The organism is Pseudomonas sp. SWI36, from assembly GCF_002948105.1.
GTDB lineage: Bacteria > Pseudomonadota > Gammaproteobacteria > Pseudomonadales > Pseudomonadaceae > Aquipseudomonas > Aquipseudomonas alloputida.
The window spans coordinates 2,219,536-2,267,500 of record NZ_CP026675.1; the positions used below are offsets into that span (position 1 = coordinate 2,219,536).

The window sequence follows — 47,965 nt, forward strand, 5'->3', positions numbered from 1 at the left end:
GACTTGCTGACACATCTGCGAGGGGATGCGTTGCAGCCATCGCAGGGTGAGGGCGTGGAGCTGGTGGCACGAGTCAGCGATGCACTGGCGCGGCAGCTGCGGGATGCGCCATTGAGCAGCGACATGCAACTGACGGCGCTGGAGCATGGGCATCGGTTACGCGGCACGGTAAGTGACGGTTGGCCACTACGCTGGTGGCTATTGAGCCATGGGGACAGGGTGGTGGTAGAGCAGCCTGCCGGCTTGCGGGAAGAGATTGGCAGGATTCTGAGCAATGCGGCAGCTCAGTACCAGAATTTGTAGCCTGTACCGGGTCTTTCGCGGCGGTTCGGCGCCTCGCGCCTCTTTCGAGGACGGTCCCGCAGGCGCGGATTCTAGCGTCAATCTGCCGCGAAGAGGCCGGTACTGGCTTACCTGCTAGCGCTGCATCCCCCATCGCCGCACAGTCAACCGCTCCAGCGTATTGAACACCAGTCCTTCCACCAGCAGACCGATCAGGATCACCACCGCCAACCCGGCAAAGACCTTGTCGGTATACAGTTCGTTGCGGTTCTGGAAGATGTACCAACCCAACCCGCCTTTGCCACTGCTGGCACCAAACACCAATTCAGCGGCTATAAGGGTACGCCAGGCAAACGCCCAGCCGATCTTCAACCCCGACAGGATCGACGGCAGGGCTGCGGGCACGAGGATGTGCAATACCAGCCGCAGGCCCTTCAGACCATAGTTGCGGCCCGCCATGCGCAGCGTCTCCGACACACCGAGGAAGCCGGCATAGGTATTCAGCGCCAACGCCCATAGCACCGAATGCACCAGCACGAAGATCAGGCTGTTGTCACCCAGCCCGAACCACAGCAAGGCCAGCGGCAGCAGGGCAATGGCCGGCAACGGGTTGAACATCGAGGTCAGCGTGCCCAGTAAGTCTCGGCCCAATTGGGTCGACACCGCCAGGCTGGTCAGGCCAAAGGCCAGGACGATACCCAGCACATAGCCTTTGAGCAGTATTACCAGCGAAACACCGACCTTGGCGGGCAGTTCGCCACTGATCATGCCGTCCCATAGCGCCGTGGCGGTTTGCAGAAAGCTTGGCAGCAGCAGGTCATTGTCCTGGTAGCGGGCAACGGCTTCCCATAGCACAGCGATCACCAGCAATATGACCGCCTTTCTCAACCAGCCTTGCTGCCACAGGCGTTGGGCCAAGGGGAGTTGTCGTTCTACAGGCACACTGAGCAGGGGCTCCAGCTGCACCTCGTATTCCTGGCGTACAGGTGTAGTGGTCATGGCTGAGGCTCCTGTCAGTAGGCGATACGAATATCGTTGAACCCAAGGTTGTCAGGCTGTTCCGGGATATCGGCTTCATCGAACAGCAAACGGTGGATACGCCGGGCACTGGCCTGGAAGTCGCTGCCACCCAGGCTGCCCAGGTCGTATTGATGGCTATGCACCTCGGCGCGCACCCGCCCCGGGTGCGGCGACAACAGCAGGATACGATTGCCAACCACCAGTGCTTCTTCGATGGAGTGGGTGACGAACAACAGGGTGAACCGCACTTCCTCCCACAGCAGCAACAGCTCTTCCTGCATCTTGCGCCGGGTCAGCGCATCCAGGGCGGCGAACGGCTCATCCATCAACAGGATCTTGGGCTGGGTGGCCAAGGCCCGGGCAATTGCCACACGTGCCTTCATACCACCGGACAACGTGTGTGGATAAGCATCGGCAAAGGCGGCCAGACCGACCTTCTCCAGATAATGCAGTGCCCGTTCCTCCGCCTCCGCACGCTTGAGTTGGCCAGACACCAGCAGCGGAAAGATGACGTTCTGCTTCACCGTTTTCCACGGCGGCAACTGGTCGAACTCCTGGAACACCACGATGCGGTCGGGGCCTGGGCCACGAACTGTCTGGCCCTGCAGCAGAATCTGGCCCTCTTGCGGCTGAATAAAACCGGCAACGGCTTTGAGCAGGGTGGACTTGCCACAGCCGGAGGGGCCGAGCAGTACAAAACGATCAGCGCGGTCGACTTCGAAGCTGACCTGATGGGTGGCCCGCACCACGCGTTGCGCGGTACGGTATTCGAGGCTGAGGTTATCCACCTTGAGCAAAGGCGGCGTTGCAACACGGCTCAGGTTGCTGGCCGTGTGGCCTGGCAATGGGGCGGTCATGATCGGTCAGCTCCCCTGCAGCGGGCGTTCATCCTGGAAGAAGTAGTCCTTCCACGATTGCGGCTTGTGCTTGATGGCGCCTACCCGATAGAGAAAATCGGCCAGCTTGTAGGTGTTCTTGGGCGTGACGGTGAATTCGTACTGCGGGTTGTCGATCAGCTTGATCAGCGCGTCGCGGTCGATCTTGGCCTTGGTTACGCGGATATAGGTGTCGGCGGCAGCGGCCTTGTCTTTCTGGGCGAAGTCTGCGGCTTCGGCCAGGGCATCGACGAAGGCCTTGTAGGTCTTGGGGTTGTCCTTGCGGAACTTCTCGGTAGCAAACAGCAAGGTCGGCGAGTTGGGGCCGAGCAGGTCGTAGCTGTTGAGCACCACGTGCACGTCCTTGTTGGCCAGCACCTGGTCCTGGAACGGCGGGTTGGAGAAGTGCCCATTCAGCTCGGTGCCGCCCGCCAACAGTGCGGCGGTGGCGTCCGGGTGCGGCACGGCCAAGGTGTATTTGTCGAGGCGGTTGTATTCCTTGTCGCCCCACTGCTGGGCAGCGGCGTACTGCAGGAAGCGCGACTGCACCGAAACACCCACCGCCGGAACGGCGATACGGTCTTTGTCGGAGATGTCGGCGATGGTCTTCACGTTGGGGTTGCTGCTGACCAGGTAGTACGGGAAGTTGCCCAGCGAAGCCACGGCCTTCACGTTCTGCCGGCCCTTGGTGCGGTCCCAGACGGTCAACAGCGGTCCGACACCAGCGCCGGCGATGTCCACCGAACCGGACAACAATGCATCGTTGACGGCCGAGCCACCCGACAGCTGCGCCCAATCGACTTCGATGTCGATGCCCTGCTCCTTGCCGTGTTTCTCAATCAGGTGCTGGTCACGCACCACGTTCAGCAGCAGGTAGACGATGCCGAACTGTTCGGCAATACGGATCTTGCCTTCGGCCTGGGCCACGGCGGGGGCGGCTAGGCTGCCGACGACCAGGCTTGCGCCCAGGCCGATGCTTGCCGCCAGGCGGCTGATGGATTTGCGCATGATGGTTTCCTCAGTCGTCAGAACGGGGCATCGCCCTGGATGGTGGTGCGGTACAGCTTGCGCCGCAGGTGCGCGGGGCAGCCGGTGGCCAAGTGGATCAGCGAGCGGTTGTCCCAGAACACCAGGTCATGGGGCTGCCACTGGTGGCGATAAATGTTCTGCTCCAGCACGCTAAGGGCATACAGCTGCTGCAGCACGTCGCGGCTTTCATCATCAGGCAGGCCGACGATACGGGTGGTGAAGCCTTCACTGACAAACAGCGCCTTGCGGCCGTTTTCCGGGTGGGTGCGGACTACCGGGTGAATGACCTCCTTTACCTGCGCCAGTTGCTCGGCAGTCAGGGCCGGGCGCCAGTTGCCTTCGAATTTGGTTTCAGCGTAACGGGCGGTATAGGAGTGAGCGGCACTGCGGCCCTCGACCACTTTGCGCAGGGTGTCAGGTACAGCGTCCCAGGCTTTATGCATGTCGGCGAACAGGGTGTCACCGCCTTCACTGGGCAGTTCCTGGGCATGCAGCATGGAACCGAGGCTTGGCAGCTCTTTGTACGACAGGTCCGAGTGCCAGAATTTGCCGGCATCACCCAGGCCGATGTTCTGGCCATTTTCGATGATGTTGGAAACGATCAGGATCTCGGGGTGGCCAGTCAGCAGGAACTGCTTGAGCACATGGATCTGTAACTCACCGAAGCGGCGGCTGAAGGCGATCTGCTGTTCCGGGTTGATACGCTGGTCGCGGAACACCAGCACATGGTGGTCAAGGTGGGCGCGATGGATACGGGTGAAATCCTCGGCGCTGACCGGTTTGGCCAGGTCCAGGCCTATGATCTCGGCGCCGACGGCACCCGAGAAGGGGCGAACTTCAAAAACTTGCGGCTGGGCGCTGTCGATGGACGACAAGGCGTTCAAGGCGGCTGACATTTTTCACTCCCACGCAATGCGCGACCTCAATGGCGCGCAACGATCAGAAACGCACGGGGATTTCCCGTGTGGGTTCAAGTCGTGCGGCGCATCGATTGGTCGACGGGTACGCAGTGAAAGCGACTATAAAGTCATAAAGCCAATAATTTAAATACCATTAAGGAATAACAATATCACTGTCGCGGGGGCGCCCTGCAGTCAGATCAGCCCGCCCTGCTCTTCTTCGTCAATCAGGTTATTGAGGCTGCTGAGCGCCTTGCGCGCTGTGGAACGGTTGAGCAGCTTGGCCTGCGCGCCGGCGGGCAGGTCGGTGATCTTGAACACGCCCTTGGCGGTCAGCACGTCGATCAGGTCCTCGAGCACGCGGATCATGTCCAGGTCGCTTTGTTTCAGCTGGTTGAGGCTGTTCTCCACGACGTCATCGGCAAACCATTCCTGGATATCGGCATGGTCTGAAGGGAGCATTTCGGTGAACTGATCAAACGCGGCTGCTTCCACCCGCAGCAACTGGCCGGCGGCGTTGCGTTGCACGTAGAACATGGCGATGTCCCTCGTCACGTTGTTTCCTTGTTGGTAGACAGCAGCATAGGCAAAGATCGCCGGGCGCGCAGGCCCGGCGCCAGAGTATGCGCTGTTGGCGGGTGGCAGGAAAGAGCCGGGGCCGCTGTGCGGCCCCGGTGGTCTGTCAGCTGTCCTTGTTGTGGATGATGATGGTCGGATCGGCACCGCTGATCAACGAGTTGATCGTCTGGTTGGACCAGTTGACGCCTTCCAGCTTGATGGTCACGTCGGCGTTGGCGATACCACCTTCGGCATTGAGCTTGCCTTCGCTGCTGACTTGCAACGTGGTCGTACCCTCCACCGTGGTGAGCTTCAGGTAGTTGTCGATGGTGCTGCCCTTCTCACCCTGCAGCAGGTCCTTCAGATCGATACGGTCACCCTCGGCCTTGTTGAAGTCCTTGATCACGTCGTTACCGACGTCGCCAGCCTTCCATACGAAGGTGTCGGCACCGCTGCCACCGATCAGGATATCGTCGCCCTGGCCACCGATCAGGGTGTCATTGCCAGTACCGCCCAGCAGGATGTCGTTACCTTTGCCACCATTCAGCGTGTCGCTACCACCTTGGCCGAAGAGGATGTCATTGCCATTGCCGCCCGACAGGATGTCGTTGCCGTCTTTGGCACCGGAGATATCGAACTCGGTGTAGTGCTCGGTGATGTACTGGTGAACATTGCTGGTAGTGACAGCACTGACTTCAACACCGCTCTTCTGTGCAACGTACGTCTGCAGGGCCTGGTAGCCCTCGCTGACGACACCGTTGAGGGTGATCAGGTCACCGAAGATGATGTCGTTGCCGTTACCACTATCGATGGTGTCGGCACCTGGCACCGTTGCTTCGGAGTGACCGAGAATCGCCTTGGCCAAATCGGACGGGTCGATATTGGTCTGTGGCTTGCCGGCACTGTCGTAAGGTTTCAGATCGTTCAGCGTGACATCGCTGTTCAGGCCGATAGCCTGGACTTTGCTCAAGCCATTGGTGCCGCCCAATACTGCGAAACTTTCAGTAGAACCTGCGGCCGAGTAGACGTAGTTCCAGTAATCCGCGTAGCCGGTACCGTCCAGGCTGGAGAGTTCATAGGTACCATCACCCTGTGCGTGAAGGGTGCCGACCGTCTTGGTGGAGTCGAGCACCAACTCACCTCGGCGGTTCTCGGTATAGGTCAGCACTTTGACCACACCACTGCTGCTGATCTCAACCTTGTGAGTCGCGTCGGCCCAGGCGCTGAACGTGTCACCCATCTTGTAATTGTTGACGTTGACTACATCGTCCAGGCTCTTGCCATTCTTCCACAGGCTAGGGTTGGTGGACTCATTGCTCTGATAGTAGGTTGGCTTACCGTCGGTAATGAAGTAAGTCAGGTTCTCCGCACCTTTGTTGCTGGTGGCCATGGTGCTGTTGAAGAAGTTGGACGTGGTCTTGAACGCGTCTTCATAGTTGGTACCGCCACCGTAGTAGCCGCCCACCATCGAGTTCAATACCGCCTGCAACTTGCTCAAAGCATCCGGGTCGGCAAGGTTCACTGCCACGTTCTTGTTTACCTGGGTATCGAAGTCGACCAGGAAGATGTTTACGGTACCCGAGGTGTCCGAGCCCAGGCTGGCCTTGAGCGTGTTGAACACCGAGGCCAACTGCGTCTTGGCGTCGGCAATCGACTTGTCGCTCATACTGCCCGAGCTATCGACCATGAAGGCGATGTTGTAGTTCTTGCCCTGAACCACGTTCAGCCCGGATACGTCAGCGACGAAGATGTCGTTGCCTTCACTACCGGTCAGCGTGTCATTGCCCGAGGTACCCACACTGGCCTTGTAGGTCGCGCCGTACACCGTCACCGGGATATTGCCGGTGGTGATGGCCGAGCCGCCCAGGCTTTCGGTGGCAGTCGAGGTAACCGTGATGTCGAACGAGCCTTTGTAATAGGCCGGCGGGGTCAGCGTCAGGCTGCTGAGTTTCCAGCCTGTCACATCGACCGGGGCAGTACCTACCGTGACCGTGTGGCCTGCACCATCGCTCAACACGGTACCTTTCGGGATACCGCTGAGTGTCACGTTCAGGCTTTCGGAGCCGTCAGTGTCGGTCAGGGCGGTGGAAATACCGACCAGTTTCACCGAGCCACCCTCAGGCCCTTCGTTGAGCTTGTAGCCGTCGTAGTAGCTCTGACCATTCACGGTGTGCAGGTCGGACACACCCAGGCCTGCGTTCGCCATCTCGGTAACGTTCTGGTACATCTTGACGTTCGAGCTGCTCAGGTCGGTAACGGCACCGGAGCCTACCTGGATGTTCAGGTCATAGCTGCCTGGGCCGGACTGGTTGGCATGGTAGACCTCGATCGGGTAGTAGCCGCTGGTATTCGGGGTAAAGGTACCCGAAACCCCGCCACCGGCTCCCCAGGTGGCTGTGACTACAGTCTTGCCACCGATGGTGACCACGAAGCTGTCGTCGGCCGAACCACTGAAGGTATAGACCTTGCCGGCTTCCAGGTAGATCAGGCCCGACGTTTTCGAACCGGTGCCAGCGGTGACGCTGCCATCGGACTGCACGTTGGTAGTGGTGCTGCTGGAGTTCGCGCTGCCGGAGTTGGCAAAGACCGTCTTCAGATCCTCGCCGGTAATGCCGTTGCCGCCAGTACCCAGGCCTTTGAGGCTGGTCCAGACTTCCTTGGTCAGCCCTTTGGACTCGATATCGGCACTGCCGAAGCTCAGGGTCGGTTTATCGGCAACCGGGCTGATATCGACCTTCATGGTCACTTCGCTGCCCAGGTTGGTGCCATCGTTCGGCTTGAACTTGAACTGGGCGTAGTCAGCCTTCTGGTTACCCACGCCATTACCACCGTAGTTGTCCGTACCCGACTGGTTGAGGGCCGGAACGAACTTCAGGTTCTTGGCAGTGATATCAGCCTGGCTGACCACCTGGCCAACGGCCACATTTACCCATGCAGTACCGTTGAAGAACTGCAAGTTGCCGGCGGCTGGGAGCGAGGTAATGGTCACGGACAGGTTAGTGTTGCCATCGGCATCAGTGACTTTGAAATCACTCCAGGCAAACACGTAATCGGTGTCCTCCACGCCAAATACCGCGCCGCCAGGCGAAACCGGCAGGTGGTCATTGTCGAGAATGGTGGTCGTCACGCTCGATTTGCTGCTATCGACCTGCAGGTTCTCGAAGTTACCACCCGTGGCGGTTTCGATCTTCACGACGAAGTTCTCGGTACCTTCGACCAGTTTGTCGTTGAGGGTAGCGATGTTGAACGTCGTGCCTGTGCTGTTGGCCGGAATCTTCACGGTCGCGATACCGGTGAAGTCCTCACCGTTGTTGGCGGTACCGCTGTAGCTAAGGGTGATAGTGACTTCGGACTTGGACGCGTTGCTCAGCGTCAGGGTGTACTGGCCGGTTTCACCCTCGGTCAGAGAAGTCGTGCCGGAAATACCGACGGTGGTGACGTCGCCCTTGTTGCCGGTGCCTGGAGTTCCCGAACCTGGTTCATCGGTCACGGCGGTGCTGACCGGGGTCTTGTCCAGTGTCAGCTGTTCGAACTTGCCAACGCCCGCGCCGCCAACGGTAGCGATCGACTTCACGACAGGATCGTTGGTGCCGACGTAGACGTTGTCCGGAGCAGTGACGGTAGCTGTACCCACGGTGCTATTAGCCGGCACGGTGATGACGGTTTTGCCGTCGCTCAGCGTGAAGGTCAATGCACTGTGGTTGTTGATTGGCAGGCCGTCTTTGTTGGTCAGCGTGATGGTGTAGGTGATCTCGCCGCCTTCGGTGACCGAAGGGGTCGCGGTCAGCTTCGCCACCACTTCGTCGGTGGTGTCGGTGACATCCACCTTCGCAGCACCGCCCAACTCCAGGTTTTCGAAGGTACGACCGTCTACATCCACCGCCGAGTTGATGCCCAGGCTGATCTGGCCCGCATCCTGATAGACGTCATCGCCTTGCGCAGCGTGGGTGTACGGCGCGCTAGTCTCGCCAGCCTTGATGGTGACCTGAGCGTTGTTGCTCAGGGTCACGACCAGGTCGTGGGCCAGCGGCTGGTTGACGTGCACGGTGAACGTCGGTTTGACGTTCTCGGCCACCGAGGTCTGGTCGGCGGTGATGGTGACCTTGACCAGGTCGCCTTCGTTGCTGCCGCCCGGGTTGCCTGGGGTGCCAGGCTCGTCGGTCACGGTAGTGCTGACCGGGGTCTTGTCCAGCGTCAGTTGCTCGAACTTGCCGACATCCGCGCCTCCAACGGTTGCGATCGACATCACGACAGGGTCGTTGGTACCGACGTAGACGTTGTCCGGGGCAGTCACGGTGGCAGTGCCCACGGTGCCGTTGGCAGGCACGGTGATGACGGTTTTGCCGTCGCTCAGCGTGAAGGTCAATGCACTGTGGTTGTTGATCGGCAGACCGTCTTTGTTGGTCAGGGTGATGGTGTAAGTGATCTCGCCGCCTTCGGTGACCGAAGGGGTCGCGGTCAGCTTCGCCACTACTTCGTCGGTGGTGTCGGTCACTTGAACCGAAGCGTTGCCGCCCAGTTGCAGGTTCTCGAAGGTCGCACCAGTGGCGTCCACTGCCGAATTAATGCCCAGGCTGATCTGGCCCGCATCGTTGTAGACGTCATCGCCTTGCGCAGCGTGGGTGTACGGCGCGCTAGTCTCGCCAGCCTTGATGGTGACCTGGGCATTGTTGCTCAGGGTCACGACCAGGTCGTGAGCCAGCGGCTGGTTGACGTGCACAGTGAAGGTCGGTTTGACGTTCTCAGCCACCGAGGTCTGGTCGGCGGTGATGGTGACCTTGACCAGATCGCCTTCGTTGCTGCCGCCCGGGTTGCCTGGGGTGCCAGGCTCGTCGGTCACGGTAGTGCTGACCGGGGTCTTGTCCAGCGTCAGTTGCTCGAACTTGCCGACATCCGCACCGCCAACGGTAGCGATCGATTTGATCACAGGGTCGTTGCTACCGACGTAGACGTTGTCCGGAGCAGTGACTGTAGCAGTACCCACGGTGCCATTAGCCGGCACGGTGATGACGGTTTTGCCGTCGCTCAGCGTGAAGGTCAATGCACTGTGGTTGTTGATCGGCAGACCGTCTTTGTTGGTCAGCGTGATGGTGTAAGTGATCTCGCCGCCTTCGGTGACCGAAGGGGTCGCGGTCAGCTTGGCCACCACTTCGTCGGTGGTGTCGGTGACATCCACCTTCGCGGCACCGCCCAACTCTAGGTTCTCGAAGGTCGCACCAGTGGCGTCTACCGCCGAGTTGATGCCCAGGCTGATCTGGCCAGCGTCGTTGTAGACGTCATCGCCCTGCGCAGCGTGGGTGTACGGCGCGCTAGTCTCGCCAGCCTTGATGGTGACCTGGGCATTGTTGCTCAGGGTCACGACCAGGTCGTGAGCCAGCGGCTGGTTGACGTGCACGGTGAAGGTCGGTTTGACGTTCTCGGCCACCGAGGTCTGGTCGGCGGTGATGGTGACCTTGACCAGGTCGCCTTCGTTGCTGCCGCCCGGGTTGCCTGGGGTGCCAGGCTCGTCGGTCACGGTAGTGCTGACCGGGGTCTTGTCCAGCGTCAGTTGCTCGAACTTGCCGACATCAGCGCCTTCAACGGTTGCGATCGACATCACGACAGGGTCGTTGGTGCCGACGTAGACGTTGTCCGGAGCAGTGACGGTAACAGTACCCACGGTGCCGTTAGCCGGCACGGTGATGACGGTTTTGCCGTCGCTCAGGGTGAAGGTCAATGCACTGTGGTTGTTGATCGGCAGGCCGTCTTTGTTGGTCAGCGTGATGGTGTAGGTGATCTCGCCGCCTTCGGTCACCGAAGGGGTCGCGGTCAGCTTCGCCACTACTTCGTCGGTGGTGTCGGTCACTTGAACCGAAGCGTTGCCGCCCAGTTGCAGGTTCTCGAAGGTCGCACCAGTGGCGTCCACTGCCGAATGAATGCCCAGGCTGATCTGGCCCGCATCGTTGTAGACGTCATCGCCTTGCGCAGCGTGGGTGTACGGCGCGCTAGTCTCGCCAGCCTTGATGGTGACCTGGGCATTGTTGCTCAGGGTCACGACCAGGTCGTGAGCCAAGGCGGTGTTGATATGTACGGTGAACGTCGGTTTGACGTTCTCGGCCACCGAAGTCTGGTCAGCAGTAATAGTGACCTTGACCAAGTCGCCTTCGCTGCCTGGGGTACCTGGCTCGTCGGTCACCGACGTGCTGACCGGGGTCTTGTCCAGCGTCAGTTGCTCGAACTTGCCGACATCAGCGCCTTCAACGGTTGCGATCGATTTGATCACAGGGTCGTTGCTGCCGACGTAGACGTTGTCCGGGGCAGTGACGGTGGCAGTGCCGGTTGTACCGTTAGCCGGGATGGTGATGGTGGTTTTGCCATCGTCCAGGGTAAAGGTCAGCGCCGCGTGCTTGTCGATCGGCAGACCGTCTTTGTTGGTCAGCGTGATGGTGTAAGTGATCTCGCCGCCTTCGGTGACCGAAGGGGTGGCGGTCAGCTTCGCCACTACTTCGTCGGTGGTGTCGGTCACTTGAACGGTAGCCACACCGCCCAGTTGCAGGTTCTCGAACGTAGCGCCGGTGGCGTCTACCGCCGAATTGATACCCAGGCTGATCTGGCCCGCGTCGTTGTAGACGTCATCGCCTTGCGCAGCGTGGGTGTACGGCGCGCTAGTCTCGCCAGCCTTGATGGTGACCTGGGCATTGTTGCTCAGGGTCACGACCAGGTCGTGGGCCAGCGGCTGGTTGACGTGCACGGTGAACGTCGGTTTGACGTTCTCGGCCACCGAGGTCTGGTCGGCGGTGATGGTGACCTTGACCAGGTCGCCTTCGTTGCTGCCGTCCGGGTTGCCTGGGGTGCCAGGCTCGTCGGTCACGGTAGTGCTGACCGGGGTTTTGTCGAGTGTCAGTTGCTCGAACTTGCCAACGTCCGCACCTTCAACGGTAGCGATCGACATCACAACCGGGTCGTTGGTACCGACGTAGACGTTGTCCGGGGCAGTGACGGTAGCAGTACCCACGGTACCGTTGGCCGGCACGGTGATGACGGTTTTGCCGTCGCTCAGTGTGAAGGTCAATGCACTGTGGTTGTTGATCGGCAGGCCGTCTTTGTTGGTCAGGGTGATGGTGTAGGTAATCTCGCCGCCTTCGGTCACCGACGGGGTCGCGGTCAACTTGGCCACTACTTCGTCGGTGGTGTCGGTCACTTGAACCGAAGCGTTGCCGCCCAGTTGCAGATTCTCGAAGGTCGCACCAGTGGCGTCCACTGCCGAGTTGATGCCCAGGCTGATCTGGCCCGCATCGTTGTAGACGTCATCGCCTTGCGCAGCGTGGGTGTACGGCGCGCTGGTTTCGCCGGCCTTGATGGTGACCTGGGCATTGTTGCTCAGGGTCACGACCAGGTCGTGAGCCAACGGCTGGTTGACGTGCACGGTGAAGGTCGGTTTGACGTTCTCGGCCACCGAGGTCTGGTCGGCCGTGATGGTGACCTTGACCAGGTCGCCTTCGTTGCCTGGGGTGCCCGGCTCGTCGGTAACCGACGTGCTGACCGGGGTTTTGTCCAGTGTCAGTTGCTCGAACTTACCGACGTCCGCGCCTTCAACGGTTGCGATCGACATCACGACAGGGTCGTTGCTGCCGACGTAGACGTTGTCCGGAGCAGTCACGGTGGCAGTACCCACGGTGCCATTGGCCGGCACGGTGATGACGGTTTTGCCGTCGCTCAGCGTGAAGGTCAATGCACTGTGGTTGTTGATCGGCAGACCGTCTTTGTTGGTCAGCGTGATGGTGTAGGTGATCTCACCGCCTTCGGTCACCGAAGGGGTGGCGGTCAGCTTCGCCACTACTTCGTCGGTGGTGTCGGTCACTTGAACCGAAGCGTTGCCGCCCAGTTGCAGGTTCTCGAAGGTCGCACCAGTGGCGTCTACCGCCGAGTTGATGCCCAGGCTGATCTGGCCCGCATCGTTGTAGACGTCATCGCCCTGCGCAGCGTGGGTGTATGGCGCGCTGGTCTCGCCGGCCTTGATGGTGACCTGGGCGTTGTTGCTCAGGGTCACGACCAGGTCGTGGGCCAGCGGCTGGTTGACGTGCACAGTGAAGGTCGGTTTGACGTTCTCGGCCACCGAGGTCTGGTCGGCGGTGATGGTGACCTTGACCAGGTCGCCTTCGTTGCCTGGGGTACCCGGCTCGTCGGTGACCGACGTGCTGACCGGCGTCTTGTCCAGCGTCAGTTGCTCGAACTTGCCAACGTCCGCACCTTCAACGGTAGCGATCGACATCACGACAGGGTCGTTGCTGCCGACGTAGACGTTGTCCGGAGCAGTGACGGTAGCAGTACCCACGGTGCCGTTGGCCGGCACGGTGATGACGGTTTTGCCGTCGCTCAGCGTGAAGGTCAATGCACTGTGGTTGTTGATCGGCAGACCGTCTTTGTTGGTCAGCGTGATGGTGTAGGTGATCTCGCCGCCTTCGGTGACCGAAGGGGTGGCGGTCAGCTTCGCCACAACTTCGTCGGTGGTGTCGGTGACATCCACCTTCGCGGCACCGCCCAGCTCCAGGTTCTCGAAGGTCGCACCAGTGGCGTCTACCGCCGAGTTGATGCCCAGGCTGATCTGGCCCGCATCCTGATAGACGTCATCGCCCTGTGCGTCGTGGGTGTACTGCGCGCTGGTCTCGCCAGCCTTGATGGTGACCTGAGCATTGTTGCTCAGGGTCACGATCAGGTCGTGGGCCAGCGGCTGGTTGACGTGCACAGTGAAGGTCGGTTTGACGTTCTCGGCTACCGAAGTCTGATCGGCCGTGATGGTGACCTTGACCAGGTCGCCTTCGTTGCCTGGGGTGCCTGGCTCGTCGGTGACCGACGTGCTGACCGGGGTCTTGTCCAGCGTCAGCTGTTCGAACTTACCGACATCCGCGCCTCCAACGGTTGCGATCGACATCACGACAGGGTCGTTGGTGCCGACGTAGACGTTGTCCGGAGCAGTCACGGTGGCAGTACCCACGGTGCCGTTGGCCGGCACGGTGATGACGGTTTTGCCGTCGCTCAGCGTGAAGGTCAATGCACTGTGGTTGTTGATCGGCAGACCGTCTTTGTTGGTCAGGGTGATGGTGTAGGTGATCTCGCCGCCTTCGGTGACCGAAGGGGTCGCGGTCAGCTTCGCCACCACTTCGTCGGTGGTGTCAGTGACATCCACCTTCGCAGCACCGCCCAGCTCCAGGTTTTCGAAGGTGCGACCGTCTACATCCACAGCGGACGTGATACCCAGACTGATCTGGCCAGCGTCGTTGTAGACGTCATCGCCCTGCGCAGGGTGGGTGTACGGCGCGCTGGTTTCGCCGGCCTTGATGGTGACCTGGGCGTTGTTGCTCAGGGTCACGACCAGGTCGTGAGCCAAGGCGGTGTTGATGTGCACGGTGAACGTCGGTTTGACGTTCTCGGCCACCGAGGTCTGGTCGGCCGTGATGGTGACTTTGACCAAGTCGCCTTCGTTGCCCGGCGTACCTGGCTCGTCGGTAACCGACGTGCTGACCGGCGTCTTGTCCAGCGTCAGTTGCTCGAACTTGCCGACATCAGCGCCTTCAACGGTTGCGATCGATTTGATCACAGGGTCGTTGCTACCGACGTAGACGTTGTCCGGAGCAGTGACGGTAGCAGTACCCACGGTGCCGTTGGCCGGCACGGTGATGACGGTTTTGCCGTCGCTCAGCGTGAAGGTCAATGCACTGTGGTTGTTGATTGGCAGGCCGTCTTTGTTGGTCAGCGTGATGGTGTAGGTGATCTCACCGCCTTCGGTCACCGACGGGGTCGCGGTCAACTTGGCCACTACTTCGTCGGTGGTGTCGGTCACTTGAACGGTAGCCGCACCGCCCAGTTGCAGGTTCTCGAAGGTCGCACCAGTGGCGTCTACCGCCGAGTTGATGCCCAGGCTGATCTGGCCAGCATCGTTGTAAACGTCATCGCCCTGCGCAGCGTGGGTGTACGGCGCGCTGGTTTCGCCGGCCTTGATGGTGACCTGAGCGTTGTTGCTCAGGGTCACGACCAGGTCGTGAGCCAGCGGTTGGTTGACGTGCACGGTGAACGTCGGTTTGACGTTCTCGGCCACCGAGGTCTGGTCGGCGGTGATGGTGACCTTGACCAGGTCGCCTTCGTTGCCTGGGGTACCCGGCTCGTCGGTGACCGACGTGCTGACCGGGGTCTTGTCCAGCGTCAGTTGCTCGAACTTGCCGACGTCCGCGCCGCCAACGGTTGCGATCGACATCACAACCGGGTCGTTGGTACCGACGTAGACGTTGTCCGGGGCAGCCACGGTGGCAGTGCCCACGGTACCGTTGGCCGGCACGGTGATGACGGTTTTGCCGTCGCTCAGCGTGAAGGTCAATGCACTGTGGTTGTTGATCGGCAGACCGTCTTTGTTGGTCAGCGTGATGGTGTAGGTGATCTCGCCGCCTTCGGTGACCGAAGGGGTCGCGGTCAGCTTGGCCACCACTTCGTCGGGGGTGTCGGTCACTTGAACGGTAGCCGCACCGCCCAGTTGCAGGTTCTCGAATGCAGCGCCGGTGGCGTCCACCGCCGAATTGATACCCAGGCTGATCTGGTCAGCGTCGTTGTAAACGTCATCACCCTGCGCAGCGTGGGTGTATGGCGCGCTGGTTTCGCCGGCCTTGATGGTGACCTGGGCATTGTTGCTCAGGGTCACGACCAGGTCGTGAGCCAACGGCTGGTTGACGTGCACGGTGAAGGTCGGCTTGACGTTCTCGGCCACCGAAGTCTGGTCGGCGGTGATGGTGACCTTGACCAGGTCGCCTTCGTTGCCTGGGGTACCCGGCTCGTCGGTGATCGACGTGCTGACCGGGGTCTTGTCCAGCGTCAGTTGCTCGAACTTGCCGACATCCGCGCCTTCAACGGTTGCGATCGACATCACGACAGGATCGTTGGTGCCGACGTAGACGTTGTCCGGGGCAGTGACAGTGGCAGTACCCACGGTGCCGTTGGCCGGCACGGTGATGACGGTTTTGCCGTCGCTCAGCGTGAAGGTCAATGCACTGTGGTTGTTGATCGGCAGACCGTCTTTGTTGGTCAGCGTGATGGTGTAAGTGATCTCGCCGCCTTCGGTGACCGAAGGGGTCGCGGTCAGCTTGGCCACCACTTCGTCGGTGGTGTCGGTGACATCCACCTTCGCGGCACCGCCCAACTCTAGGTTCTCGAAGGTCGCACCAGTGGCGTCTACCGCCGAGTTGATGCCCAGGCTGATCTGGCCAGCGTCGTTGTAGACGTCATCGCCCTGCGCAGCGTGGGTGTACGGCGCGCTAGTCTCGCCAGCCTTGATGGTGACCTGGGCATTGTTGCTCAGGGTCACGACCAGGTCGTGAGCCAGCGGCTGGTTGACGTGCACGGTGAAGGTCGGTTTGACGTTCTCGGCCACCGAGGTCTGGTCGGCGGTGATGGTGACCTTGACCAGGTCGCCTTCGTTGCCTGGGGTACCCGGCTCGTCGGTGACCGACGTGCTGACCGGGGTCTTGTCCAGCGTCAGTTGCTCGAACTTGCCGACGTCCGCGCCGCCAACGGTTGCGATCGACATCACAACCGGGTCGTTGGTACCGACGTAGACGTTGTCCGGGGCAGCCACGGTGGCAGTGCCCACGGTACCGTTGGCCGGCACGGTGATGACGGTTTTGCCGTCGCTCAGCGTGAAGGTCAATGCACTGTGGTTGTTGATCGGCAGACCGTCTTTGTTGGTCAGCGTGATGGTGTAGGTGATCTCGCCGCCTTCGGTGACCGAAGGGGTCGCGGTCAGCTTGGCCACCACTTCGTCGGGGGTGTCGGTCACTTGAACGGTAGCCGCACCGCCCAGTTGCAGGTTCTCGAATGCAGCGCCGGTGGCGTCCACCGCCGAATTGATACCCAGGCTGATCTGGCCAGCGTCGTTGTAAACGTCATCACCCTGCGCAGCGTGGGTGTATGGCGCGCTGGTTTCGCCGGCCTTGATGGTGACTTGGGCATTGTTGCTCAGGGTCACGACCAGGTCGTGGGCCAGCGGCTGGTTGACGTGCACAGTGAAGGTCGGTTTGACGTTCTCGGCCACCGAGGTCTGGTCGGCGGTGATGGTGACCTTGACCAGGTCGCCTTCGTTGCCTGGGGTACCCGGCTCGTCGGTGACCGACGTGCTGACCGGCGTCTTGTCCAGCGTCAGTTGCTCGAACTTGCCAACGTCCGCACCTTCAACGGTAGCGATCGACATCACGACAGGGTCGTTGCTGCCGACGTAGACGTTGTCCGGAGCAGTGACGGTAGCAGTACCCACGGTGCCGTTGGCCGGCACGGTGATGACGGTTTTGCCGTCGCTCAGCGTGAAGGTCAATGCACTGTGGTTGTTGATCGGCAGACCGTCTTTGTTGGTCAGCGTGATGGTGTAAGTGATCTCGCCGCCTTCGGTGACCGAAGGGGTGGCGGTCAGCTTCGCCACAACTTCGTCGGTGGTGTCGGTGACATCCACCTTCGCGGCACCGCCCAGCTCCAGGTTCTCGAAGGTCGCACCAGTGGCGTCTACCGCCGAGTTGATGCCCAGGCTGATCTGGCCAGCATCGTTGTAGACGTCATCGCCTTGCGCGTCGTGAGTGTACGGCGCGCTGGTTTCGCCGGCCTTGATGGTGACCTGAGCGTTGTTGCTCAGGGTCACGACCAGGTCGTGAGCCAGCGGCTGGTTGACGTGCACGGTGAAGGTCGGTTTGACGTTCTCGGCTACCGAAGTCTGGTCAGCAGTAATAGTGACTTTGACGATGTCGCCTTCGTTGCCTGGAGTGCCTGGCTCGTCGGTCACCTCGGTGCTGACTGGAGTCTTGTCCAGGTTCAGGTTTTCGAACTTCCACGCATCCGCGCCGCTGACGGCGTCGATGGCATTGACCACCGGCTGGTTGGTGCCGACATAGACGTTGTCTGGTGCGGTTGCAGTCGCCGAGCCCGTGGTGCTGTTGGCTGCCACGACGACGGTGGTGCCGTCGGTCAGCTTGAAGTACAGCTCCGAGTGGTTGTTGATCGGCAAGCCGTCTTTGTTGGTCAGCGTGATGGTGTAGGTGATCTCGCCGCCTTCGGTCACCGAAGGGGTCGCGGTCAGCTTGGCCACCACCTCGTCGAGGGTGTCGGTGACTTGAACCGAAGCGTTGCCGCCCAGTTGCAGGTTCTCGAAGGTGTGGCCGTCTACATCCACAGCGGACGTGATGCCCAAGCTGATCTGGCCAGCGTCCTGGTAGACGTCATCACCCTGCGCAGCGTGGGTGTACGGCGCGCTGGTTTCACCGGCCTTGATGGTGACCTGAGCGTTGTTGCTCAGGGTCACGACCAGGTCGTGGGCCAAGGCGGTGTTGATGTGTACGGTGAACGTCGGTTTGACGTTCTCGGCCACCGACGTCTGGTCAGCAGTAATAGTGACTTTGACGATATCGCCTTCGTTGCCTGGAGTACCCGGCTCGTCGGTGATCGACGTGCTGACCGGGGTCTTGTCCAGCGTCAGCTGTTCGAACTTGCCGACATCCGCGCCTTCAACGGTTGCGATCGACATCACGACAGGGTCGTTGGTGCCGACGTAGACGTTGTCCGGAGCAGTCACAGTGGCAGTGCCCACGGTGCCGTTGGCCGGCACGGTGATGACGGTTTTGCCGTCGCTCAGGGTGAAGGTCAATGCACTGTGGTTGTTGATCGGCAGACCGTCTTTGTTGGTCAGCGTGATGGTGTAAGTGATCTCGCCGCCTTCGGTGACCGAAGGGGTGGCGGTCAGCTTGGCCACCACTTCGTCGGTGGTGTCGGTGACATCCACCTTCGCGGCACCGCCCAGCTCCAGGTTCTCGAACGTCGCACCAGTGGCATCCACCGCCGAATTGATGCCCAGGCTGATCTGGCCAGCGTCGTTGTAAACGTCATCACCCTGCGCAGCGTGGGTGTACGGCGCGCTGGTTTCACCGGCCTTGATGGTGACCTGGGCGTTGTTGCTCAGGGTCACGACCAGGTCGTGAGCCAAGGCGGTGTTGATATGTACGGTGAACGTCGGTTTGACGTTCTCGGCCACCGAAGTCTGGTCAGCAGTAATAGTGACCTTAACCAAGTCGCCTTCGTTGCTGCCGCCCGGGTTGCCTGGGGTGCCAGGCTCGTCGGTCACGGTAGTGCTGACCGGGGTTTTGTCCAGCGTCAGTTGCTCGAACTTGCCGACATCAGCGCCTTCAACGGTTGCGATCGACATCACGACAGGGTCGTTGGTGCCGACGTAGACGTTGTCCGGGGCAGTGACGGTAACAGTACCCACGGTGCCGTTAGCCGGCACGGTGATGACGGTTTTGCCGTCGCTCAGGGTGAAGGTCAATGCACTGTGGTTGTTGATCGGCAGGCCGTCTTTGTTGGTCAGCGTGATGGTGTAGGTGATCTCGCCGCCTTCGGTCACCGAAGGGGTCGCGGTCAGCTTCGCCACTACTTCGTCGGTGGTGTCGGTCACTTGAACCGAAGCGTTGCCGCCCAGTTGCAGGTTCTCGAAGGTCGCACCAGTGGCGTCCACTGCCGAATTAATGCCCAGGCTGATCTGGCCCGCATCGTTGTAGACGTCATCGCCTTGCGCAGCGTGGGTGTACGGCGCGCTAGTCTCGCCAGCCTTGATGGTGACCTGGGCATTGTTGCTCAGGGTCACGACCAGGTCGTGAGCCAGCGGCTGGTTGACGTGCACGGTGAAAGTCGGTTTGACGTTCTCGGCTACCGAAGTCTGGTCAGCAGTAATAGTGACTTTGACGATGTCGCCTTCGTTGCCTGGAGTGCCTGGCTCGTCGGTCACCTCGGTGCTGACTGGAGTCTTGTCCAGGTTCAGGTTTTCGAACTTCCACGCATCCGCGCCGCTGACGGCGTCGATGGCATTGACCACCGGCTGGTTGGTGCCGACATAGACGTTGTCTGGTGCGGTTGCAGTCGCCGAGCCCGTGGTGCTGTTGGCTGCCACGACGACGGTGGTGCCGTCGGTCAGCTTGAAGTACAGCTCCGAGTGGTTGTTGATCGGCAAGCCGTCTTTGTTGGTCAGCGTGATGGTGTAGGTGATCTCGCCGCCTTCGGTGACCGAAGGGGTCGCGGTCAGCTTCGCCACCACCTCGTCGAGGGTGTCGGTCACTTGAACCGAAGCGTTGCCGCCCAGTTGCAGGTTCTCGAAGGTGCGACCGTCTACATCCACAGCGGACGTGATGCCCAGGCTGATCTGGCCCGCATCCTGATAGACGTCATCGCCCTGCGCGTCGTGGGTGTACGGCGCGCTGGTTTCGCCGGCCTTGATGGTGACCTGGGCGTTGTTGCTCAGGGTCACGACCAGGTCGTGAGCCAAGGCGGTGTTGATGTGTACGGTGAAGGTCGGTTTGACGTTCTCGGCTACCGAAGTCTGGTCGGCCGTGATGGTGACCTTGACGATGTCGCCTTCGTTGCCTGGGGTGCCTGGCTCGTCGGTCACCTCGGTGCTGACTGGAGTCTTGTCCAGGTTCAGGTTTTCGAACTTCCACGCATCCGCGCCGCTGACGGCGTCGATGGCATTGACCACCGGCTGGTTGGTGCCGACATAGACGTTGTCTGGTGCGGTTGCAGTCGCCGAGCCCGTGGTGCTGTTGGCTGCCACGACGACGGTGGTGCCGTCGGTCAGCTTGAAGTACAGCTCCGAGTGGTTGTTGATCGGCAAGCCGTCTTTGTTGGTCAGCGTGATGGTGTAGGTGATCTCGCCGCCTTCGGTCACCGAAGGGGTCGCGGTCAGCTTGGCCACCACTTCGTCGAGGGTGTCGGTGACTTGAACCGAAGCAGCACCGCCCAGCTCAAGGTTCTCGAACGCAGCACCAGTGGCGTCCACCGCCGAGTTGATGCCCAGGCTGATCTGGCCAGCGTCCTGGTAGACGTCATCGCCTTGCGCGTCGTGGGTGTAAGGCGCGCTGGTCTCGCCGGCCTTGATGGTGACCTGAGCATTGTTGCTCAGGGTCACGACCAGGTCGTGGGCCAGCGGCTGGTTGACGTGCACAGTGAAGGTTGGCTTGACGTTCTCGGCCACCGAAGTCTGGTCAGCCGTGATGGTGACCTTGACGATGTCGCCTTCGCTGCCTGGGGTACCTGGCTCGTCAGTGACCTCGGTGCTGACTGGGGTCTTGTCCAAGTTCAGGTTTTCAAACTTCCACGCATCTGCGCCGCTGACCGCGTCGATGGCATTGACCACCGGCTGGTTGGTGCCGACATAGACGTTGTCTGGTGCGGTTGCAGTCGCCGAGCCCGTGGTGCTGTTGGCTGCCACGACCACGGTGGTGCCGTCGGTCAGCTTGAAGTACAGCTCCGAGTGGTTGTTGATCGGCAAGCCGTCTTTGTTGGTCAGCGTGATGGTGTAGGTGATCTCGCCGCCTTCGGTGACCGAAGGGGTCGCGGTCAGCTTCGCCACCACCTCGTCGAGGGTGTCGGTCACTTGAACCGAAGCGTTGCCGCCCAGTTGCAGGTTCTCGAAGGTGCGACCGTCTACATCCACAGCGGACGTGATGCCCAGGCTGATCTGGCCCGCATCCTGATAGACGTCATCGCCCTGCGCGTCGTGGGTGTACGGCGCGCTGGTTTCGCCGGCCTTGATGGTGACCTGGGCGTTGTTGCTCAGGGTCACGACCAGGTCGTGAGCCAAGGCGGTGTTGATGTGTACGGTGAAGGTCGGTTTGACGTTCTCGGCTACCGAAGTCTGGTCAGCAGTAATAGTGACTTTGACGATGTCGCCTTCGTTGCCTGGAGTGCCTGGCTCGTCGGTCACCTCGGTGCTGACTGGAGTCTTGTCCAGGTTCAGGTTTTCGAACTTCCACGCATCCGCGCCGCTGACGGCGTCGATGGCATTGACCACCGGCTGGTTGGTGCCGACATAGACGTTGTCTGGTGCGGTTGCAGTCGCCGAGCCCGTGGTGCTGTTGGCTGCCACGACGACGGTGGTGCCGTCGGTCAGCTTGAAGTACAGCTCCGAGTGGTTGTTGATCGGCAAGCCGTCTTTGTTGGTCAGCGTGATGGTGTAGGTGATCTCGCCGCCTTCGGTGACCGAAGGGGTCGCGGTCAGCTTCGCCACCACCTCGTCGAGGGTGTCGGTCACTTGAACCGAAGCGTTGCCGCCCAGTTGCAGGTTCTCGAAGGTGCGACCGTCTACATCCACAGCGGACGTGATGCCCAGGCTGATCTGGCCAGCGTCCTGGTAGACGTCATCACCCTGCGCAGCGTGGGTGTACGGCGCGCTGGTTTCACCGGCCTTGATGGTGACCTGGGCGTTGTTGCTCAGGGTCACGACCAGGTCGTGAGCCAAGGCGGTGTTGATGTGTACGGTGAAGGTCGGTTTGACGTTCTCGGCTACCGAAGTCTGGTCAGCAGTAATAGTGACTTTGACGATGTCGCCTTCGTTGCCTGGAGTGCCTGGCTCGTCGGTCACCTCGGTGCTGACTGGAGTCTTGTCCAGGTTCAGGTTTTCGAACTTCCACGCATCCGCGCCGCTGACGGCGTCGATGGCATTGACCACCGGCTGGTTGGTGCCGACATAGACGTTGTCTGGTGCGGTTGCAGTCGCCGAGCCCGTGGTGCTGTTGGCTGCCACGACCACGGTGGTGCCGTCGGTCAGCTTGAAGTACAGCTCCGAGTGGTTGTTGATCGGCAAGCCGTCTTTGTTGGTCAGCGTGATGGTGTAGGTGATCTCGCCGCCTTCGGTCACCGAAGGGGTCGCGGTCAGCTTGGCCACCACTTCGTCGAGGGTGTCGGTGACTTGAACCGAAGCAGCACCGCCCAGCTCAAGGTTCTCGAACGCAGCACCAGTGGCGTCCACCGCCGAGTTGATGCCCAGGCTGATCTGGCCAGCGTCCTGGTAGACGTCATCGCCTTGCGCGTCGTGGGTGTAAGGCGCGCTGGTCTCGCCGGCCTTGATGGTGACCTGAGCATTGTTGCTCAGGGTCACGACCAGGTCGTGGGCCAGCGGCTGGTTGACGTGCACAGTGAAGGTTGGCTTGACGTTCTCGGCCACCGAAGTCTGGTCAGCCGTGATGGTGACCTTGACGATGTCGCCTTCGCTGCCTGGGGTACCTGGCTCGTCAGTGACCTCGGTGCTGACTGGGGTCTTGTCCAGGTTCAGGTTTTCAAACTTCCACGCATCTGCGCCGCTGACCGCGTCGATGGCATTGACCACCGGCTGGTTGGTGCCGACATAGACGTTGTCTGGTGCGGTTGCAGTCGCCGAGCCCGTGGTGCTGTTGGCTGCCACGACCACGGTGGTGCCGTCGGTCAGCTTGAAGTACAGCTCCGAGTGGTTGTTGATCGGCAAGCCGTCTTTGTTGGTCAGCGTGATGGTGTAGGTGATCTCGCCGCCTTCGGTGACCGAAGGGGTCGCGGTCAGCTTCGCCACCACCTCGTCGAGGGTGTCGGTCACTTGAACCGAAGCGTTGCCGCCCAGTTGCAGGTTCTCGAAGGTGCGACCGTCTACATCCACAGCGGACGTGATGCCCAGGCTGATCTGGCCCGCATCCTGATAGACGTCATCGCCCTGCGCGTCGTGGGTGTACGGCGCGCTGGTTTCGCCGGCCTTGATGGTGACCTGGGCGTTGTTGCTCAGGGTCACGACCAGGTCGTGAGCCAAGGCGGTGTTGATGTGTACGGTGAAGGTCGGTTTGACGTTCTCGGCTACCGAAGTCTGGTCAGCAGTAATAGTGACTTTGACGATGTCGCCTTCGTTGCCTGGAGTGCCTGGCTCGTCGGTCACCTCGGTGCTGACTGGAGTCTTGTCCAGGTTCAGGTTTTCGAACTTCCACGCATCCGCGCCGCTGACGGCGTCGATGGCATTGACCACCGGCTGGTTGGTGCCGACATAGACGTTGTCTGGTGCGGTTGCAGTCGCCGAGCCCGTGGTGCTGTTGGCTGCCACGACGACGGTGGTGCCGTCGGTCAGCTTGAAGTACAGCTCCGAGTGGTTGTTGATCGGCAAGCCGTCTTTGTTGGTCAGCGTGATGGTGTAGGTGATCTCGCCGCCTTCGGTGACCGAAGGGGTCGCGGTCAGCTTCGCCACCACCTCGTCGAGGGTGTCGGTCACTTGAACCGAAGCGTTGCCGCCCAGTTGCAGGTTCTCGAAGGTGCGACCGTCTACATCCACAGCGGACGTGATGCCCAGGCTGATCTGGCCAGCGTCCTGGTAGACGTCATCACCCTGCGCAGCGTGGGTGTACGGCGCGCTGGTTTCACCGGCCTTGATGGTGACCTGGGCGTTGTTGCTCAGGGTCACGACCAGGTCGTGAGCCAAGGCGGTGTTGATGTGTACGGTGAAGGTCGGTTTGACGTTCTCGGCTACCGAAGTCTGGTCAGCAGTAATAGTGACTTTGACGATGTCGCCTTCGTTGCCTGGAGTGCCTGGCTCGTCGGTCACCTCGGTGCTGACTGGAGTCTTGTCCAGGTTCAGGTTTTCGAACTTCCACGCATCCGCGCCGCTGACGGCGTCGATGGCATTGACCACCGGCTGGTTGGTGCCGACATAGACGTTGTCTGGTGCGGTTGCAGTCGCCGAGCCCGTGGTGCTGTTGGCTGCCACGACCACGGTGGTGCCGTCGGTCAGCTTGAAGTACAGCTCCGAGTGGTTGTTGATCGGCAAGCCGTCTTTGTTGGTCAGCGTGATGGTGTAGGTGATCTCGCCGCCTTCGGTCACCGAAGGGGTCGCGGTCAGCTTGGCCACCACTTCGTCGAGGGTGTCGGTGACATCCACTTTCGCGGCACCGCCCAACTCGAGGTTCTCGAACGCAGCACCAGTGGCGTCTACTGCCGAGTTGATGCCCAGGCTGATCTGGCCCGCATCCTGATAGACGTCATCGCCCTGTGCGTCGTGGGTGTACTGCGCGCTGGTCTCGCCAGCCTTGATGGTGACCTGAGCATTGTTGCTCAGGGTCACGATCAGGTCGTGGGCCAGCGGCTGGTTGACGTGCACAGTGAAGGTCGGTTTGACGTTCTCGGCTACCGAAGTCTGGTCGGCCGTGATGGTGACCTTGACGATGTCGCCTTCGCTGCCTGGAGTGCCTGGCTCGTCGGTGACCTCGGTGCTGACCGGGGTCTTGTCCAGGTTCAGGTTTTCGAACTTCCACGCATCCGCGCCGCTGACCGCGTCGATGGCATTGACCACCGGCTGGTTGGTGCCGACATAGACGTTGTCTGGTGCAGCTACAGTCGCCGATCCGGTGGTGCTGTTGGCTGCCACGACGACAGTGGTGCCGTCGGTCAGCTTGAAGTACAGCTCCGAGTGGTTGTTGATCGGCAGACCGTCTTTGTTGGTCAGCGTGATGGTGTAGGTGATCTCGCCGCCTTCGGTCACCGAAGGGGTCGCAGTCAGCTTGGCCACCACTTCGTCGAGGGTGTCGGTCACTTGAACCGAAGCGTTGCCGCCCAGTTGCAGGTTCTCGAACGCAGCACCAGTGGCGTCTACTGCCGAGTTGATGCCCAGGCTGATCTGGCCCGCGTCGTTGTAGACGTCATCGCCTTGCGCAGCGTGGGTGTACGGCGCGCTGGTTTCACCGGCCTTGATGGTGACCTGAGCGTTGTTGCTCAGGGTCACGACCAGGTCGTGGGCCAGCGGCTGGTTGACGTGCACGGTGAAGGTTGGCTTGACGTTCTCGGCCACCGAGGCTTGGTCGGCCGTGATGGTGACCTTGACGATGTCGCCTTCGTTGCCTGGAGTGCCTGGCTCGTCAGTGACGGTAGTGCTGACCGGGGTCTTGTCCAGGTTCAGGTTTTCGAACTTCCACGCATCTGCGCCGCTGACCGCGTCGATGGCATTGACCACCGGCGCGTTGGTGCCGACATAGACGTTGTCTGGTGCAGCTACAGTCGCCGAACCCGTGGTGCTGTTGGCTGCCACGACGACGGTGGTGCCGTCGGTCAGCTTGAAGTACAGCTCCGAGTGGTTGTTGATCGGCAGACCGTCTTTGTTGGTCAGCGTGATGGTGTAGGTGATCTCGCCGCCTTCGGTCACCGAAGGGGTCGCAGTCAGCTTGGCCACCACTTCGTCGAGGGTGTCGGTGACTTGAACCGAAGCAGCACCGCCCAGCTCAAGGTTCTCGAACGCAGCACCAGTGGCGTCCACCGCCGAGTTGATGCCCAGGCTGATCTGGCCAGCGTCCTGGTAGACGTCATCGCCTTGCGCGTCGTGGGTGTAAGGCGCGCTGGTCTCGCCGGCCTTGATGGTGACCTGAGCATTGTTGCTCAGGGTCACGACCAGGTCGTGGGCCAGCGGCTGGTTGACGTGCACAGTGAAGGTTGGCTTGACGTTCTCGGCCACCGAAGTCTGGTCAGCCGTGATGGTGACCTTGACGATGTCGCCTTCGCTGCCTGGGGTACCTGGCTCGTCAGTGACCTCGGTGCTGACTGGGGTCTTGTCCAGGTTCAGGTTTTCAAACTTCCACGCATCTGCGCCGCTGACCGCGTCGATGGCATTGACCACCGGCGCGTTGGTGCCGACATAGACGTTGTCTGGTGCGGTTGCAGTCGCCGAGCCCGTGGTGCTGTTGGCTGCCACGACGACAGTAGTGCCGTCGGTCAGCTTGAAGTACAGCTCCGAGTGGTTATTGATCGGCAGACCGTCTTTGTTGGTCAGCGTGATGGTGTAGGTGATCTCGCCGCCTTCGGTGACCGACGGAGTGGCAGTCAGCTTGGCCACCACCTCGTCGAGGGTGTCGGTGACATCCACTTTCGCGGCACCGCCCAGCTCCAGGTTCTCGAAGGTCGCACCAGTGGCGTCCACTGCCGAGTTGATGCCCAAGCTGATCTGGCCAGCGTCCTGATAGACGTCATCGCCTTGCGCGTCGTGGGTGTACGGCGCGCTGGTTTCGCCGGCCTTGATGGTGACCTGAGCGTTGTTGCTCAGGGTCACGACCAGGTCGTGGGCCAGCGGCTGGTTGACGTGCACGGTGAAGGTTGGCTTGACGTTCTCGGCCACCGAAGTCTGGTCAGCAGTAATAGTGACTTTGACGATGTCGCCTTCGTTGCCTGGAGTGCCTGGCTCGTCAGTGACGGTAGTGCTGACCGGGGTCTTGTCCAGGTTCAGGTTTTCGAACTTCCACGCATCTGCGCCGCTGACCGCGTCGATGGCATTGACCACCGGCGCGTTGGTGCCGACATAGACGTTGTCTGGTGCAGCTACAGTCGCCGAACCCGTGGTGCTGTTGGCTGCCACGACGACGGTGGTGCCGTCGGTCAGCTTGAAGTACAGCTCCGAGTGGTTGTTGATCGGCAGACCGTCTTTGTTGGTCAGCGTGATGGTGTAGGTGATCTCGCCGCCTTCGGTCACCGAAGGGGTCGCAGTCAGCTTGGCCACCACTTCGTCGAGGGTGTCGGTGACTTGAACCGAAGCAGCACCGCCCAGCTCAAGGTTCTCGAACGCAGCACCAGTGGCGTCCACCGCCGAGTTGATGCCCAGGCTGATCTGGCCAGCGTCCTGGTAGACGTCATCGCCTTGCGCGTCGTGGGTGTACGGCGCGCTGGTTTCGCCAGCCTTGATGGTGACCTGAGCGTTGTTGCTCAGGGTCACGACCAGGTCGTGAGCCAGGGCGGTGTTGATGTGCACGGTGAAGGTTGGCTTGACGTTCTCGGCCACCGAAGTCTGGTCAGCAGTAATAGTGACCTTGACCAAGTCGCCTTCGCTGCCTGGGGTACCTGGCTCGTCGGTGACCGACGTGCTGACCGGGGTCTTGTCCAGCGTCAGTTGCTCGAACTTGCCGACGTCCGCACCTTCAACGGTTGCGATCGACATCACGACAGGGTCGTTGGTACCGACGTAGACGTTGTCCGGGGCAGTGACAGTGGCAGTACCCACGGTACCGTTGGCCGGCACGGTGATGACGGTTTTGCCGTCGCTCAGTGTGAAGGTCAATGCACTGTGGTTGTTGATCGGCAGACCGTCTTTGTTGGTCAGGGTGATGGTGTAGGTAATCTCGCCGCCTTCAGTGACCGACGGGGTCGCGGTCAGCTTGGCCACGACTTCGTCGGTGGTGTCGGTCACTTGAACCGAAGCGTTGCCGCCCAATTCCAGGTTTTCGAACGCAGCACCAGTGGCGTCCACCGCCGAGTTGATGCCCAAGCTGATCTGGCCAGCGTCCTGATAGACGTCATCGCCTTGCGCGTCGTGGGTGTACGGCGCGCTGGTTTCACCGGCCTTGATGGTGACCTGGGCATTGTTGCTCAGGGTCACGACCAGGTCGTGGGCCAGTGGCTGGTTGACGTGCACAGTGAAGGTCGGTTTGACGTTCTCGGCCACCGAGGTCTGGTCGGCCGTGATGGTGACTTTGACCAAGTCGCCTTCGTTGCCCGGCGTACCTGGCTCGTCGGTCACCGACGTGCTGACCGGGGTCTTGTCCAGCGTCAGTTGCTCGAACTTGCCAACGTCCGCACCTTCAACGGTAGCGATCGACATCACGACAGGGTCGTTGGTACCGACGTAGACGTTGTCCGGGGCAGTCACGGTGGCAGTACCCACGGTACCGTTGGCCGGCACGGTGATGACGGTTTTGCCGTCGCTCAGTGTGAAGGTCAATGCACTGTGGTTGTTGATCGGCAGACCATCTTTGTTGGTCAGGGTGATGGTGTAGGTGATCTCACCGCCTTCGGTCACCGAAGGGGTGGCGGTCAGTTTGGCCACCACTTCGTCGAGGGTGTCGGTGACTTGAACCGAAGCGTTGCCGCCCAGTTGCAGGTTCTCGAACGCAGCACCAGTGGCGTCCACCGCCGAGTTGATACCCAGGCTGATCTGGCCCGCATCCTGATAGACGTCATCGCCTTGCGCGTCGTGGGTGTACGGCGCGCTGGTTTCGCCAGCCTTGATGGTGACCTGAGCGTTGTTGCTCAGGGTCACGACCAGGTCGTGAGCCAGGGCGGTGTTGATGTGCACGGTGAACGTCGGTTTGACGTTCTCGGCCACCGAAGTCTGGTCAGCAGTAATAGTGACTTTGACGATGTCGCCTTCGTTGCCTGGGGTGCCTGGCTCGTCGGTCACCTCGGTGCTGACCGGGGTCTTGTCCAGGTTCAGGTTTTCGAACTTCCATGCATCTGCGCCGCTGACCGCGTCGATGGCATTGACCACCGGCGCGTTGGTGCCGACATAGACGTTGTCTGGTGCTGCTACAGTCGCCGAACCGGTGGTGCTGTTGGCTGCCACGACGACAGTGGTGCCGTCGGTCAGCTTGAAGTACAGCTCCGAGTGGTTGTTGATCGGCAGGCCGTCTTTGTTGGTCAGGGTGATGGTGTAGGTGATCTCACCGCCTTCGGTGACCGAAGGGGTCGCGGTCAGCTTGGCCACCACTTCGTCGAGGGTGTCAGTCACTTGAACCGAAGCGTTGCCGCCCAGTTGCAGGTTCTCGAAGGTGTGACCGTCTACATCCACAGCGGACGTGATGCCCAGACTGATCTGGCCAGCGTCCTGATAGACGTCATCGCCCTGCGCGTCGTGAGTGTACGCCGCGCTGGTTTCGCCAGCCTTGATGGTGACCTGAGCGTTGTTGCTCAGGGTCACGACCAGGTCGTGAGCCAGGGCGGTGTTGATGTGCACGGTGAACGTCGGTTTGACGTTCTCGGCCACCGAAGTCTGGTCAGCAGTAATAGTGACTTTGACGATGTCGCCTTCGTTGCCTGGGGTGCCTGGCTCGTCGGTCACCTCGGTGCTGACCGGGGTCTTGTCCAGGTTCAGGTTTTCGAACTTCCATGCATCTGCGCCGCTGACCGCGTCGATGGCATTGACCACCGGCGCGTTGGTGCCGACATAGACGTTGTCTGGTGCTGCTACAGTCGCCGAACCGGTGGTGCTGTTGGATGCCACGACGACAGTGGTGCCGTCGGTCAGCTTGAAGTACAGCTCCGAGTGGTTGTTGATCGGCAGGCCGTCTTTGTTGGTCAGGGTGATGGTGTAGGTGATCTCGCCGCCTTCAGTGACCGACGGGGTCGCGGTCAGCTTCGCCACGACTTCGTCGAGGGTGTCGGTCACTTGAACCGAAGCAGCACCGCCCAGTTGCAGGTTCTCGAACGCAGCACCAGTGGCGTCCACCGCCGAGTTGATGCCCAGGCTGATCTGGCCCGCATCCTGATAGACGTCATCGCCTTGCGCGTCGTGGGTGTACGGCGCGCTGGTCTCGCCGGCCTTGATGGTGACCTGAGCGTTGTTGCTCAGGGTCACGACCAGGTCGTGAGCCAAGGCGGTGTTGATGTGTACGGTGAACGTCGGTTTGACGTTCTCGGCTACCGAGGTCTGGTCGGCCGTGATGGTGACCTTGACGATGTCGCCTTCGTTGCCTGGAGTGCCTGGCTCGTCAGTGACGGTAGTGCTGACGGGGGTCTTGTCCAGGTTCAGGTTTTCGAACTTCCACGCATCTGCGCCGCTGACGGCGTCGATGGCATTGACCACCGGCGCGTTGGTGCCGACATAGACGTTGTCTGGTGCAGCTACAGTTGCCGATCCGGTGGTGCTGTTGGCCGCCACGACGACGGTGGTGCCGTCGGTCAGCTTGAAGTACAGCTCCGAGTGGTTGTTGATCGGCAGACCATCTTTGTTGGTCAGGGTGATGGTGTAGGTGATCTCGCCACCTTCGGTCACCGAAGGGGTGGCGGTCAGTTTGGCCACCACTTCACTTATAGTGTCCGAGATCTCAACGGTAGCCGGGCCACCCAAGGCCAGCTTCTCGAAGGTGGCACCCGGTACTGTAGCGTCGGTAACACTGAGCGTGATGGAGCCTGCATCAAGATAGACGTCATCGCCCTGAACCGAGGTCTTGTACTCGACTTCGGTCTTACCGGCTTCGATCGTCACGGTGTCGCCGTTAGACAGGGTTACGGTCAACGGACGGTCCAGCGCCTGGCTTACTTTCACAGTAAAGGAAGGCTGCTGGTCTTCGGTCACATTGCCATTGCTGACAATACTTACGGTGACGGTATCGATGCTGTCATTGATGACAGTCGAGGCTGGGGTCGGATTCGGAGTCAGCTGTTCGAAGTTGCCGCCCGTGGCGCTCTCGATGGTGACGCTGACGGTCGAGCCATTGTTGTAGACGTCATTCGCCGGGGTCTGGAAATCGACGCTGCCCTGGGTTTTGCCGGCTTCAACGGTGATGACCTGGCCGTTGGACAGGGTCACGGTCACCGGCGTCTGGGCAGGGTTGCTCAGGGTCACGGTGTAAGTGATCACGCCACCTTCGGTGACCGACGGGCTCGCCGTCAGGGTCGCGGTGGTGGTGTCGACCGAGTCGTTGATCCTGGTCTGAGCCGGCGTCGGGTTCGGGGTCAGTTGCTCGAAATTACCGCCCGTGGCGTTCTCGATGGTGACGCTGACAGTCGAGCCGTTGTTGTAGACGTCATTGGCCGGGGTCTGGAAATCGACGCTGCCCTGGGTTTTACCCGCTTCAACGGTAATCGTTTGGCCGTTGGACAGGGTCACGGTTACCGGCGTCTGAGCAGGATTGCTCAGGGTCACGGTGTAGGTGATCACGCCGCCTTCGGTCACGCTTGGCGAGGCGGTCAGGGTCGCGGTGGTGGTATCGACCGAGTCGTTGATCGTGGTCTGAGCCGGGGTCGGATTCGGGGTCAGTTGCTCGAAATTACCGCCGGTGGCGTTCTCGATGGTGACGCTGACGGTCGAACCGTTGTTGTAGACGTCATTGGCCGGGGTCTGGAAATCAACGCTGCCCTGGGTTTTGCCGGCTTCAACGGTGATGACCTGGCCGTTGGACAGGGTCACGGTTACCGGCGTCTGAGCAGGATTGCTCAGGGTCACGGTGTAGGTGATCACGCCGCCTTCGGTCACGCTTGGCGAGGCGGTCAGGGTCGCGGTGGTGGTATCGACCGAGTCGTTGATCGTGGTCTGAGCCGGGGTCGGATTCGGGGTCAGTTGCTCGAAATTACCGCCGGTGGCGTTCTCGATGGTGACGCTGACGGTCGAACCGTTGTTGTAGACGTCATTGGCCGGGGTCTGGAAATCAACGCTGCCCTGGGTTTTGCCGGCTTCAACGGTGATGACCTGGCCGTTGGACAGGGTCACGGTCACCGGCGTCTGGGCAGGGTTGCTCAGGGTCACGGTGTAAGTGATCACGCCGCCTTCGGTGACCGACGGGCTCGCCGTCAGGGTCGCGGTGGTGGTGTCGACCGAGTCGTTGATCGTGGTCTGAGCCGGGGTCGGATTCGGGGTCAGCTGTTCGAAGTTGCCGCCCGTGGCGCTCTCGATGGTGACGCTGACAGTCGAGCCGTTGTTGTAGACGTCATTGGCCGGGGTCTGGAAATCAACGCTGCCCTGGGTTTTTCCGGCTTCAACGGTAATCGTTTGGCCATTGGACAGGGTCACGGTCACCGGCGTCTGGGCAGGGTTGCTCAGGGTCACGGTGTAGGTGATCACGCCGCCTTCGGTCACGCTTGGCGAGGCGGTCAGGGTCGCAGTGGTGGTGTCGGCCGAGTCGGTGATCGCGGTCTGAGCCGGGGTCGGATTCGGGGTCAGTTGCTCGAAATTACCGCCCGTGGCGCTCTCGATGGTGACGCTGACGGTCGAACCGTTGTTGTAGACGTCATTCGCCGGGGTCTGGAAATCGACGCTGCCCTGGGTTTTGCCGGCTTCAACGGTGATGACCTGGCCGTTGGACAGGGTCACGGTCACCGGCGTCTGGGCAGGATTGCTCAGGGTCACGGTGTAGGTGATAACGCCGCCTTCGGTGACGCTTGGCGAGGCGGTCAGGGTCGCGGTTGTAGTGTCGATTGTATCGGTCACTTGGGTAACCGCTGGCGTTTGCGGCAATGTCACCGTCAGCCCGCCACCACCGGTACTACCTGTCACGGTGGCCGAAATCTGGCCCCCGTCAATGTAGGGTGTGTCGTTTGCCGGAACTGCGACGTTGACGCTACCACTGGTCTGCCCAGCCGGAATGACGATCACGGCACCGTTGGACAGAGTAATTACCAGGTTGGTGGTCGGCGCCTGACCAACGGTGGCGGTATAAACGATTACGCCACCCGCTTCACTGATGGAAGGGGTTGCGCCAAGCGTCAGCTCAGTAGCGACGGCGGTATCCGTCGGTGTGGTCACCAGGTTGTTGCCGTTAGTGTCCAGCAGGCCCACTTCTTGGTTATCGGGTACGCCCGCAAAGCCCAGCCCGTCAGTCGGGAAGCCAACCGTCGGGTCAACTCGGCCAGCCGTCTCTTCGAGCATCACGAAGCTGTGGCCACCGCCCAGCGCACCACCACCTGCTGATGACGGGCCAGCGGCGGTAGCTTCAAGCTCAGTAGTCGGGTCAACACCAGCAGCAATTGCCTGCTGCAGCTCTTCCACTGAAGGCGCGGCCTGGGCTGCCGCCTGACTCAGGTCGGTGCTACTGTCAGGCGCATCGGCGCTCCATTGGCTGTCACGTCCAAGATCGAGCAGTCGGCCATCAGCCAGCTCCAAAGTAACCGCGCCACCCGGACCGGTGAGCACTTCCTCGCCGGCCAACAGGCGGTCACCTTCGATAAGTACACGCCGGATGCCCTCTGGGGATACCGCAATAACCTGGCCGACAATGCTTTTGACGATGGCTACAACGCTGCTCATTGGACTCTCCGTGTGACCCGATGGGGTACTTCCCTGCCAGAGCGGCGCTTGCTAGCCACTTCAGGCGGAACTATGTCGATGATCTCTTGACGTTTTTGACGTCAATATTCCGTCTATAACTTTTTGGAATTGCCTGACTGCCAAACTATTGACCTTATACATGCCATCCTAAACAATCGGCAATGTAATGTCACATTGATATTTGTACCTTAGCCAAGCGTTTCCTGAGGACAAATGTCTTACATCATCAAAAAGGTGTTAAGCCATCAGTCCTAGCACTTTTTCATACACCTCAGCAGCCGTAAATCATGCGGCGCGACCGTCTTACTCGGCAATGTCAGCGTTACTGGCGTCAATATCCAGATCACTGTCAATCGCGCGGACACTGATTGCCAAATAAGCACAAACCTTGCCGGAATGCGGCCTGGCAGAGGTCGATAGCCAGCCAGAGCCGGGGCGCTTGCTCACCCGAGGCCCACCAGGCTTCCAACGCTGCGCGAGTCACAAGCAGCTATGTGTCGCAAATCAAAGAGATGACGTACGAGTGCGTGAATAATGGTATCCCGATCATTGAAAATCGCTTGCGGATATTGAATGCAAGAAAGGCAAGGATCCGCACTCTATAGATGAATTCTGACTAACAAGCCACAGATATGCGCCAACAAACCAGCGCCTGTTTACTGACAGTGACTAAGCTGGAACCCAAAGCCCTTGCATGCCTTGGCTGAGTGGCAGGCTATGCTGCAACAAGCCGGATGATGGCTGGATCAAAAATGAAACAATCATTGCCCCGCTAAGTCTGGTGAAAATGAAGCACGTAGAATTGTTTACTCAACACCGATTCAAGGCGAACATTGGCCAGCTGCTCCAGCACCAGGGCGTGATAACCCTTATCAGCACAGCTTTGCAGCACCAAAGAAAGCCAGGGTGAGCCGGCCTGACCTTAACGACGGCACACCCACCCCACCCACCACAAGGATGAAGAGAGCGCCGCGTGGAATCCGAAGTCAGTCGAGTCCAACTCAGCCACGATCCACGCAGTCAGCATGACGATCCCCTGCTGGATAGTCTGCTGAGCCTGTGTGTCCTGCACCAGAAGCCCGCCAGCCGGGTCATGCTGACAACAGGCCTACCGCTACCCGCCCAGCGCCTGAGCCCTGAACTGCTGCCGCGCGCCGCGGCCCGGGCTGGCCTGCAGGGGCGCCTGCTTCAGCGAAAGCTGGAGCAGATCCCGAGTATCGCCATGCCGGCCATGCTGCTGCTCAAGGAGGGCCGCAGCGCCGTCCTGCTCGGCTGGGAGAACGATGACACCGCGCGCCTGCTACTCAGCGAGAGCGACGGTGGCGAGGTGCATGTCAGCCGCGAAGCACTGCTAAGCGACTACAGCGGCCGCGTGTTCTTCGCGCAGCCGCAGCACAAGTTCGATGTCAACCACGGCAACCTCATCCCACGAGCGAAGTCGTGGTTCCGCGACACCCTGCTGCGCAGCAAGTGGTTGTATATCGACGCCATCGCCGCCAGCCTGGTGATCAACCTGATCGCCTTGGCCGCGCCGCTGTTCGTGATGAACGTGTATGACCGGGTGGTGCCAAACCAGGCCACCTCGACGCTCTGGGTATTGGCCATCGGTATCGCCGGCGCGTATATCTTCGACCTGATCCTCAAAGGCCTTCGCGGCCTGTGCCTGGACCTGGCAGGCAAGAAGACCGACCTGATCATCTCGGCAACGCTGTTTGAACGTATCGTCGGCATGTCGATGAAGTACCGGCCGGCGCGGGTCGGCAGCTTTGCCCAGAACATTCACGAGTTCCAGGGCCTGCGCGACTTCCTCGCCTCGCTGACCCTGACCAGCTTGATCGACCTGCCCTTTACCATCCTGATTTTGATCGTCATCGCCATCATTGGCGGGCACCTGGTGTGGATACCGATCATCGCTTTCCCGCTGGCTCTGGGCATCGGCTACGCCCTGCAACGGCCACTGATGGCGACCATGGAGCGGACCATGGCTTTGGCATCAGAGCGCCAGTCCAGCCTGATCGAAACCCTGGCGGGTCTGGATGCGGTAAAGGTCAACAACGCCGAAAGCGAACGCCAGTACATGTGGGAGCAAACCCTCGGCACCCTGAGCAGGCTGGAACTGCGCGTGAAAGTGCTGTCGAGCCTGGCGATGAACATCACCCTGCTGATCCAGCAACTGGCAGGCGTGGCAATGATCTGCGTCGGCGTGTACCTGATCATCGACGGCAACCTGAGCATGGGCGGCCTGGTGGCTTGCTACATGCTCAGCGGCCGCGCCCTCGGCCCACTGGGCCAGCTCAATGGCCTGCTGGCCCGCTACCAGCAAGCCAAGGTAACCATGGTCTCCACCGACCACATGATGGATCTGCCGCAAGAGCGCAACTTCGAAGAACGCCCGCTGAGCCGCAAGGTGCTACAGGGCAGCGTCGAGTTCCGCGGTGTCGACTTCACTTATCCGAACCAGCAGAACCTGGCCCTGAAGAATATCAACCTGACCATTCGCCCTGGCGAGAAGGTCGGCATCATCGGTCGCAGCGGCTCGGGCAAGAGCTCGCTGGCCAAGCTCATTGTCGGCCTGTACGAGGCCGATGGTGGCTCGCTGCTGGTCGATGGCGTCGACATTCGCCAGATTGATGTCAGCGAACTGCGCCACAACATCGGCTACGTCCCACAGGACATCCAGCTGCTGGCCGGCACCTTGCGTGACAACCTGGTCAGCGGCGCCCGCTACATCGAGGACGAATTGATCCTGCAGGCCGCTGAACTGGCGGGCGTACATGAATTCGCCCGGCTGCACCCCGACGGCTACGAGCTGCAAGTGGGTGAACGCGGGCAGAACCTGTCCGGCGGCCAGCGGCAGAACGTCGCCTTGGGCCGTGCGCTGCTGCTCAACCCGCAGATCCTGCTGCTGGACGAGCCGACCAGCGCCATGGACAACACCGGTGAAGAACGCCTCAAGCAGCGCCTGCAAGCGGTGGTGGAGGGCAAGACGGTACTGCTGGTCACGCACCGTGCCTCGTTGCTGTCGCTGGTAGACCGGCTGATCGTGATCGATCGCGGGCAGATTGTCGCCGACGGCCCGAAAGCCGCGGTCATGGATGCACTGAAGAAGGGGCAGATCAGTGTTGCATAAGCTGGATATGGGGCAGTTCAAGGACGGCCTGCGGCGCTATTTCAAAGGCAGCGACTCGCTTGGCGGCCAGCCGCTGCCCGAGGTAAACAAAGCCCTGATCGAAGATGCACCGCGGGTGGTGCGGCTGACCATCTGGGGCGTGATCCTGTTCTTCGTGTTCTTGATTGTATGGGCCAGCGTTGCGCCCATCGACGAAGTTACGCGGGGTGAAGGCAAGGCCATTCCGTCTTCCAAGGTGCAGAAGATCCAGAACCTGGAGGGCGGCATCGTCGCCGAAATCTTCGCCAAGGAGGGGCAGATCGTCGAAGTGGGCCAGCCATTGCTGCGCCTGGATGAAACCCGCTTCGCCTCCAACGTTGGTGAAACCGAGGCTGACCGCCTGGCCATGGCCCTGCGAGTCGAACGTTTGAGTGCCGAGGTAGAGGACCGCCCGCTGATTATCGACGAAAAGCTGCGTAAAGCCGCGCCAAACCAGGCGGCCAGTGAAGAGTCGCTGTACCAGAGCCGGCGCCAGCAACTGCAGGACGAAATTGGCGGCCTGCAGCAGCAGTTGGTCCAACGCCAGCAGGAGTTGCGCGAATACAGCTCCAAACGCACCCAGTACGCCAACAGCCTTGAGCTGCTGCGCAAGGAAATCAGCATGTCCGAACCGCTGGTGGCAACCGGCGCGATTTCCCAGGTTGAAGTGCTGCGCCTGCGCCGTGCTGAAGTGGAAAACCGCGGTCAGCTGGATTCCACTGCGCTGGCGATCCCGCGCGCAGAGGCGGCGATCCGCGAGGTGCAAAGCAAGATCGAAGAGACACGTGGCAAGTTCCGAAGCGAAGCGCTGACCCAGCTGAACGAGGCACGCACCGAACTGAACAAGGCTACCGCCACCAGCAAGGCGCTGGACGACCGGGTGAGCCGCACACTGGTCACTTCGCCCGTACGCGGTATCGTCAAGCAACTGCTGGTGAACACCATTGGCGGGGTAATCCAGCCAGGCAGCGATATCCTCGAAGTCGTGCCACTGGACGACACGCTGGTCATCGAGGCGAAGATTTTGCCCAAAGACATCGCCTTCCTGCACCCTGGCCAGGAAGCGACGGTCAAGTTCACCGCGTATGACTACACCATCTACGGTGGGCTAAAGGCCAAGCTGGAGCAGATTGGCGCCGACACCATTACCGATGAAGACAAGAAGACTACGTATTACCTGATCAAGCTGCGCACTGATCGCAGCCACCTGGGGACTGACGAGAAGCCACTGCTGATCATTCCGGGGATGGTGGCGACGGTGGACATCATGACAGGCAAGAAAACCATCATGAGCTACCTGCTCAAGCCGATCATGAAGGCGCGCTCGGAGGCGCTGCGCGAGCGGTGATAGCCAACCTGCAGGTTTCGCCATTGCTTTAGGAGCGGCCTCATGTCGCGACAGGGCTGTACAAGCAGCCCTGCAAATCGCTACGTGAACCTGGGGGCCGCTACGCGGCCCTTTTGCGGCTCTAGCCCACGCCTACAGCCGCACGCGGGAGGCCATTCAGCGCCAAGGCGCAGGCTCGCCCACCAGTTGCCCCTGAATCCCGCCTACTCCCATCTCCAGCAACACCAACCGCTCCCCTTCCGTCTCGACTCGCTCGGCAATCAGCGGCAGGTCGATGCTATGCGCCGCACGCTGGATCGCTTCGATGAACAGCCGCTTGTGCTGCTCATGATCGATGTTGCGGATGTAACTGCCGTCAATCTTCAGGTACGCCAGGCCCAAATGCGCCAGGTTGCCAATCATGCTGAAGCGCCCACCGAAGCGTTGCAAAGCCAACCCGAAGCCAAGCCCATGCAGGCGCCGGGTGAGTTGCTCCAACGCTGCCTGCTCAGGCAACTGCTCCTCGCCAATTTCAAAAACCAGCCGCGGACCGAGCGCCGCATTCTGGCCCAGCAGCTCGAAAACGCGCTGAAGGGCCTTGGGGTCGGCCAGGGTGGCGGCGGACAGGTTCAACGCCAGCACCTGGTCATGCCCTCGCAGGTGCGCCAACACTTTCTCCAGCACCAGCACATCCAGCCGCGGCATCCAGCCGAAGCGCTCCAGCCAAGGCAGGAAGCGGCCCGCCGGCAAGGCCTCGCCCTGGCCATCGCGCAAACGCGAAATAACTTTGTGGTGCAGTACCCGTTGCGAGGAAGCGCACTCTATCACTGGCTGGAAGAACAACTCGAAATGCCCATTGATGAACGCCTGGTCGAGCCGTTCGTGCCAGGCATGCTGGCTATCTGCAGCAACCGCCGCAACACCTTGCTCAAGGCATACCCAGCCCGGCGTTGGCTGGTTCTCAGCGCGGGCCAGAGCCTCGTCGGCCAGCTTCAGCAATGCCTGGGGTGAATCACCAGGGCTGAATGGCGCCAGGCCTATACAAGCCACCGGGTCGATATCACTGGCCCCCGTTTCGTGCAGGCTCTGCAACGTTGCCTCCAGAGCCTGGGCAAGGTGTACTGCCTCCTCATGCACCATGCCCGGTGCCAGCACTGCAAACTCGCCGCCGCGGCTGCGGGAAATGAGGTCGTTGGTTTCCGGGTAGCTGGCACAAGTACGACGCAGCTGTTCACCTACCGCTTGCAACAACTGGTCGGTACGCTGGCCGCCAAGGCGGGCGTTCAGGCCAGCCAGGCCCTGAACCCGCAGCAACAGCAGGTAACCGGCGCGCGCGTCTTCCAGGTTGCTTACCCGATTGTTCAGCTGCATTTCAAAATAGCGGCGGTTCGACAGCCCGGTCAGGCTGTCCTGGTAGGACTCCGCACGCAGCCGCTCACTGCGCTCGGCCTGCTCGGTGAACAGGGCTTTGAGTTTCTCGACCATCTGGTTCATCGCTTGCACTACGCGGCGTAGCTCCGGCGTGCGTGGCAACTCTGGCAGGCTGAGGAATTCGCGGCGGGCAATAGCGTGGGATTGCTCGACCATGTAGTCCAGCGGCCTCAACTGGCGGCGCAACAGCAAAGCACCGAGCACGGCACTGGCCGCACCGCACAACAGCAACCAACCCAGGCTGCCCAAGGCGCTTTGCCAAAGCTTGGCAATGGCGAACATCGGGTGGCTGATCACTTCAACGCGCGCTGCCTGCTGCCAGCCACGACTGACGATTGCATCGCCGCCGGCGGCCTCGAGGCCGATCAGGCGCACGAACCAAAGCGGCACACCGCCAGGGTCTGGCTCGGCGTGACGCTCCACCAGCACGGCGTTGGAACCCAGGTCGACGACCTTGATGCTTGCATAGTAACCACTGTCGAAAATCGAGCTGACCATCAGCTCGACCATCGCTGGGTCGTCGATATTCGGCGTCAGCGAAAGCGCCAGCGCGGTGGCCGCATCCTGGGCGTGCGAGCGCAGCTGGTTGACGTACTGGCTGCGCGAGCTTTCCAGGCTGACCATGAAACTGCCACTGAAGGCGACCACCAGGAACAGGCAAATGGCCAACAGCAATTGTTTGAACAGTGACATCTGTGCTCCTTCAGTAAACCGGCTCGGCCGGGAACCCTTCGGCCTGCATTTTCTTCAACAAATCCTGCCAGCGTGACAGCCGCTTGGTATCACCAACCTTCTTGTTCCCTGCCGCGCCCGTCAGCCACAACCCCTCGCCATTGAAGGCGTACACCGGCAGCAAGTCGGTACGCTGGCTTGCCGGCTTTATGGCATCCATCAGACTGTCCAGCACCAAAGGCTGGGCCTGTGGGCTTGAATAATAGGTCAGGACCATGTGTGCCCGGTTCTGCCGCAGCGCCTTGACGTAGGTGATGCGCAGTTTCTCGCTGGGGATTCCCATGCGCCGTAGACTGAAATATTTGGCGATGGCGTAATCCTCGCAGTCCCCTGCACCTTTGATCAGTGCCTGCACAGGTGTGGCCCAGTAGTCGACCTCATGCCACAGATCGATATCCTCGACATACCGCAATTGCTGGTTGAAGAAGCGGTTGACCACTTGCAACCTTTCAAGCTCGGTACCCTGCTTCTGCGTGGCCATCAGGCTCTGCCAGGCATCGATGCGACCCTGCCCGGCACCTAGTGGGCCGTACAGAGCCTGCGACTTGCGGCTGATCTGGGAGAAATCCCAATCCGCGTGCAAGCCGCCCAGCAGAAGACTGCCCAGCAGCACGGCAAAGCCGACATATCGCACTACGGTTTTGAGCAACCAGGATATCGCCACTGCGAAGCCCTGTTCAGACCAGTCGAAAGCAGCGATGGTGGGGCTTGCCACCGCAAAAGACAATGGCACCCTGCAATCACGCACCCGGCTGTCAGCCCGCCTATACTTTCTGCTTACATCTTTCTATAGGCAGCTTCCTTTGACGTGCGACTTCCTCCACCATAGCCGCGCTTTTGGGGCGCCCGTACCAGTGTGGGTGCAGGTTTGACACCCTCACAAGCTGTTACTAGTTTAATTGGATCCAATATAGTCATCGTTGAGGCAGGCGTCGCGTGGCCAAGAAAATCAAATTGAGCAATGTGCTGGCCAGCGAGCAGTTGTTGCCGCATCAGGCCCGTGGCGTGATCGAAGAACGCCTGCGCAGCGCCATTCTCGATGGTCGCTTGCCGCCTGGTACTGCAGTTCGCCAACAAGAGCTCGCCACCTTGTACGGCGTCAGTCGCATGCCCGTGCGCGAGGCCCTGCGCCAGCTCGAAGCGCAATCCCTGTTGAAAGTGGAGATGCACAAGGGCGCCGTCGTTGCACCGCTGATCGGCGAGGATGCAGTGGACACCTATGCCCTTCGCGTATTGCTCGAGAGCGAGGCGCTGCGCCAGTCTATCCCGCTGCTTGATGCCAGCGACATCGCCAGCGCCCGCGGGTATATCCAGCAACTGGAGAACGAGACCAGCCACACCGAAATTGGCCGCCTCAACCGCCTGCTCCACATGGCGCTGTACAGCAAGGCGCCGAACAAGAAACTACTGCGCCTTATCGAGAACGAACTGAACGAGGAAGAACGCTTCCTGCGCTTCCATCTTTCGTCCATGGGCCTGGGCAAGCTCACTCAGGACGATCACAACGCACTGGTAGATGCCGCCAGCGACAAGCTGGTGGACGAAGCGGTAGCGGTGCTGGAACGGCACCTCAATGGCGGGGCGCGGGTGATCCGCAATTACCTGGATACGCAATTGGGGCGTTAGCCCATTACCGGCTTTACGCGTTAATTGATGGGTTGCAAATTAATCTTGCTCCGCCAACAATGAGACTAATTATCATTAACGTCCATTGATGCCGGCGCCCTCCTCCATGCCCAGCAACGATTCCGTGCAAACGCTCTACAGTGACCACCACGGCTGGTTGCATACCTGGCTGCGTAGCAAGCTCGGCAACGCAGCCGATGCGGCTGACCTCGCCCAGGATACCTTCGTCCGCTTGCTACAGCGTCGTGAACAATTGCAGCTGAATGCTCCCAGGGCCTTCCTGCGCACGGTAGCGCGTGGGTTGGTGATCGATCTTTGGCGCCGCGAGGAACTGCACAGGGCCTACCTGGAGGCTTTGGCCCATGTGCCGGAAGCACTGGTCCCCTCAGTCGAGACCCGCGAGCTGCTGCTGGAATTGCTTGAACGTATTGCACGCATGCTCGACGGCCTCAAACCCAAGGTACGTCGCGCATTCCTGCTGGCTCAATGCGAGGGGCTGAAGCATCAGGCCATCGCCGAACAGATGGGGATCTCCGTGCGCACCGTTGAGCGCTACATCGCCGATGCGCTCTATCACTGCTACGTGCTGCGCTATGAAGACGACTGCTGAATCCATGACCGTCGCACGCCCTGATACAAAAACGGTCAGGCAGGCCATTCAGTGGATGCTGCGGCTGCGTGAGAGCGGGCACGATCCAGCTCTGCAACAACAGTGCGCGCAATGGCGCAGCAGCCACCACGAAAACGAACAGGCCTGGCAGCGTATGGTTCACCTTCATAAGGACCTCGACCTGCGCGCTATCCCGGGTGCCGGGCTGGCATTGCAGACACTGGAAACCAGCCAGCAGCGCCTGCGCCGTCGACAGGCGCTGAAGCTGCTTGGCGGCGTTGTCATGGCAGGATCAGCGAGCTGGCTGGCCAAAGACCTCGATACTGTGAGTGCCTGGGCGTCAGACTATGCCACCGGCACGGGCGAGCGACGCGTTTTCACCCTGCCCGATGGCTCACTGATGCAACTCAATACCTGCAGTGCCGTGGACCTGGCCTTCCATGATCAACAGCGCCTGGTCCGCCTGAAGCATGGGGAATTGATGATCAACTGCAACCCCCGGCAACCCCTGCTGGTACAAACCCGCGACGCGCTGCTTGAAGGCTTCGAAGGACGCTTTGTGGCCTATCAGGATAGCGACTGCACACGTGTCAGCGTCAGCCACGGCAAAGTGGCGATACACCGGCCTGGTGCTGGCCAACTTCAGTGGATCGAAGGTGGCCAGAACTGGCGCCTGGATGCTCAAGGTGCGCAACGGCTCGCGCACATGGAGATGGATGCGATGGCCTGGACTGAAGGGTTGATCGTCACTCAGGACATGCGCCTCTCCAACTTCCTCGCGCAGGTCAGCCGCTATCGCCATGGTTACCTGGGCTGCAGCAATGATATTGCCGACCTGCGCCTGTCGGGGGTGTTCCGCCTCGAAGACCCGGAACAACTGCTTCGGCTGCTACCGCAGACGTTGCCCGTACGACTTCGTCGACGTACACGCTGGTGGGTGCATGTAGAGAGCATCACCTGATAAGGCGTTATCGATTTCTGGCGGGTTTTGAATCCAGGTCCGGCTAGGACAGTAAGCAACACTTTCTGCCCTCGACACTTTAACGGACCCTTCATGTCTACCAACCCGGTGTTAACCCACACTTTCAGCCCGAATGATTTTCGTCCAGTCCTGCAATCAGCTCACTTGCGCCATGCCATCCGGGCTGTTCTGTTTGGTACCGCCCTGGGCCTGGCAACTGTTCCGCAACTTTCCGTTGCGGCCGACACAGCCGAAGTGAGCCAACACTATGCAATACCAGCTGGCCAACTGACCGACGTGCTCAACACAATCGCTCGCCAGGCCGGGATCACCCTATCGAGCACGCCTCAGCTGACCGATGGCCTGCATTCCAACGGACTGCAGGGGCAGTACACAGCCGATCAGGCGCTGCGCCAGTTGCTAAATGGCAGCGGACTGGAAGCCGTCAGCCAGGGGGGACGTAACTATGTGCTGCAGGCACAGCGTCAGAACGCTGCCCTGGCATTGCCAGACACCGACATCCGTAGTTTCTCCCTCGGCAACGCACTGGGCAGCATGGAGGGTTACAACGCCACGCACAGCCAGGTGGCGACCAAGACCAGCATGCCCTTGGTGGAGACATCCCAATCGGTCTCGGTGGTTACTCGCCAGCAAATGGATGATCAGGGCTCTCAGACCGTTGCCCAAGCCATGCGCTACACGCCTGGAGTACTGACCAACCCGTACGGTGCCACTCATCGCTATGACTATGTAGCCATGCGCGGCTTCAACGACGGTTCGGTGGACAACATCTACGTCGATGGGCTCAAGTCAATGGGAGACAACGGCACCTACAGCACAATGCAGGTAGACCCATACTTCCTTGAGCGCATCGACATTCTCAAGGGACCGTCTTCGGTACTGTACGGACGAAGCTCGCCGGGTGGCCTGGTAGCCCTGACCACCAAGAAGCCACTCTTTGCCCCTTACCATCAGGTTCAGGCCACGGTAGGTACTCAGGGCCAGCGTGGCGTGGGCTTCGACTTCAGTGGTCCTGTGGATGACGACAAACGCATTGCGTATCGCCTGACGGGTTTGGCGGATGCTTCCGACACTCAGTTCGACCACAACAAGGAAGAACGTTACGCCATCGCCCCTGCTATCAGTGTCGACTTCACCGAAGACACCTCACTCACGCTGCAGGCCTATTTGCAGCACGACCCTAACGGTGGGTACCACGGCGGCAACCCTGCAGACGGCATGCTGCACAAACGCAACGGTTTTCGCCTGTCAGACCATTTCTTCGAAGGCGAGCCGAGCATCGACAACTACGAGCGCACGCAGCAATCCTTCAGTTACCAGTTTGAGCACCGCTTCAATGATGTTTTCACCGCGCGGCAGAACTTCCGTTATCAGGATTCCGACGTGTCGATGGACCAGGTGTACGCCGCCGGCTGGGCAGATGTTGACAGCAACATGCTAAACCGCGCCTATACCGGCGGCGACGAGCGTCTGCATTCATACATCATTGATAACATGCTGCAGGCAGAGTTTTTTACTGGGGCCGCCAAGCACACCCTGCTCTTGGGGGCTGACTACCAGCGGCGCAAAGCCGACGTGACATGGCGTTATGGCACCGTCGACCCGCTGGATGCTGGCAATCCGCAGTACGGCAATGGCAACCTTCAGGTACTGGGCGAGAACCGCTACCAGCGGCGTTTGCAACAAACGGGTGTGTACCTGCAGGATCTGGTGGAGCTGGACCAGTGGCGCTTTTCCTTGGGACTGCGCCAGGACTGGGTGAAGGTGTCCGAAGAGAACCGTGACAGCGACAGCAAGGTCAGTGATCAACGCTCCAGGTTCACCTCCCGGGCTGGAGTGCTCTACCTGTTCGAGAACGGCATTGCGCCCTACATCAGCTACTCGGAGTCGTTCAACCCGAACACCGTGTCCGACCAGCAAGGCCGGCCGCTGGCACCGACGGAGGGCACTCAGTGGGAAGCCGGCATCAAATATCAGCCACCAGGGAGCGACAACCTGTTCACCGCATCGGTGTTCCGCATCGAGCAGGAGAATTTGGCGTCTAAACAGCCTGACGAAGACTTCTACCGCCCTGTCGGTGAAGTCCGCTCGCAAGGGCTGGAGCTGGAGGCCCATGTGCAACTGACCGACAGCCTCAAACTGCTGGGTGGCTATACCTTCACCGATATCGAGTATTCGAAGTCAATGCCGAGCCTTGTGTCGGGCAACTTGGACAACAAGGGTAATTCGCCGACTCAGGCGCCGAAACAGATGCTCTCGCTGTGGGCCGACTATAACTTCCGCCAGGGGGCACTGGATGGCCTGCGGCTGGGCGGTGGGGTGCGATATGTGGGGTACAGCTGGGTCGATGCGGAAAACAGCATGAAGGTGCCTTCCTACACCCTGTTCGACGCCTCGATCGGCTATGACCTGGGCAAGGTCGGCCTGACGGGTGTGGATGTGCGCTTGAACGCCAACAACCTTACCAATGAAAGCTACATCACCTCATGTGCCAGCCTGAACTACTGCTACATGGGTGAAGAGCGCAATGTGAGCGCCACGGTCAGCTATCAGTTCTAACCGATATTGAAACCCGGAAAAGACAAAGCCCCTGTCTGCATCGCAGACAGGGGCTTTGGGTTTGAATCTTGACGATGACCTACTCTCACATGGGGAAACCCCACACTACCATCGGCGATGCATCGTTTCACTGCTGAGTTCGGGATGGGATCAGGTGGTTCCAATGCTCTATGGTCGTCAAGAAATTCTGTGTGCTGGCCCGTCTCTCGGACGCGCCTGCGAATCTCTGTAGTTCCTACTTAAAGACAAAACCCCTACCTGCATGCGCAGATAGGGGTTTTGCGAAATGAATCTTGACGATGACCTACTCTCACATGGGGAAACCCCACACTACCATCGGCGATGCATCGTTTCACTACTGAGTTCGGGATGGGATCAGGTGGTTCCAATGCTCTATGGTCGTCAAGAAATTCTGTTGCCAGAATGTCCAGATGGACAGCCCAGCGAATTCGGATATGCGATATTTGTGGTCTTACGAATTTTCGGGTCTTTCGTCTTCACCACCACAATCTGCGTAGCAGATTGCTTGGGTGTTATATGGTCAAGCCTCACGGGCAATTAGTATTGGTTAGCTCAACGCCTCACAGCGCTTACACACCCAACCTATCAACGTCGTAGTCTTCGACGGCCCTTTAGGGGATTCAAGATCCCAGTGAGATCTCATCTTGAGGCAAGTTTCCCGCTTAGATGCTTTCAGCGGTTATCTCTTCCGAACATAGCTACCCGGCAATGCCACTGGCGTGACAACCGGAACACCAGAGGTTCGTCCACTCCGGTCCTCTCGTACTAGGAGCAGCCCCTCTCAAATCTCAAACGTCCACGGCAGATAGGGACCGAACTGTCTCACGACGTTCTAAACCCAGCTCGCGTACCACTTTAAATGGCGAACAGCCATACCCTTGGGACCGGCTTCAGCCCCAGGATGTGATGAGCCGACATCGAGGTGCCAAACACCGCCGTCGATATGAACTCTTGGGCGGTATCAGCCTGTTATCCCCGGAGTACCTTTTATCCGTTGAGCGATGGCCCTTCCATACAGAACCACCGGATCACTAAGACCTACTTTCGTACCTGCTCGACGTGTTTGTCTCGCAGTCAAGCGCGCTTTTGCCTTTATACTCTACGACCGATTTCCGACCGGTCTGAGCGCACCTTCGTACTCCTCCGTTACTCTTTGGGAGGAGACCGCCCCAGTCAAACTACCCACCATACACTGTCCTCGATCCGGATAACGGACCTGAGTTAGAACCTCAAAGTTGCCAGGGTGGTATTTCAAGGATGGCTCCATGAGAACTGGCGTCCCCACTTCAAAGCCTCCCACCTATCCTACACAAGCAAATTCAAAGTCCAGTGCAAAGCTATAGTAAAGGTTCACGGGGTCTTTCCGTCTAGCCGCGGATACACTGCATCTTCACAGCGATTTCAATTTCACTGAGTCTCGGGTGGAGACAGCGCCGCCATCGTTACGCCATTCGTGCAGGTCGGAACTTACCCGACAAGGAATTTCGCTACCTTAGGACCGTTATAGTTACGGCCGCCGTTTACCGGGGCTTCGATCAAGAGCTTCGCTTGCGCTAACCCCATCAATTAACCTTCCGGCACCGGGCAGGCGTCACACCCTATACGTCCACTTTCGTGTTTGCAGAGTGCTGTGTTTTTAATAAACAGTCGCAGCGGCCTGGTATCTTCGACCGGCATGGGCTTACGGAGCAAGTCCTTCACCCTCGCCGGCGCACCTTCTCCCGAAGTTACGGTGCCATTTTGCCTAGTTCCTTCACCCGAGTTCTCTCAAGCGCCTTGGTATTCTCTACCTAACCACCTGTGTCGGTTTGGGGTACGGTTCCCAGTTATCTGAAGCTTAGGAGCTTTTCTTGGAAGCATGGTATCAACCACTTCGTCGCCTAAAGGCAACTCGTCATCAGCTCTCGGCCTTGAAATCCCGGATTTGCCTAAGATTTCAGCCTACCACCTTAAACCTGGACAACCAACGCCAGGCTGGCCTAACCTTCTCCGTCCCTCCATCGCAATAACTGGAAGTACAGGAATATTAACCTGTTTTCCATCGACTACGCTTTTCAGCCTCGCCTTAGGGACCGACTAACCCTGCGTCGATTAACGTTGCGCAGGAAACCTTGGTCTTTCGGCGTGCGAGTTTTTCACTCGCATTGTCGTTACTCATGTCAGCATTCGCACTTCTGATACCTCCAGCAAGCTTCTCAACTCACCTTCACAGGCTTACAGAACGCTCCTCTACCGCATCATCGTAAGATGATACCCGTAGCTTCGGTGCATGGTTTGAGCCCCGTTACATCTTCCGCGC

At 60.2% G+C, this 47,965-nt stretch carries 15 protein-coding genes and 3 rRNA genes (2 of these 18 running past the window's edge); 7 read left to right on the plus strand and 11 right to left on the minus strand.

The features are described 5' to 3' along the window. Nucleotides 1-303, plus strand: partial view of a WYL domain-containing protein gene (locus C4Q27_RS10800; RefSeq protein WP_064491746.1) — the 3' portion only. It extends 258 nt beyond the left edge of the window; only the last 303 of its 561 coding nucleotides appear in the window; the start codon falls outside the window, past its left edge; its stop codon occupies nt 301-303. A 114-nt stretch (nt 304-417) separates the two neighbouring features. On the opposite strand, the gene C4Q27_RS10805 is transcribed toward C4Q27_RS10800, so the two are convergent. The 6 genes from C4Q27_RS10805 to C4Q27_RS10830 all read right to left on the minus strand — a co-directional run bounded on the left by C4Q27_RS10805 (nt 418) and on the right by C4Q27_RS10830 (nt 33,209). After that, on the minus strand, nt 418-1,281 hold the full coding sequence (locus C4Q27_RS10805; RefSeq protein WP_011953178.1) for an ABC transporter permease: 864 nt from the start codon (nt 1,279-1,281) through the stop codon (nt 418-420). A 14-nt stretch (nt 1,282-1,295) separates the two neighbouring features. Next, nucleotides 1,296-2,159, minus strand: a complete 864-nt coding sequence (locus tag C4Q27_RS10810) for an ABC transporter ATP-binding protein (protein ID WP_104886833.1) — start codon at nt 2,157-2,159, stop codon at nt 1,296-1,298. A 6-nt stretch (nt 2,160-2,165) separates the two neighbouring features. Further along, nucleotides 2,166-3,185 carry an ABC transporter substrate-binding protein gene (locus C4Q27_RS10815; protein ID WP_010951558.1) on the minus strand — a complete coding sequence of 340 codons (1,020 nt, stop codon included), beginning with the start codon at nt 3,183-3,185 and terminating at the stop codon, nt 2,166-2,168. Between the two features lie 17 nt (nt 3,186-3,202). Continuing rightward, the gene (locus C4Q27_RS10820) at nt 3,203-4,102 is read right to left on the minus strand and encodes a TauD/TfdA family dioxygenase (protein ID WP_064491745.1); all 900 of its coding nucleotides are present in this window, start codon (nt 4,100-4,102) and stop codon (nt 3,203-3,205) included. Nucleotides 4,103-4,300: 198 nt separating this feature from the next. Beyond that, nucleotides 4,301-4,642 carry a hypothetical protein gene (locus C4Q27_RS10825; protein ID WP_003255921.1) on the minus strand — a complete coding sequence of 114 codons (342 nt, stop codon included), beginning with the start codon at nt 4,640-4,642 and terminating at the stop codon, nt 4,301-4,303. A 145-nt stretch (nt 4,643-4,787) separates the two neighbouring features. Beyond that, nucleotides 4,788-33,209, minus strand: coding sequence for an immunoglobulin-like domain-containing protein (locus tag C4Q27_RS10830; RefSeq protein ID WP_104886834.1), 28,422 nt, complete (start codon nt 33,207-33,209; stop codon nt 4,788-4,790). 994 nt (nt 33,210-34,203) lie between these two features. On the opposite strand from C4Q27_RS10830, the gene C4Q27_RS10840 reads away from it, so the two are divergent. Together C4Q27_RS10840 and C4Q27_RS10845 are read left to right on the plus strand one after the other, a co-directional pair. Beyond that, nucleotides 34,204-36,360, plus strand: coding sequence for a type I secretion system permease/ATPase (locus C4Q27_RS10840; RefSeq protein WP_003256004.1), 2,157 nt, complete (start codon nt 34,204-34,206; stop codon nt 36,358-36,360). 7 nt (nt 36,361-36,367) lie between these two features. After that, a complete protein-coding gene (locus C4Q27_RS10845) occupies nt 36,368-37,726 on the plus strand; it encodes an HlyD family type I secretion periplasmic adaptor subunit (protein ID WP_177410035.1) in 1,359 nt (452 codons plus the stop codon). A 156-nt stretch (nt 37,727-37,882) separates the two neighbouring features. On the opposite strand, the gene lapD is transcribed toward C4Q27_RS10845, so the two are convergent. Together lapD and lapG are read right to left on the minus strand one after the other, a co-directional pair. Next, nucleotides 37,883-39,829 (minus strand): cyclic di-GMP receptor LapD, encoded by a 1,947-nt coding sequence (gene lapD / locus C4Q27_RS10850; protein ID WP_010951554.1) that lies wholly within the window; start codon nt 39,827-39,829, stop codon nt 37,883-37,885. A gap of 10 nt (nt 39,830-39,839) precedes the next feature. Further along, nucleotides 39,840-40,601 (minus strand): cysteine protease LapG, encoded by a 762-nt coding sequence (lapG, locus tag C4Q27_RS10855; RefSeq protein WP_172835033.1) that lies wholly within the window; start codon nt 40,599-40,601, stop codon nt 39,840-39,842. Between the two features lie 203 nt (nt 40,602-40,804). Between lapG and C4Q27_RS10860 the strand changes: the two genes are divergently transcribed. The 4 genes from C4Q27_RS10860 to C4Q27_RS10875 all read left to right on the plus strand — a co-directional run bounded on the left by C4Q27_RS10860 (nt 40,805) and on the right by C4Q27_RS10875 (nt 45,645). Next, the gene (locus C4Q27_RS10860; RefSeq protein ID WP_064492509.1) at nt 40,805-41,494 is read left to right on the plus strand and encodes a GntR family transcriptional regulator; all 690 of its coding nucleotides are present in this window, start codon (nt 40,805-40,807) and stop codon (nt 41,492-41,494) included. A gap of 106 nt (nt 41,495-41,600) precedes the next feature. After that, nucleotides 41,601-42,104 carry a sigma-70 family RNA polymerase sigma factor gene (locus tag C4Q27_RS10865; protein ID WP_064492508.1) on the plus strand — a complete coding sequence of 168 codons (504 nt, stop codon included), beginning with the start codon at nt 41,601-41,603 and terminating at the stop codon, nt 42,102-42,104. Between the two features lie 4 nt (nt 42,105-42,108). After that, nucleotides 42,109-43,065, plus strand: coding sequence for a FecR family protein (locus C4Q27_RS10870; protein WP_104886835.1), 957 nt, complete (start codon nt 42,109-42,111; stop codon nt 43,063-43,065). Between the two features lie 165 nt (nt 43,066-43,230). Continuing rightward, nucleotides 43,231-45,645 (plus strand): TonB-dependent siderophore receptor, encoded by a 2,415-nt coding sequence (locus C4Q27_RS10875; RefSeq protein ID WP_064492506.1) that lies wholly within the window; start codon nt 43,231-43,233, stop codon nt 45,643-45,645. Between the two features lie 66 nt (nt 45,646-45,711). Here C4Q27_RS10875 and rrf (C4Q27_RS10880) read toward each other — a convergent pair. The 3 genes from rrf (C4Q27_RS10880) to C4Q27_RS10890 all read right to left on the minus strand — a co-directional run. Beyond that, nucleotides 45,712-45,827 (minus strand): 5S ribosomal RNA (rrf, locus tag C4Q27_RS10880). A 109-nt stretch (nt 45,828-45,936) separates the two neighbouring features. Continuing rightward, a 5S ribosomal RNA gene (rrf, locus tag C4Q27_RS10885) occupies nt 45,937-46,052 on the minus strand. A 130-nt stretch (nt 46,053-46,182) separates the two neighbouring features. Next, nucleotides 46,183-47,965 (minus strand): 23S ribosomal RNA (locus C4Q27_RS10890) (it continues 1,110 nt past the right edge of the window).

Bases quoted from the DNA above. Each gene is read 5' to 3' on its own strand.
- C4Q27_RS10805 (WP_011953178.1), bottom strand. From the start codon at position 1,281: ATGACCACTACACCTGTACGCCAGGAATACGAGGTGCAGCTGGAGCCC.
- C4Q27_RS10820 (WP_064491745.1), bottom strand. From the start codon at position 4,102: ATGTCAGCCGCCTTGAACGCCTTGTCGTCCATCGACAGCGCCCAGCCG.
- C4Q27_RS10865 (WP_064492508.1), top strand. From the start codon at position 41,601: ATGCCCAGCAACGATTCCGTGCAAACGCTCTACAGTGACCACCACGGC.
- C4Q27_RS10830 (WP_104886834.1), bottom strand. From the start codon at position 33,209: ATGAGCAGCGTTGTAGCCATCGTCAAAAGCATTGTCGGCCAGGTTATT.
- lapD (WP_010951554.1), bottom strand. From the start codon at position 39,829: ATGTCACTGTTCAAACAATTGCTGTTGGCCATTTGCCTGTTCCTGGTG.
- C4Q27_RS10870 (WP_104886835.1), top strand. From the start codon at position 42,109: ATGACCGTCGCACGCCCTGATACAAAAACGGTCAGGCAGGCCATTCAG.
- C4Q27_RS10810 (WP_104886833.1), bottom strand. From the start codon at position 2,159: ATGACCGCCCCATTGCCAGGCCACACGGCCAGCAACCTGAGCCGTGTT.
- C4Q27_RS10825 (WP_003255921.1), bottom strand. From the start codon at position 4,642: ATGTTCTACGTGCAACGCAACGCCGCCGGCCAGTTGCTGCGGGTGGAA.
- C4Q27_RS10845 (WP_177410035.1), top strand. From the start codon at position 36,368: ATGGGGCAGTTCAAGGACGGCCTGCGGCGCTATTTCAAAGGCAGCGAC.
- C4Q27_RS10815 (WP_010951558.1), bottom strand. From the start codon at position 3,185: ATGCGCAAATCCATCAGCCGCCTGGCGGCAAGCATCGGCCTGGGCGCA.